The 45417-nt window shown below is 59.0% G+C and carries 48 protein-coding genes and 1 tRNA gene; 25 read left to right on the top strand and 24 right to left on the bottom strand.

The window, feature by feature from the left end; all coding sequences use genetic code 11:
- Positions 1-78: 78 nt before the first annotated feature.
- Together M2416_RS26485 and M2416_RS26480 are read right to left on the bottom strand one after the other, a co-directional pair.
- Positions 79-154, bottom strand: a tRNA-Phe gene (locus M2416_RS26485).
- A 105-nt stretch (positions 155-259) separates the two neighbouring features.
- Positions 260-973, bottom strand: a complete 714-nt coding sequence (locus M2416_RS26480) for a DUF554 domain-containing protein (RefSeq protein ID WP_241722768.1) — start codon at positions 971-973, stop codon at positions 260-262.
- A gap of 431 nt (positions 974-1404) precedes the next feature.
- On the opposite strand from M2416_RS26480, the gene M2416_RS26475 reads away from it, so the two are divergent.
- On the top strand, positions 1405-3543 hold the full coding sequence (locus tag M2416_RS26475; protein ID WP_259227579.1) for an ornithine decarboxylase: 2139 nt from the start codon (positions 1405-1407) through the stop codon (positions 3541-3543).
- Between the two features lie 71 nt (positions 3544-3614).
- Here M2416_RS26475 and M2416_RS26470 read toward each other — a convergent pair whose 3' ends face one another.
- From M2416_RS26470 to mutY, 4 genes are all read right to left on the bottom strand, one after another.
- Positions 3615-4868 (bottom strand): nucleoside permease, encoded by a 1254-nt coding sequence (locus M2416_RS26470; RefSeq protein WP_041147217.1) that lies wholly within the window; start codon positions 4866-4868, stop codon positions 3615-3617.
- A 241-nt stretch (positions 4869-5109) separates the two neighbouring features.
- Positions 5110-6192: a membrane-bound lytic murein transglycosylase MltC gene (gene mltC, locus M2416_RS26465; RefSeq protein WP_076946664.1), complete on the bottom strand. Its 1083-nt coding sequence runs from the start codon at positions 6190-6192 to the stop codon at positions 5110-5112.
- A 49-nt stretch (positions 6193-6241) separates the two neighbouring features.
- Complete coding sequence (locus M2416_RS26460; RefSeq protein WP_041147215.1) at positions 6242-6517, bottom strand: oxidative damage protection protein; 276 nt, start codon at positions 6515-6517, stop codon at positions 6242-6244.
- 28 nt (positions 6518-6545) lie between these two features.
- Positions 6546-7604 carry an A/G-specific adenine glycosylase gene (mutY, locus tag M2416_RS26455; RefSeq protein WP_259227578.1) on the bottom strand — a complete coding sequence of 353 codons (1059 nt, stop codon included), beginning with the start codon at positions 7602-7604 and terminating at the stop codon, positions 6546-6548.
- 136 nt (positions 7605-7740) lie between these two features.
- Between mutY and trmB the strand changes: the two genes are divergently transcribed.
- The 3 genes from trmB to M2416_RS26440 are packed head-to-tail and all read left to right on the top strand — an operon-like array spanning position 7741 to position 9556.
- The gene (gene trmB / locus M2416_RS26450) at positions 7741-8460 is read left to right on the top strand and encodes a tRNA (guanosine(46)-N7)-methyltransferase TrmB (RefSeq protein ID WP_041147213.1); all 720 of its coding nucleotides are present in this window, start codon (positions 7741-7743) and stop codon (positions 8458-8460) included.
- Positions 8460-8786: a YggL family protein gene (locus tag M2416_RS26445; RefSeq protein ID WP_041147212.1), complete on the top strand. Its 327-nt coding sequence runs from the start codon at positions 8460-8462 to the stop codon at positions 8784-8786. Before trmB ends, M2416_RS26445 begins: the two co-directional genes overlap by 1 nt.
- Positions 8787-8836: 50 nt before the next feature.
- Positions 8837-9556 carry a YggN family protein gene (locus M2416_RS26440; protein WP_041147211.1) on the top strand — a complete coding sequence of 240 codons (720 nt, stop codon included), beginning with the start codon at positions 8837-8839 and terminating at the stop codon, positions 9554-9556.
- A 60-nt stretch (positions 9557-9616) separates the two neighbouring features.
- On the opposite strand, the gene M2416_RS26435 is transcribed toward M2416_RS26440, so the two are convergent.
- The 8 genes from M2416_RS26435 to M2416_RS26400 all read right to left on the bottom strand — a co-directional run bounded on the left by M2416_RS26435 (position 9617) and on the right by M2416_RS26400 (position 16431).
- Positions 9617-10864 (bottom strand): sugar ABC transporter permease, encoded by a 1248-nt coding sequence (locus M2416_RS26435; protein WP_076946666.1) that lies wholly within the window; start codon positions 10862-10864, stop codon positions 9617-9619.
- 4 nt (positions 10865-10868) lie between these two features.
- Complete coding sequence (locus tag M2416_RS26430) at positions 10869-11681, bottom strand: ATP-binding cassette domain-containing protein (protein ID WP_041147209.1); 813 nt, start codon at positions 11679-11681, stop codon at positions 10869-10871.
- Positions 11682-11743: 62 nt separating this feature from the next.
- Positions 11744-12790, bottom strand: coding sequence for a substrate-binding domain-containing protein (locus tag M2416_RS26425; RefSeq protein ID WP_076946667.1), 1047 nt, complete (start codon positions 12788-12790; stop codon positions 11744-11746).
- Between the two features lie 313 nt (positions 12791-13103).
- A complete protein-coding gene (hemW, locus tag M2416_RS26420; RefSeq protein ID WP_259227576.1) occupies positions 13104-14243 on the bottom strand; it encodes a radical SAM family heme chaperone HemW in 1140 nt (379 codons plus the stop codon).
- Positions 14236-14829: an RdgB/HAM1 family non-canonical purine NTP pyrophosphatase gene (gene rdgB / locus M2416_RS26415; protein ID WP_259227574.1), complete on the bottom strand. Its 594-nt coding sequence runs from the start codon at positions 14827-14829 to the stop codon at positions 14236-14238. Before rdgB ends, hemW begins: the two co-directional genes overlap by 8 nt.
- Before the next feature lie 26 nt (positions 14830-14855).
- A complete protein-coding gene (yggU, locus tag M2416_RS26410; RefSeq protein WP_041147205.1) occupies positions 14856-15146 on the bottom strand; it encodes a DUF167 family protein YggU in 291 nt (96 codons plus the stop codon).
- The gene (locus M2416_RS26405; RefSeq protein WP_041147204.1) at positions 15143-15709 is read right to left on the bottom strand and encodes a YggT family protein; all 567 of its coding nucleotides are present in this window, start codon (positions 15707-15709) and stop codon (positions 15143-15145) included. Before M2416_RS26405 ends, yggU begins: the two co-directional genes overlap by 4 nt.
- 17 nt (positions 15710-15726) lie before the next feature.
- Positions 15727-16431 (bottom strand): YggS family pyridoxal phosphate-dependent enzyme, encoded by a 705-nt coding sequence (locus M2416_RS26400; protein ID WP_076946670.1) that lies wholly within the window; start codon positions 16429-16431, stop codon positions 15727-15729.
- A 16-nt stretch (positions 16432-16447) separates the two neighbouring features.
- Between M2416_RS26400 and M2416_RS26395 the strand changes: the two genes are divergently transcribed.
- Positions 16448-17428: a type IV pilus twitching motility protein PilT gene (locus tag M2416_RS26395; protein WP_259227572.1), complete on the top strand. Its 981-nt coding sequence runs from the start codon at positions 16448-16450 to the stop codon at positions 17426-17428.
- A gap of 346 nt (positions 17429-17774) precedes the next feature.
- On the top strand, positions 17775-18428 hold the full coding sequence (locus M2416_RS26390; protein WP_259227571.1) for a LuxR C-terminal-related transcriptional regulator: 654 nt from the start codon (positions 17775-17777) through the stop codon (positions 18426-18428).
- Positions 18429-18472: 44 nt separating this feature from the next.
- On the opposite strand, the gene ruvX is transcribed toward M2416_RS26390, so the two are convergent.
- The 8 genes from ruvX to metK form a co-directional block, all read right to left on the bottom strand.
- The gene (ruvX, locus tag M2416_RS26385) at positions 18473-18889 is read right to left on the bottom strand and encodes a Holliday junction resolvase RuvX (protein ID WP_041147200.1); all 417 of its coding nucleotides are present in this window, start codon (positions 18887-18889) and stop codon (positions 18473-18475) included.
- Entirely contained in the window at positions 18889-19452 is a 564-nt protein-coding gene (locus tag M2416_RS26380; RefSeq protein WP_041147199.1) for a YqgE/AlgH family protein, read from the bottom strand. Before M2416_RS26380 ends, ruvX begins: the two co-directional genes overlap by 1 nt.
- 349 nt (positions 19453-19801) lie before the next feature.
- Complete coding sequence (gene gshB / locus M2416_RS26375) at positions 19802-20749, bottom strand: glutathione synthase (RefSeq protein WP_076946673.1); 948 nt, start codon at positions 20747-20749, stop codon at positions 19802-19804.
- Positions 20750-20769: 20 nt separating this feature from the next.
- Entirely contained in the window at positions 20770-21501 is a 732-nt protein-coding gene (gene rsmE / locus M2416_RS26370; RefSeq protein WP_076946674.1) for a 16S rRNA (uracil(1498)-N(3))-methyltransferase, read from the bottom strand.
- 92 nt (positions 21502-21593) lie between these two features.
- Positions 21594-22301, bottom strand: a complete 708-nt coding sequence (gene endA / locus M2416_RS26365) for a deoxyribonuclease I (RefSeq protein ID WP_041147196.1) — start codon at positions 22299-22301, stop codon at positions 21594-21596.
- A 94-nt stretch (positions 22302-22395) separates the two neighbouring features.
- On the bottom strand, positions 22396-22896 hold the full coding sequence (locus M2416_RS26360) for a SprT family zinc-dependent metalloprotease (RefSeq protein ID WP_076946676.1): 501 nt from the start codon (positions 22894-22896) through the stop codon (positions 22396-22398).
- A 78-nt stretch (positions 22897-22974) separates the two neighbouring features.
- The gene (locus tag M2416_RS26355) at positions 22975-24369 is read right to left on the bottom strand and encodes a sugar porter family MFS transporter (protein ID WP_041147194.1); all 1395 of its coding nucleotides are present in this window, start codon (positions 24367-24369) and stop codon (positions 22975-22977) included.
- Positions 24370-24760: 391 nt separating this feature from the next.
- Entirely contained in the window at positions 24761-25915 is a 1155-nt protein-coding gene (gene metK / locus M2416_RS26350; protein ID WP_041147193.1) for a methionine adenosyltransferase, read from the bottom strand.
- 464 nt (positions 25916-26379) lie between these two features.
- Here metK and M2416_RS27070 point away from each other — a divergent pair, with 464 nt between their 5' ends.
- From M2416_RS27070 to speB, 4 genes are all read left to right on the top strand, one after another.
- Positions 26380-26529, top strand: a complete 150-nt coding sequence (locus tag M2416_RS27070; protein WP_421672658.1) for a hypothetical protein — start codon at positions 26380-26382, stop codon at positions 26527-26529.
- 88 nt (positions 26530-26617) lie between these two features.
- Positions 26618-26749, top strand: coding sequence for an acid stress response protein YqgB (gene yqgB, locus M2416_RS26345; RefSeq protein ID WP_115191897.1), 132 nt, complete (start codon positions 26618-26620; stop codon positions 26747-26749).
- An 8-nt stretch (positions 26750-26757) separates the two neighbouring features.
- Positions 26758-28734: a biosynthetic arginine decarboxylase gene (gene speA, locus M2416_RS26340; RefSeq protein WP_259227570.1), complete on the top strand. Its 1977-nt coding sequence runs from the start codon at positions 26758-26760 to the stop codon at positions 28732-28734.
- A 203-nt stretch (positions 28735-28937) separates the two neighbouring features.
- Positions 28938-29858 carry an agmatinase gene (gene speB / locus M2416_RS26335; RefSeq protein ID WP_095099316.1) on the top strand — a complete coding sequence of 307 codons (921 nt, stop codon included), beginning with the start codon at positions 28938-28940 and terminating at the stop codon, positions 29856-29858.
- A 3-nt stretch (positions 29859-29861) separates the two neighbouring features.
- Here speB and M2416_RS26330 read toward each other — a convergent pair whose 3' ends face one another.
- The gene (locus tag M2416_RS26330) at positions 29862-31073 is read right to left on the bottom strand and encodes an MFS transporter (RefSeq protein WP_259227569.1); all 1212 of its coding nucleotides are present in this window, start codon (positions 31071-31073) and stop codon (positions 29862-29864) included.
- 428 nt (positions 31074-31501) lie between these two features.
- Between M2416_RS26330 and M2416_RS26325 the strand changes: the two genes are divergently transcribed.
- The 14 genes from M2416_RS26325 to M2416_RS26260 all read left to right on the top strand — a co-directional run bounded on the left by M2416_RS26325 (position 31502) and on the right by M2416_RS26260 (position 44219).
- Complete coding sequence (locus M2416_RS26325) at positions 31502-31825, top strand: Rieske (2Fe-2S) protein (protein ID WP_041147189.1); 324 nt, start codon at positions 31502-31504, stop codon at positions 31823-31825.
- The gene (locus tag M2416_RS26320; protein WP_041147188.1) at positions 31822-32130 is read left to right on the top strand and encodes a recombinase-like helix-turn-helix domain-containing protein; all 309 of its coding nucleotides are present in this window, start codon (positions 31822-31824) and stop codon (positions 32128-32130) included. The genes M2416_RS26325 and M2416_RS26320 overlap by 4 nt, the downstream gene beginning before the upstream one ends.
- A 10-nt stretch (positions 32131-32140) precedes the next feature.
- Complete coding sequence (locus tag M2416_RS26315) at positions 32141-33163, top strand: aromatic ring-hydroxylating oxygenase subunit alpha (protein ID WP_259227567.1); 1023 nt, start codon at positions 32141-32143, stop codon at positions 33161-33163.
- Positions 33163-33912 (top strand): SDR family oxidoreductase, encoded by a 750-nt coding sequence (locus tag M2416_RS26310; protein WP_041147186.1) that lies wholly within the window; start codon positions 33163-33165, stop codon positions 33910-33912. The genes M2416_RS26315 and M2416_RS26310 overlap by 1 nt, the downstream gene beginning before the upstream one ends.
- Before the next feature lie 14 nt (positions 33913-33926).
- Positions 33927-34715 (top strand): IclR family transcriptional regulator, encoded by a 789-nt coding sequence (locus M2416_RS26305; RefSeq protein WP_045857098.1) that lies wholly within the window; start codon positions 33927-33929, stop codon positions 34713-34715.
- A gap of 88 nt (positions 34716-34803) precedes the next feature.
- Positions 34804-35730 (top strand): VOC family protein, encoded by a 927-nt coding sequence (locus M2416_RS26300; RefSeq protein WP_123551957.1) that lies wholly within the window; start codon positions 34804-34806, stop codon positions 35728-35730.
- Entirely contained in the window at positions 35727-36923 is a 1197-nt protein-coding gene (locus M2416_RS26295) for an NAD(P)/FAD-dependent oxidoreductase (protein WP_259227565.1), read from the top strand. The genes M2416_RS26300 and M2416_RS26295 overlap by 4 nt, the downstream gene beginning before the upstream one ends.
- A gap of 26 nt (positions 36924-36949) precedes the next feature.
- The gene (locus M2416_RS26290) at positions 36950-38206 is read left to right on the top strand and encodes an MFS transporter (protein ID WP_076946682.1); all 1257 of its coding nucleotides are present in this window, start codon (positions 36950-36952) and stop codon (positions 38204-38206) included.
- A 10-nt stretch (positions 38207-38216) separates the two neighbouring features.
- A complete protein-coding gene (locus M2416_RS26285; protein WP_041147181.1) occupies positions 38217-38747 on the top strand; it encodes a cupin domain-containing protein in 531 nt (176 codons plus the stop codon).
- A gap of 9 nt (positions 38748-38756) precedes the next feature.
- Positions 38757-39527, top strand: coding sequence for an alpha/beta fold hydrolase (locus tag M2416_RS26280; RefSeq protein ID WP_259227564.1), 771 nt, complete (start codon positions 38757-38759; stop codon positions 39525-39527).
- A complete protein-coding gene (locus M2416_RS26275) occupies positions 39511-40305 on the top strand; it encodes an SDR family oxidoreductase (RefSeq protein ID WP_259227563.1) in 795 nt (264 codons plus the stop codon). The genes M2416_RS26280 and M2416_RS26275 overlap by 17 nt, the downstream gene beginning before the upstream one ends.
- 9 nt (positions 40306-40314) lie before the next feature.
- Entirely contained in the window at positions 40315-41079 is a 765-nt protein-coding gene (locus tag M2416_RS26270) for an aspartate dehydrogenase (RefSeq protein WP_123551963.1), read from the top strand.
- A gap of 15 nt (positions 41080-41094) precedes the next feature.
- Positions 41095-42564, top strand: coding sequence for an aldehyde dehydrogenase (locus tag M2416_RS26265; protein WP_259227561.1), 1470 nt, complete (start codon positions 41095-41097; stop codon positions 42562-42564).
- Positions 42565-42578: 14 nt separating this feature from the next.
- The gene (locus tag M2416_RS26260; protein WP_259227560.1) at positions 42579-44219 is read left to right on the top strand and encodes a thiamine pyrophosphate-binding protein; all 1641 of its coding nucleotides are present in this window, start codon (positions 42579-42581) and stop codon (positions 44217-44219) included.
- A gap of 42 nt (positions 44220-44261) precedes the next feature.
- Here the strand turns inward: M2416_RS26260 and loiP are convergent, their stop codons facing one another.
- Positions 44262-45020 (bottom strand): metalloprotease LoiP, encoded by a 759-nt coding sequence (loiP, locus tag M2416_RS26255; RefSeq protein ID WP_041147175.1) that lies wholly within the window; start codon positions 45018-45020, stop codon positions 44262-44264.
- Between the two features lie 278 nt (positions 45021-45298).
- Here loiP and M2416_RS26250 point away from each other — a divergent pair.
- A partial coding sequence (locus M2416_RS26250) for a hypothetical protein (RefSeq protein ID WP_171996282.1) occupies positions 45299-45417 on the top strand: 119 nt, incomplete at its 3' end.

The raw sequence follows: 45417 nt of genomic DNA, 5'->3' as shown, positions 1-45417 counted from the left end.
AATAATCGAACGCAGTTCGATGGAGAGTCCGGCGGCAGAAAAGCAAAAACCCAGCCATAGGCTGGGTTCTCTAATTAGTGGTGCCCGGACTCGGAATCGAACCAAGGACACGGGGATTTTCAATCCCCTGCTCTACCGACTGAGCTATCCGGGCAACGGGGCGCATTAAAACCGATTCGCCTCGCTGCGTCAACGAAATTTCATCAAATCAACGCAGGATGGACAATCTATCACCACATTGCATTAAAAGCACGCACCTTCAGGCGAAAAAGAGGCTCCAGGCTGCCGATAGCGGCATGGCCAGCACCAGCGCCGGCAGCATATTGACCACCGCAAACATCTTGATACCGCAGATGCGCAGCCCGGTCGCCAGCAGCAGCATTCCGCCAACGGCGCTGAAATCAGCCATCATCATCGGGGTCGTCAAAGGCATAATTAACGCCGCGCAGGCCGCCAGGGTGAGCTGAATAGCCAGCATCGGGACGCTTATCGCCGCGACGGCAATACCGAGAGAGCAGGCAAAGATGGTGGCGGTGAAAAAGTCGAGGAACGCTTTGGCAATAAGAATGCTGGCGTCGCCGGTCATGCCTTCGCGCATTGCGCCGAAGACTCCGGTGCCGCTGGCGCAGAACAGCACGATAATCGCGACGTAGCTCTGCACAAAAGAGTCATGGGCGGCAACCCGCCGCTTGCCCTTGGGCGAAAATATCTGCTGGAGCTTGCCGACCAAAGCGTTGGTCCCTTTCTCCATATTGCACACTTCGCCAAGCAGGGCGCCCAGCAGGGTGGCGAGCACCATCACCGGCAGGTTGGCGCATTTAATCACTAATAAAATACCGATGCCCAAAGAGGCGAGGCCAAAAATAGAGGTCATCGCTGTACGGATGCGCTCCGGCAATCTCTGGCTTAAAAGTGCGCCAATAATGCCGCCTAACAGCACCGCGCCGGCGTTAATAAAAGGTCCTGTAACCACAGTGTGCTCCCGTTAATTATCCCTAATAAGTGCATTATTATGAACCTGTCACGGCGTAAACGCTTGTGGATCCGTGGTGTAACTGCATATGCAATTGATCTTGCCTGGGTATGGCAAAGGTGACATTATTGCGCGAATTTTCTTCTCTTCAACTATGAGGCCGCCGGGATGACCGCATCACCAACGCATTGCCGCCGCGCGCGGATGCGCAAGCCGCCTCATCTTGCTACTCTTAGTCTCGATCCTCTTCCCCTCATGCGGTGAAGGCAGCGTATGCTCACTGCAGGACAACAGTAAAAGCGGACCCGGTCTGCTTTTACTGATGTCGGGCGGTCGGAGCTGGAATCCAGTCGGACCCTGACATTTCGTTGGACAAGGCGTGAACGCCTTGTCTGAGGCCTTTTACTCTCCGGAAACGGGTATTCGCGCTAATGAAATCAATGAGCATTGCCGCCAGCTGCGAGCTGGTCCCCCATCTGTCCACCCACCGTCGCGTGGTAGCGCTGGACAGTACCGATTTTACCGATGTGGCGGCAGTCGTCATTACCGCAGCGGACAGCCGCAGCGGCATCCTCTCTCTGCTTAAGCGTAGCGGGTTTAACCTGCCGGTCTATCTGCTAAGCGACAACGAAATGGCAAAGCCAGACGGCGTCGCGGCGGTGATGACCGGCAAAGAGCAGGAGTGGCTGGAGCTGGAAGCGGCCGCCTGCCGCTATGAAGACAACCTGCTGCCGCCGTTCTTTAATACCCTGACCCAGTACGTCGAGATGGACAACAGCACCTTTGCCTGTCCGGGACATCAGCACGGCGCGTTTTTTAAAAAACACCCTGCGGGCCGTCAGTTCTTTGACTTCTTTGGTGAGAACGTCTTCCGCGCCGATATGTGCAATGCCGACGTCAAGCTGGGTGACCTGCTGATCCACGAAGGCTCCGCCAAGCACGCGCAGAAGTTCGCGGCGAAGGTGTTTAACGCCGACAAAACCTATTTCGTCCTTAACGGCACCTCGGCGGCGAACAAGGTGGTCAGCAACGCGCTGCTCACCCGCGGCGACCTGGTACTGTTCGATCGTAATAACCACAAATCCAACCACCACGGCGCGCTGATTCAGGCCGGGGCCACGCCGGTCTACCTGGAGGCCTCGCGCAACCCGTTCGGCTTTATCGGCGGCATCGATGACCACTGCTTTGATGAAGGCTATCTGCGCAACCTGATCCGTGAAGTGGCGCCGGAGAAGGCCGATGCGCCGCGGCCGTTCCGCCTGGCGGTGATTCAGCTGGGCACCTACGACGGAACCGTCTACAACGCCCGTCAGGTGGTGGATAAGATTGGCCGCCTGTGCGACTACATCCTGTTTGATTCCGCCTGGGTCGGCTACGAGCAGTTTATTCCGATGATGGCCGACTGTTCGCCGCTGCTGCTCGATCTGACGCCGGAAGACCCGGGCATTTTTGTCACCCAGTCGGTGCACAAACAGCAGGCCGGTTTCTCGCAAACGTCGCAGATCCACAAGAAGGATAACCACCTGCGCGGCCAGGCACGATTCTGCCCGCACAAGCGGTTGAATAACGCCTTTATGCTGCACGCGTCAACCAGCCCGTTTTACCCGCTGTTTGCGGCGCTCGACGTGAATGCCAAAATTCATGAAGGCGAAAGCGGCCGCCGGCTGTGGGCAGAGTGCGTGGCGCTGGGTATCGAAGCGCGTAAGGCGATCCTCGCCAGCTGTAAGATGATTCAGCCCTTTGTTCCGCCGACGGTGGCCGGGCGTCCGTGGCAGGATCATCCGACCGAAGCCATCGCCCGCGAGCGGCGCTTCTTCAGCTTTGAGCCGGGCGCCAGCTGGCACGGCTTTGAGGGCTATGCGGGCGATCAGTACTTCGTTGATCCCTGCAAGCTGCTGCTGACCACGCCGGGCATTGACGCGCAAAACGGCGAATATACCGACTTCGGGATCCCGGCGACGATTCTGGCGCACTACCTGCGCGAGAACGGCATTGTGCCCGAGAAGTGCGATCTGAACTCGATTCTGTTCCTGCTGACCCCGGCCGAGAGCGCTGAAAAAATGGCGCAGCTGGTGGCGATGCTGGCGCAGTTTGAACAGCATATCGAAGCTGATACCCCGCTGGCCGACGTGCTGCCGACCATCTTTAACAAGTATCCGGTGCGCTATCGTGATTACACAATCCGCGAGCTGTGCCAGGAGATGCACGATCTGTACGTCAGTTTCGACGTTAAGGATCTGCAAAAAGAGATGTTCCGCAAGCGGAGCTTCCCGCGAGTGGTGATGAATCCGCAGGACGCGAACCGCGAGTTTATCCGCGGTAACGTTGATCTCGTGCGCCTGAGCGAGGCCGAAGGCCGCGTGGCGGCTGAGGGGGCGCTGCCGTATCCGCCGGGGGTGCTGTGCGTGGTGCCGGGCGAAGTGTGGGGCGGAGCGGTGCTGCGCTACTTCCTCGCGCTGGAGGAGGGCGTCAATATGCTGCCCGGCTTCTCGCCGGAGCTGCAGGGCGTCTACAGTGAAACGGATCCTGACGGCATTAAGCGGCTGTATGGCAACGTGCTGAAGGCATAAAAAAACGCCCCGGCGCGAGCGCGGGGCGTGGCATTTTGTAGCCCGGCAGGCGTTGCGCCGCCGGGCTGCTATCAGGCGCTCTGCTGGACTGCAGCAGGCTGTCTGACGTGCTTGTATTTAAACAGCGCGACGAAGGCGAAAGCCAGAACCAGCGAGTATCCGGCGAAGATAAGCCATACCGGCTGCCAGTTGGTGATACCGTTGGTGGTATACATCTCCACCACTTTCCCACTCACTACGCCGCCAAGAATACAGCCGAAGCCGTTGGTCATCATCAGGAACATCCCCTGGGCGCTGGCGCGAATTTCCGGTCTTACCTCTTTCTCGACAAACACCGAACCCGAGATGTTGAAGAAGTCGAAGGCACAGCCGTAGACAATCATCGACAGAACCAGCAGCACGGTGCCGAACGGCGATGGGTCGCCGTAGGCGAACAGGCCGAAGCGCAGCATCCACGCCACGATACTGATCAGCATGACGTTCTTGATGCCGTAGCGGCTCAGGAAGAACGGAATGGTCAGAATAAACAGGGTTTCGGAGATCTGGGAAATCGACATCATGACCGACGCATGCTCGACGATAAAGCTGCCCGCGAACAGCGGGTTATTGTCGAAGCTGTGCAGGAAGGTATTACCGAACATGTTGGTGATCTGCAGCTCTGCGCCCAACAGCATGGAGAAGATAAAGAAAATCGCCATCCGTTTGTTTTTGAACAGGGCAAATGCGTCCAGGCCCAGCATGGTGCTCCAGCTCTGGTTTTTCTGCTGGTTAGAGACCGGGATATGCGGCAGCGTCAGGGTGAACAGCGCCAGCACGACGGAGAGCGTTGCGCCGATATAAAGCTGCATATGGCTTAGCTCGAAGCCGGCGAAGCTGACGGCCCACATCGCCATGATAAAACCGATGGTTCCCCAGATACGGATAGGCGGGAAATCGGTGACGATATCCATGCCGGCGGATTTCAGACGATAGTAGGAAATGGTGTTAATCAGCCCCAGCGTTGGCATATAGGCCAGCGAGTTGAGGAGAATAACCAGGAACATCTCACCCGGCGTGGTGACCTGGGCCGCCATAAACAGCGTCCCCGCCCCGACCAGATGACATAGCGCATAGACCCACTTGGCGCTGATCCACTTATCCGCCACGATACCCAGCAGCGTGGGCATAAACACGGCCGCAATACCCAGCGAGCTGTATACGGCACCGATCGACGCTCCGTCAAACTTAAGCGTCACAAACATATAGGAGCCTAGCGTAGTCAGCCAACTACCCCACAGGCAGAACTGCAGAAACGACAATATTTTAAGCTGCAGCTTAAGGTTCATGTTATTTTCCTCACGAGTAAGCGGGGGAGCTGTTGTTATGGTTACATTCAGGACTACGATTTGATGAAATTCTATCAGCAAGCGGCATCATGTTTTGTTACCTTCCGCAAATAAATGCAATCCATATTAATTTGCAGATTAGATTGTGATGCAAATAACGTTTTCGTATGGCGCACGGTGAAATGGCACGAGACGATCCCGGCTCTCGCGCGTGCCGAGAGCCGGGTAGAGGGTAAAGACCCTATTTGCGGCGGTAGGACTTCTGCGCCGTGTTGACCTTATACAGGTAGCGGCGGGATTCCCCTGAGGGGTGGCGGGTGGTGAGCGTCGTGTAGACGTCGCCCGGCGTCATGCTGTTAATGATATTGGCCGCCTGGACCTTATCGCTGGAGAAGACCCGCAGTACGCTCCCCGCGCCGCCGTTATAGGCGGTGATCACCGCGTAGCGTCGCGAGGTAGGGTTGTCGATGCCGGCGAGGTAGACGTTGTTCAACATCGCCAGATACGCGGTGCCGGTGTCGATATTATTGGCCGGATCGAACAGGAAGCTGCGGCTCGGCAGGCCCGATCTCCCCTGGGAGCGGAAAACGTCTTTCCCGGCGCTGTGCTGGACGACCTGCATCAGACCCAGCGCGTCGGCATGGCTGACGGCGTAAGGGTTAAAGGAGGATTCGGTCTGCATAATCGCCAGGATCAGCGACTCGTCAATGCCGTACTTCCGCGCCGACTGGCGCACCATACCGATATACTTATGCGCGCGCTTATCGAGGTGGTTCGGCACCAGGCTGATGGTGATGCTGTAAATGATCCGCAGGCCGTTGCTGCGGCTTTTCAGCCGCGTCTGCAGCAGATAGTCGGCGTAACGCGACGCGCGCCACTCCCAGCGAATCGGATCGCCGTGATTGTCCACCACCTGACCGTAGAGGAACGGCTCTTTCGAAATCTGGATATCGTCGGTGTCGGAGTAGAGGTCAATGGAGCCCGGATCGTCGCCCATCAGCAGCGTTTTGATGATGGTCTGACGAAGACGGCCGGTGGGATCGGTACCGGCGATAGTCTCGACGGTAATGGTACCCTCATCAAAGTTGATGTGGCTACGGGTCTGATAACCGTCGGTATATTTAACGTAGTCTTTCGGCCCGGCGAGCAGGACTTCGTTATAACCCCAAATATTTTCGACGTTGTGGGCGAACTGGCCCATCAGGATATCGAAACCGTTGGTGTCCTTTACCCACGCTTCGTCATACCCGGCGCCCTTTTTATTCGAGCTGGAACACGAAACGAGCAAAGGCGCAATGAGCGCTAGCGCTAAATATTTTTTCATCATTCCGGGAGTGTGCGTTGTGTTGGTGGTGGTAAAAGCCGTCAGGCCCTTACCGTTTTTCCGGCGGCGTATAGCCTTCGATATGCACATCCTTCCCTTCAAACAGGAACTGAATCATCTCCTGCTCAAGCAGTTTGCGGTGCTCTACGTTCATCATGTTGAGCTTCTGCTCGTTGATCAGCATGGTCTGCTTGTGCTGCCACTGGGCCCAGGCTTCTTTGGAGATCTCGTTATAGATGCGTTTGCCGAGATCGCCCGGGTAGAGCTGGAAATCCTGGCCATCCGCTTCGCGCTGCAGGAAAGTACAAAAAATAGTTCTGCTCATGATTAATCCTCTTTAATTGGCCTGAACGCTATACCAGCGCCCCGGCCTTAAGCTGTTGCAACAGGCGTTCCACGGGAGCCGCCAGACCGACCGACGGCGGCTGCGCTAAGTTATACCAGAGTGCGCCAGCTTCATCCATGCATGCGCCTGATGAGTGCACTGTAAGCCACATCGGCACAATATCCAGGTGGAAATGGCTGAAAGTGTGGCGAAACGCGGTCAGCTGCGTCAGATTATCGGCCTGAATCTGCCGCTGTGCCAGCCACTCGCGCAGCGTCTCTTCATCTTCAAACTGCGGAAAACAGAATAATCCGCCCCACAGCCCTACCGGCGGGCGCTGGGCGAGAAACACCTCGTCGCCGTGCTGCATCAGCAGAAAATAGCCGGTGCGTTGCGGAATAGTTTGCTTCGGTTTCCTGCCGGGATATTGAGTCCATGAATTATTGGCGTAGGCCTCGCAGCCGTTATTCAGCGGGCACAGCTCGCATTTAGGCTTCGAGCGGGTGCAGACGATCGCCCCCAGATCCATCATCGCCTGGTTAAAACGTTCGACCCCTTTGGCCGGCGTCACCTCTTCGCTAATCCCCCAAAGCTGCTTCTCTACCTCTTTTTTTCCCGGCCAGCCGCTGACCGCATAGCAGCGGGCCAGCACGCGCTTCACGTTGCCGTCGAGAATCGGAAAATGCTTACCAAGAGAGAGCGATAAAATGGCGCCCGCCGTCGAGCGTCCGACTCCGGGCAGGGCGGCCACTTCGTCAAAGGTCTGCGGGAATTCGCCGTCGTGCTGGTTGGCCACCTGCTGCGCCGCCTTATGTAAATTACGCGCCCGGGCGTAGTAGCCGAGGCCGGTCCACAGATGCAGGACTTCGTCCAGCGGGGCGTTGGCCAGATCGATAACCGTTGGGAAACGTACCATAAAGCGTTCAAAATAAGGGATTACCGTTGCCACCTGCGTTTGTTGCAACATCACCTCGGAGAGCCATACTTTGTAGGGCGTTTTGCCGATTTGCCATGGCAGGGTTTTACGCCCGTATTTGTCGTACCACTCCAGCACCTGGGCTGAAAATTGCGCGGCGAGAAAAGTCAAAGCTGCAGCTCCGGAATTGCGATAACAGGGTGGCAGATTGCAGCACAAGGGCGAGAGGCTGTAAACCCTTGCATCCGTCGGGTAACTTTGGATAATGCCCGTTTTCCGAACACATTCACAAGCAGACCTAACCTTTATGAAAAACGACGTCATATCTCCGGAGTTCGATGAAAACGGCCGCCCCCTGCGCCGCATTCGTAGCTTCGTCCGCCGCCAGGGCCGCCTGACCAAAGGGCAACAGCACGCGTTGGATAATATCTGGCCGGTGATGGGCGTTGAGTTCACCGATGCGCCGCTTGATTTAGCTTCGCTGTTTGGCCGCGAGGCGCCGGTCACCTTAGAGATCGGTTTTGGCATGGGCTCCTCGCTGGTGGCGATGGCCAAGGCGAAACCGGAGCAGAATTTCCTCGGGATTGAAGTACACTCTCCTGGCGTCGGGGCGTGCCTTGCTTCCGCTGAGGAAGAGGGTGTACAAAACCTGCGCGTGATGTGTCACGATGCGGTCGAAGTACTGCACACCATGATCGCGGATAACTCCCTTAATATGGTGCAGCTCTTTTTCCCGGACCCGTGGCATAAAGCGCGGCATAATAAACGCCGCATCGTGCAGGCGCCGTTTGCTGAACTGGTTAAAAGCAAGCTCAAGCTCGGCGGCGTCTTCCATATGGCGACCGACTGGGAACAGTATGCCGAGCATATGCTGGAAGTGATGTCGTCGCTTGACGGCTACCGCAACCGCTCGGAAAGCAACGACTATGTACCGCGCCCGGAATCGCGCCCGGTAACCAAATTTGAACAGCGTGGCCATCGTCTTGGCCACGGCGTATGGGACTTAATGTTCGAGAGGGTGAAATAATGGCAAAGAATCGTAGCCGTCGTCTGCGTAAGAAAATGCATATCGACGAGTTTCAGGAAGTGGGCTTCTCCGTCGCCTGGCGTTTCCCGGACGGGAGCAGCGAAGAGCATATCGACCAGACCGTGAATGACCTGATCAATGAAGTGATCGAGCCGAACAAACTGGCGTTTGACGGCAGCGGCTACCTCTCCTGGGAAGGTCTGATCTGCCTGCAGGAAATCGGTAAATGTACCGAAGAGCATCAGGCTATTGTCCGCAAGTGGCTGGAAGAGCGTCAGCTTGCCGACGTGCGCACCAGCGAACTTTTTGACATCTGGTGGGACTAAGTTTGACGAGGGTCGGCAATTGCCGACCCGTTTTGTCTGAAGGGAGCTTTATGATGCGCAAAACGCTGCTGGCGGTGGCGCTGTCCGTCACCGCTTTGACCGCGCATGCGGACTACCAGTGTAGCGTCACGCCGCGCGACGACGTGATCCTCAGTCCGCAGAAGGTGCAGGTGAAAGGGGAGAACGGCGATCTGGTGATCATGCCGGACGGCAGCCTGACCTATAACGGAAAACAGTATTCCCTGAACGCGGCCCAGCGCGAGCAGGCTCAGGATTATCAGGCCGGCCTGCGCAGCAGCCTGCCGTGGATTGACGACGGCGCCCGCGCGCGGGTTGAAAAAGGCCGCAAGGCGCTGGATAAAATCATCACCGAACAGGTGGGAACCAGCAGCAGCATGCACGGTCGTCTGACCAAGCTGGACGCGCAGCTAAAAACGCAGATGAATCGTATTATTGAACGCCGCAGCGATGGGCTGACCTTCCATTATAAAGCGATCGATCAGGTCCGCGCCGACGGCCAGCAGCTGGTCAATCAGGCGATGGGCGGCATCCTGCAGGACAGCATTAACGAAATGGGCGCGAAGGCGGTTCTCAAGGGCGGCGGTAACCCGCTGCAGGGGATCCTCGGCAGCCTTGGCGGCCTGCAAACGGCGATTCAGGAAGAGTGGAAGAACCAGGAAGCGGATTTCCAGCAGTTCGGCAAAGACGTCTGCAGCCGGGTGGTTTCCCTTGAAGATAGCCGCAAGACGCTGGTGAGTTCACTGAAATAACCTATTCATTGCGCGGCCCGTAACGCCCGGACCGCGCAATACTCTCTTTAATCGTCCCGATTAGGCACGTCCGTGCGATACGCGCGAGCGGCGGGCCAGCGAGTCGATAATCACCGCAATCGCCAGCACGCAGCCGGTAATGATATAGCGCAGCGATGAGGGCAGATTCAGCAGCGTCAGACCGTTCGAAATCGACTGAATCACGATGATCCCCAGCAGTGCGGACCAGGCGCTACCGCGCCCGCCAAACAGGCTGGTGCCGCCGATCACCGCCGCGGCGATGGCGTTGAGGTTAACGTCGCCGGTACCGGCCTGCTGGCTGGCTGAGGCCAGGCGTGAAGCCGCCAGAATCCCCCCGAACGTCGCCAGCGTCGCGCAGAGTACAAAGGCGCTGACGTAAATGGCCCTGACGTTAATCCCCGAACGACGTGCGGCCTCGCGGTTGCCGCCGACCGCAAACATCGAGCGTCCCCATTTTGTCCGCTTCAGCGCATAGTTGAGCACCATCGCCGCCGCGACAAACAGACCGAAAATCCACGGCACGCCGCGACCCAGGTTGAGGTAGAAAACGGCGGCCTCAAAAATCACCGTCAGCAGCACCGCGCGCAGCAACAGCGAGCTGACGGACTCCGCGGAGAGGTTAGCCTGCAGGCGCCGTACGCGGGTTTTAAGGCCAAACGTCAGCAGCGCCAGGCCGGGCAGAAGCGCCATGGTATGGGAGAACCAGTCCGGCATGACCATCAGCTGGCCGAAGCGAACCAGTGGCGAAGCGTAGGGCAGATTGATGCTGCCGCTGGGGCCGAGAATGTACAGCTGCATCCCGAGCAGCGCCAGCAGGCCGGCGAGCGTCGCCACGAAGCTCGGCATCCCGACGCGGTTGTAGAGCAGGGCATAAATCAGGCCGACGGCGATACCGCACAGCAGCGCGACGCCAATAGCCGCGGCGACCGGCCAGCCTGCGTTGACCCACAGGACGCCGACAATCGCCGAGGCCAGACCGCTCATCGAGCCGACGGAAAGGTCGATTTCGCCCAGCATCAGCACGCAGACGATCCCCAGCGAGATAAAGCCTACAGTGGCGCAGTCAAAAAGCAGGTTTACCAGGTTATTCGGCGCAATAAACACCGGGTTGAGCCAGGTAAACACCAGGGAGATAACGATCAGCCCGGCAATCACCGGGGCGGTGCCGAGATCGCCGGTCTTGATACGGTTGATTTGCGCACGCACCACGCCGAACAGACCATCGTTGTGCTGGACGCGCTCATCGCTGCGATCCAGGGCCGGGCGGGATTCAGTCTTGCTGTTCATAAAATTAAATCACTCCCGAAGAACTTAACTGTGATTTACGTTCAACGCGGCGCGACACGGCATTTTCCGTTGCGCCGGTAATGGCGGCGACCAGATCCTGGTTGGATGCGTCGGGGGTGAAGATCCCCTTATTACGTCCGAGGCGCAGGACCACGATGCGATCGGCAACCGCGCGCACGTCTTCCATGTTATGGCTGATAATGATGACGCCGAGGCCGCGTTCGCGAACGCGCTCGATCAGGTTGAGCACTTCCGCCGTCTGGGCGACGCCGAGGGCGGCGGTTGGCTCATCCAGCATGATGATTTTTGGATTCATCAGCAGGGAGCGGGCAATGGCGACGGTTTGGCGCTGGCCGCCGGAGAGCGAGGCGATGGGTTCGCGCACCGACGGAATTCGGGCCGCCAGCTCCTGCAGCAGCGTCCACGCCCGCACCTCCATGGCAACCTCATCCAGCTGTAAAGGCGAGATCTCCTGGCCTAAAAACAGGTTGGCCACCACGTCCAGGTTTTCGCACAGGGCTAAATCCTGAAAAACCGTGGCGATACCGTATTCCAGCGCTTTTCCCGGGCTATCAAGCGTGACGACCCTGCCGTCGAACTCAATGGTGCCGTCGGTGGGCTGATGCACGCCGGCGAGGATTTTGACCAGCGTAGATTTTCCCGCGCCGTTATCGCCCACCAGCGCCACCACTTCACCGGCATGGACCTCCAGCTCGATATCCGCCAGGGCGCAGACGGCGCCAAAGTGTTTAGAGACGTTGCTGAGCTTCAGGATCGGCTGCCCGGCCGTGGATATTTTCTCTTGTTCTTGCGACATGGAAGAGACCTCAACTATTGCGAAACTACGCCCGCCGTTGGATGACGGGCGCGTGGGCAAAATTACTTTTCGATGCCTAACTTCTGGCAGGCTGCGGCGTATTCGCCGGTACAAACCTGAGCGTAGGTCTGGATCTTCTTATCGAAGATTTCCGCTTTAATATTCTTCGCGGTGATCACCGCCGGGGTGAAGAGCTGCGAAGGGGTGTTGTACAGGGTGGTGCTGGCCTGCGGCTTCTTACCCTGAATAAACTCAACGGCCACTTTCGCCGCCGCCGCCGCGACGATCTCCGACGGTTTGGAGATGGTGTTGTACTGGTCGCCGGCAATAATGAGCTGCAGCGCGGCGATGGTGGCGTCATTGCCGGTGACCGGCGGTACCGGCTGTACGCCGGCGGCTTTGAAGGCGGCAATCGCCCCGCCGCCGGTGCCGTCGTTGGCGGCAACCACGCCTTTAATTTTGTCACCAAAGCGGGTTATCTGCCCGGCAGCCCACTCCTGCGCTTTAGGCGGCGCCCATTCCGGCGTATCAAATTCTGCGAGGGTTTTGTAGCCCGACTCCTTCAGGCCACGGTGGATACCGTCGCGGATCAGTCCCGCCGCCGCGTCGGTAGGGGAGCCGTTGATTTGCAGCACGCCGGCATCCTGCGGCACGCCGCTCTCTTTCAGATGGCTGGTTAAGGATTTAGAGATGGCATAGCCAATCCCTTCGTTATCAAACGAGACGTAGAAATCTGCCGGTTTCGCCGGGATGGGGCGATCGTAGGCGATCACTTTGACATCCTGCGCCTGGGCGTTGGCGACCAGCGCAGCGGCGGCGGAAGAGTCCACCGGATCGAGAACGATGATTTTCGCGCCCTGGGCAATCACCGAGTTGAACTGCTGCTGCTGCAGGGTGGCGCTGGCGTTGGCATTTTGATAAATGACCTTGCAGTCGGCGCACAGTTTGCTCATCTCCGCCTTGAAGCCCGGAAAATCATGCTGCTCGTAGCGCGTCGATGCCTGGTCGGGCATTAAAAAGGCGACCGTGGCGGATTCCGCTGCCTGTGCTGAAGCGGTAATGCCGGCGGATATTGTGGCAAGTGCGATAAAAACATTGCGGTAATTCATTGTCTTACCCTCTTTTTTATATGCTTGAGCCCGCCGGCATGGGCCGACGTCATAAAGACTTTTTTAATAAGAGTTACCAATAATTCACATGTAGGATACTTCGGTTTTACATTTGCTCAACCGATGAAGCAGGATTACCACCGCGCAAAAAAGGAGTCAAGAAATGGAGAAATATCGATGTGTATTTGTGATTGGCTGCAAAGATCTGAATAAAAAAGGAGCAGGTGCTTTGACCGAAGCGCGGAGGGAAAACGAGGGTGAGAAGAGGGGATCGTGCGGGAAAAGAACGGGCGGCGAAGGGCCGCCCGGATGCTTAATCTTCGCTCAGGAACAGCTCCAGCAGCGAGTTTAAAAACAGCTTGCCGTGCTCGGTTATCTGCCAGCAGTGCGCGTCCTCAGCCAGGTAGCCCTGGGCGATGGCGGCGGCAATTTGCGGGCGAATCACGCTCTCATCAAGGCCGGTATAGCGGCTGAACTCGGCGCGCGGCGCGGCTTCCAGCAGGCGGAAACGGTTCATAAAGAACTCGAACGGCTTATCCGCCGCCTCGACGTCGTGCTGGCGCTCAAGGTAGCGGCCTTCCATGTAGCCGCGCGGATGGCGCGTTTTTGCCGTACGCAGAATGCGTCCGTCAGGGAAGGTCACCTTACCGTGCGCCCCGCAGCCGATGCCGAGGTAGTCACCAAAGCGCCAGTAGTTAAGATTGTGCTGGCACTGATAGCCGGGTTTGGCGTAGGCGGAGGTTTCATACTGCTGATAGCCTGCCGCCGTCAGCAGCTGATGCCCCTGCTCAAAAATATCCCACAGCGCATCGTCATCCGGCAGCACCGGCGGACGGGAGCCGAACAGGGTATTCGGCTCAATCGTTAGCTGATACCACGACAGGTGCGGCGGGTTGAGCTCAATGGCCTGGCGCAGATCGTCCAGCGCCTCATCCAGCGACTGGTCCGGCAGGCCGTGCATCAGGTCGAGGTTGAAGCTGCGCAGGCCGAGGCCGGTGGCCAGATGCGCCGCGCGTTTCGCCTCGCCAGGGCCGTGAATACGTCCCAGACGCTGCAGCTTTGCTTCGCTAAAGCTTTGCACGCCGATGGAGATCCGGTTGACCCCCGCGCGCTGATACTCAACGAAGCGATCGGCTTCCACGGTGCCGGGGTTGGCCTCCATGGTTATCTCGGCGTCGGTGGCCAGCGGCAGGCAGGCGCGAACGCCGTCGAGCAGCGTCTGCATCGCCGGCCCGGAGAGCAGGCTAGGCGTACCGCCGCCGATAAAAATAGTCCTGATTTCACGGCCCTGGGCATAGTGCGCGTCGGCCCGCAGATCGTTGAGCAGGTGCTGCACATAGTCGTCGTGCGGCACCTCGCCCTTTAACGCGTGCGAGTTAAAATCGCAGTACGGGCACTTCTGCACGCACCACGGGATGTGAATATACAGGCTCAGAGGTGGCAAGTTAGCCATTACGTAATGATTCCAGTAACAGTTTCAGCGCGCGCCCGCGGTGGGATATCGCGCTTTTTTCTTCACGACTCAGCCCCGCCGCGGTTTTCCCCTCGGACGGAACAAAGAAAATAGGATCGTAGCCAAAGCCGCCGCTGCCTGCCGCGCTGCGGGCAATCACGCCGGGCCAGCTGCCGTGACAAACAATCGGCGTTGGGTCTGCGGCATGGCGCAGGTAGACCAGCACGCAGTGGAACTGCGCCTGGCGCTTGTCGTCGGGAACGTCGTGCAGGGCAACGAGCAGCTTTTCCAGGTTCTGCTGGTCGCTGGCACCTTCGCCGGAGTAGCGCGCGGAGTAGATCCCCGGCGCGCCGCCGAGCGCATCGACCGCCAGGCCGGAGTCATCGGCAATCGCCGGCAGGCCGGTAATCTCTGCGGCATGGCGCGCCTTCAGAATGGCATTTTCGATAAACGTCAGCCCGGTTTCTTCGGCGTTGTCGACTCCCAGCTCGGTTTGAGCAACGATATCCAGACCAAAATCTTCCAGCAGCGAGGCCAGCTCGCGGACTTTTCCGGCGTTGCCGGTGGCGAGAACAACTTTTTGCATGATTAATCCTGTTTAGAGCCAGGCTCTTATTCTGTCAGCGCCGCGACCTGAGTCGGGATCTGTTGCGGGTTAATGATTTTTATCTGCTTGTGCCGGCCCAGTTCGCCTTTTTCAAGAAGCACCTGGCTTTTCGCGACGCGAAACTGTTTGGCGAGGAACTTAATCAGATGGGCGTTTGCCTGACCATCAACGGGCGGGGCGGTAATGGCGACTTTGAGCTCGTCGCCATGTAAACCAACGATGCTATCACGGCTGGCCTTGGGCTGAATATACAGCCGCAAAACCAGCCCGTCAGCGCAGGCTTCGACGGCACTCATAGCGCCATCCACAGCCCCGGAAGCAGAACGTTACCGGTCGCCTGAAGCAGCTCGGAAATGCCCATGTTAATCACGTACAGCAGCAGAACCAGCACCATCGGCGAGAAGTCGATACCGCCCATGGACGGCAGCAGCTTGCGAATAGGACGCAGCAGCGGGTCGGCGAGCTGCATCAGCACGTATTCAACCGGGCTGCGGCCCTGGCTTACCCAGCTCATAATCGCCATCAGCAGCAGCACCCAGAAAATCAGCAGGCCGATAGTCTTAATCAGGATCAGCAGCGCGGAAATCCAGATGATCGGCTGGAAGGTGACCACCATAAACAGCACGATGGCTTTGATGACGCAGAGAATAAAGGCCAGCAGCATCGAGGCGCTGTCGAGCGGCCCCAGGGCCGGGATAATACGGCGCAGTGGCCCAACCACCGGCTGGGTTGCCTTCACCACAAACTGCGAGAAGGGGTTGTAAAAGTCGCAGCGTGCCCACTGCATCCAGACGCGTAACAACATGATCATGGTGTAGAGTTCAATGACCGTTGAAAGCAGGAAAGTCAACGTCTTCATGGCGTTCCTCAGATTCCTTAATTTTTGCTGTAGTCGCGCGCACCGAAGATTGCGGTACCGATGCGCACCATAGTGCTTCCCGCCGCGATAGCGGCTTCCATATCATCCGACATTCCCAGAGACAGCGTATCGACCGCAGGGTAGTGCGCCTTAAGCCGCGCAAATGCTACCGCCATTTGTTGGGCGACGGCAAACTGCCTTACATACTCTGACTCAGGGGCCGGAATGGCCATTAATCCGCGTAGCTGCAGATTCGGCAGGACGTCGATCTCTGCCGCCAGCGCATCCAGCTCCTCAGGTGGGATCCCTGATTTGCTTTGCTCGTCGCTGATATTAATTTGAATCAACACGTTAAGCGGCGGCAGATGCGCCGGACGCTGCTCGCTTAGCCGGGCGGCGATCTTCAGCCGGTCGACGGTGTGGCACCAGTCGAAATGCTCCGCTACCAGACGACTTTTGTTGGACTGCAGCGGGCCAATAAAGTGCCACTGCAGATGGTGAACCCCGGCATCCTGAAAGTGGCGAATTTTTTCCACGCCTTCCTGAACGTAGTTTTCACCGAAAGCCACCTGACCGGCAGCCACCGCTTCTTCGACCGCGCTCGCAGGTTTGGTTTTACTGACTGCAAGCAACGTAACTTCTTCTGGCGAGCGGCCGCAGCGAGCGGCAGCGCCTGAGATTTTGTCCCGGACCTGTGCCAGGTTATGCGCAATATCGTTCATATTCCGAGGATGAGTTATGGAGCTGGAAGAAATAGTGGCCCTTAGTGTAAAGCATAACGTCTCCGATCTACACCTGTGCAATGCCTCGGCGCCGCGCTGGCGTCGTCAGGGGAGGCTGGAGCCCGCGCCCTTCACGTCGCCGGAGATCGGCAAAATACTCGCGCAGTGGCTCAATGACGATCAGCAGGCGCAGTGGCAGGCCAGCGGACAGGTTGATTTCGCGCTGGCGCTACCCGGCGGGCCGCGCCTTCGCGCCAGCGCATTTGCCCACACGCGCGGGCTATCGCTGGCGCTGCGCCTGCTGCCGGAAGCCTGCCCGCGGCTTGATGAGCTCTGCGTTCCCGTCGCGATAGCCGAGCTGCTCAATGAAGAGAGCGGGCTGATCCTCGTGACCGGCGCGACCGGCAGCGGTAAATCGACCACCCTCGCGGCGATGGTTGGCTATCTCAATCAGCGCCTCGACGGCCATATCCTGACCCTTGAAGATCCGGTGGAGTTTGTCCATGGCAGCGAGCGCTGCCTGGTCCAGCAGCGTGAAATTGGCCGCCACGCGCCGTCGTTTGCGGCGGCGCTGCGGGTGGCGCTGCGCCAGGACCCGGACGTCATTCTGCTGGGCGAGCTGCGCGACAGCGAGACCATCCGCCTGGCGCTGACGGCTGCGGAGACCGGGCACCTGGTGATGGCCACGCTGCATACCCGCGGAGCCGCGCAGGCGGTGGAGCGTCTGGTTGACGTTTTTCCTGCTCAGGAAAAAGAGCAGGTTCGCGGCCAGCTGGCGGGAAGTTTATGCGCCGTACTGGCACAAAAATTATTACCGGATATATCTGGCGGTAGAGTTGCGCTATTCGAGCTTTTGGTAAATACCCCGGCGGTGGCTAATTTGATCCGCGAGGGTAAAACCCATCAGCTGCCCGGCGTGATGCAGACCGGACAGCAGAGCGGAATGCAGACTTTTACGCAAAGTTTTCAACAGCGTGTCTCCTCCGGGCGCCTGTAGCCGGAGGTTTAATATCCAGTCATCATGCCAGTTTGTTGTTATCGTAATGTTTTATTAATGTTCTTTGATATTGATTTTAAATATAGGTAAGCGTAAATGTCTACGTCAAAATAATGAGCGGCAGTAATTTTCTTAGGCATTATCCTCGCAGAAATAGGAAAAAAATAAGATTATCTTTTGACACTTTTAATGAATTCACCTTATGCTGTTTGTGGGGATAGGATGATTCCCATAAAATATTGTTTTAATATGTAAACTTATTTCAGTTTATTAATGAATATGTGATTTTTTGTTTTTAATTCATTTAACCACCATGATGGTGGATGCTTGCTAAGGAGAGTTTTAAGTGATTAATTTATCAGGTAATTGCACTCGTTCTCGTCAGATTATCTTTATTACTCATCCCTCGATTCAGAGTCAGTCTTTTGTCAGCGGACTGGCGGAAACCCTATCGATTTCCGTGACTCTGCATAATATCAATAAGCCGCTGACGCAGCGCTTAGCGAAAGACTGTGTAATATTATTTGATATTGCCGTGTCGAATAAAAAGCTGAACGGCGTGTGGCGAGATATTATTCGATCGCACGCAGAGAGCCCGCGCCTGCTGATTATCAACAGCGCACAAAAGTATGAGCTCTATGAGATGGCGCAGTGGCCCGCGCTCTACGGCGTCTTCCGCCATGACGATGACGTCTCGCGTTTAATTGAGGGCGTTAAGGCCGTGCTGAACGGCGAACAGACGGCTGAATTGAGCGTGATGCACCCGGCGATGTACGCTGCGAATCATGTATCGGAGCCGGTGGAAAGTTCGCCGCTGACGGAACGGGAATGTGAGATCTTAAACGAGCTGCGCTGCGGTGCGACCAATATGGATATTGCCCGGGCGCTGTTCATTAGTGAGAATACGGTGCGCACTCATCTCTATAACGTCTTTCGCAAGCTGAGCGTGAAGAATCGTACCCAGGCGGTGAGCTGGGCTAACGAGCATCTCCGTCACTAGGTCGTCACGATGATGGCGCCGGCTCGGCGCCATCATGTCGGGGTTTAAAAACCCTGCTCGAAGTAGCTTTCCAGAATAACCACCGCCGAGGCTGAGTCGACGCTGCCTTTATTCAAGGCGCGAAATCCGCCGTGCTCAAAGAGCCCCGCGCGGGCTTCCACCGTGCTCAGACGCTCATCGTGCAGGGTTATCTTGACCCCAAAGCGGCCGTGAATTTTATTGGCAAAGTTGCGCGCGCGCGCGGTTAGCGGCTGCTCGGTGCCGTCCATATTCAGCGGCAGGCCGACGATAACGGCTTCCGGCTGCCACTCTTTCAGCAGCTTTTCGATAACGTTCCAGTCCGGCTTCCCGTCCTGTGCTTTTAGCGCAGGAAGCGGGCGGGCGGTGCCGGTAATACGTTGTCCAATCGCGACGCCGATGCTTTTGGTACCAAAATCAAAGCCCAGTAAGGTTCCACTCATTACGCGTGCCCCGCAACGCCGGGCATCGTCACAATATCGATCCCAATCAGTTTTGCCGCTTCACGCCAGCGATCGGCAATCGGTGTTTTAAACAAAATATTCTGATCCGCCGGGGCGGTGAGCCAGGCGTTATCGAGCAGCTCCTGCTCCAGCTGTCCCTTTTCCCAGGAGGCGTAGCCCAGCGCGACCAGAACGTTGCTCGGCTGTTTATCGGTACCGAGAGTTTCCAGCACGTCTCGCGACGTGGTGATCACGGTATTGTCGGAAATACGGATGCTGGAAGAGAAGTCGGAGGGCGGCGAGTGCAGAATAAAGCCGCGATCTTCCGCCAGCGGGCCGCCAAGCATGACCGGCTTATCGAGACGAATATCGGGATTGCGCGGCTCAGCGACAATTTTCAGCTTCTCGAGGATCCCGTCAATCTGCAGATTTTCCAGCGGTTTGTTGACGATAATACCCATGGCACCGTCATCGTTGTACTCGCAGATATAAACCACGGAGCGGCGGAATATAGGGTCCTGAAGAGCAGGCATGGCAATCAAAAAGTGATGCTGTAAATTCATTGGCAGAGGTTCTGTTCCTGGTTCAAAAAGCAGCACCCAGTATGCGGGCAAAGTGCTGCCCTGTCGATTCAACTTTATCTTTCACGCTACGGGGGCGTTGGCTTCCTCGCTCGCCCCGGTCACATAGTAAACTATGCTCCCGGGCGCTCGCTGCGTCGCCGCCTTCCCGTAGCGCGAAATCTTTCGTTGAATCAGTTTGGCCGATTATCGGTTCGAAAAGGGCGAAGAGTAAAAAGCGAAGAACAAGGAGCAAAGAGCAAAGGGCAAGAGAACAAAAGAGTAAAGGGGCGTTGGCCCTTTTACTCTTAAGCTTTTGTTGATGCAAGCTGGCTCATCTACAAGCCGCGGATTACTTAGCGAGGCGCTTCTCGATGGCGTCCATCAGCATCCCGGTGATAGAGATCGGGAAGGCGGCCTCAATCTCGCGTACGCAGGTTGGGCTGGTGACGTTAATTTCCGTCAGGCGATCGCCGATGATATCCAGACCGACGAAAATCAGACCCTTGGCCTTCAGCGTAGGACCGACGCGGCGGGCAATCTCCCAATCGCTCTCGGTCAGCGGGCGGGCTTCGCCGCGACCGCCGGCGGCCAGGTTGCCGCGCGTCTCTCCACCCTGCGGAATACGCGCCAGGCACCAGGGAACCGGCTCGCCGTCGACGACCAGCACGCGCTTATCGCCGTCCTTGATGGCCGGCAGATAGTTTTGCGCCATGCAGTAGCGGCTGCCCAGATCGGTCAGCGTTTCCGCAATCACCGGCAGGTTGGGATCGCCCTCTTTCACGCGGAAAATAGAGGAACCGCCCATGCCGTCCAGCGGCTTGAGGATAATATCGCCGTGCTTTTCCCAGAAGGCTTTCAGCTGCGCCTTGTTGCGGGTGACCAGCGTTTCTGGCGTCAGGTCGGCAAACCAGGCGGTAAACAGCTTCTCGTTACAGTCGCGCAGGCTCTGCGGCTTGTTGACGATAAGCGTGCCCTTATCTTCCGCGCGCTCGAGAATATAGGTGGCATAAATGAACTCGGTATCGAACGGCGGATCCTTACGCATCAGAATCACGTCGAGATCCGCCAGCGGCAGATCCTGCTCACCGCTGAACTCGTACCACTTGTCGTAATTCTGCTCGACGCTCAGCGTGCGCGTACGGGCGCGGGCTTCACCGTTGATTAAGTACAGGTCGTTCATCTCCATATAATGGAGTTCGTAGCCACGACGCTGGGCTTCCAGAAGCATGGCGAAGCTGGTGTCTTTCTTGATGTTGATGGTTGCGATGGGGTCCATCACGATGCCGAGCTTGATCATTATTATTCTCCGTTAACGCTTCAACCTAAGTCGCCAAAACGCACCTGTAGCGCGGTAATGGCGGTTAGCGCAGTTGTCTCTGTACGCAGAACGCGCGGTCCCAACAGAATATCAGTAAACTGGTAACGAGCGGTCATCGCGATCTCTTCCGCTGACAGCCCTCCTTCAGGGCCAATCAGCAGACGAATGCGCTCGACCGGCAGCGGCAGCGTGTTAATGCTGGCGCTGGCGCGAGGGTGCAGGTTCAGCTTAAGGCTATCATCCTGCTCCGCACACCATGCCTCCAGCTGCATGGCCGGGCGAATCTCTGGCACCACGTTGCGGCCGCTCTGCTCGCAGGCGGCAATGGCGATTTTCTGCCACTGCTGGATCTTTTTCTGCAAGCGTTCGGCATCCAGTTTAACCCCGCAGCGCTCGGAAAACAGTGGCGTAATGAGGCTTACTCCGAGCTCGATCGATTTCTGGATGGTGAATTCCATCTTTTCGCCGCGCGACATCACCTGACCGAGGTGAATATGCAGCGGCGATTCGCGGTCGTCACGCTCGCCGCTGACAATCTCAACCGTCACGTTTTTCTTGCCCGCGTCGACGATTGTGGCTTCAAATACCTGATTACTACCGTCAAAAAGCTGAATGGCCTGGCCTTTACCCATTCGCAGTACACGGCCAACGTGGTTCGCCGCGTCGTCGGAAAGGGCTATCTGGCTGCCGACGATAATCGGTTCGGGGTGGTGGATGCGGGGAGTGCGCATGCTTGATATTCCGTTCTTCGCGCAGGCCCCGGTTCCCCGCCGCGGCGGGAGAATAGCGGGACCTGCAAATTAACAATTGCCGCTAGTGTAGGTTAGCTCTTTTGCGCCTGGCAAGCCTGCTGGACGTAAGGATTGTGGTTGCCCTGAACTTTAGCGATACGCTCATCGCGTTCGCACTCCCAACTGGTGACCGGGTAGGTCTTATCCCAGGCGGTAAACAGCTGGGTTTGCTGACGGGAAAGGGTGAGCTGATAGCTATCGCGCATATAGAAGTAGGTCCGCGCAATCGCGCCGCGCGCGCGCACCGGCGGCTCGGCGACCTTCTCTTTAAAATCGACCTTCATCGCGCACTGGCCGTACTGGCCTTCGCCGCCGTTCCACTGGCTGTACATATAGTTAGCGCGGTCGCCGTTGACCTCGCCAACCGCCGGCTGCAGGTTGTGCATATCGCTTTCCATCCTGCGGTAAACCGGATCTTTGGCGCAGTTTTTACGCCCGCCATCCTGCCAGCACTGGCGCTGGTGGCCAAACTGCCACGCCGGGACGACGTGCTCCCACTCGACGCGGCTGGCGCGGTTTTCGTTTTTACGCACTTTATAACCGCAGGATTGTAGATTGATAACGCCTTTTTTACCCTGCCAGTCGATTTTGCAGCCGCAGTAGAAGTCACCGGGGGCATCGGCGTTAACCTTCACTCCGGCGGCTTTTGCCTGGGAAAAACTGTGGATCCCTTCGGCCATAGCCTGACCGCTAAAGGCCGCAGTCAAAAGCGCTGCGGCAAAAATATGAGTACGGGACATCGTGAACTCCGTGTCAAAAAGAGCCCGCAACGTAGCGAATGCGATTGTCAGATGCAATCAGTCAGATCAGAAAATTTCCAGTTATAGCCGATATTTACTCTTCGGCGACCAGCAGATCGCCGCAGCGAACGCAGCGGTAGGTGGCTTCGCCGCGCGTCACGCGGTTGTGACGGCGAACGGTAAGCTGGTGCTGCTGGCACCGGCAGCGGTAGGGGAAGGTATTCTGTCGCACGGAGTCCAGTTCGAAGCGGTGGGTGCGGCGGGCCGGCACTTCCAGCACGCTTTCCATCATCCACTTCCACTCTTTGCCGTGCGGCGCCACGCGTCCAAAATGCTGCCACACCAGCAGATGCGCCAGCTCGTGCGGTACGACCTCATCGATAAACGCCTGCTGGTTCTCCAGCAGCAGCACCGGGTTGAGGCGAATTTCATTCTTCTCCAGCCAGGCGGTGCCGGCGGAGGTTCCTCGCTGCTGATAGACCAGCGCGGGTTCCGGATAGCGGCGCTCAAGCTTGAGGTTCGCGAGGGCGAGTTTTTCCCGCAGGCTGCGCATTACGGCCTGCTGCGTAGCGATGGGAATTCGGGGTGTCTTCATAGCGCCAGAGGATAGTGCGGCGAGGAGAGGAGAGCAAGAAGAAGCTTCCTCCCGCGGGGGGAGGAAGCGCGGTGATGACTAGTCGCGAGCGCCGATTTCACGCAGCGGACGGCCCTTCATCAGGTTACGTTCGATATGTTCCAGCGAAACGTTTTTGGTTTCCGGAATCAGCCACAGGGTCAGGAAGATGAACAGGATATTCAGGCCGCCATAGACCCAGAAGGTGTTCGCGCTGCCCAGCGAGTTCAGCATGGTCAGGAAGGTCGCACCGACGATCATGTTGGCAATCCAGTTGGTGGCCGTGGAGCAGGTGATGCCGAAATCGCGGCCCTTCAGCGGCTGAATTTCTGAACACAGGACCCAGATCAGCGGGCCTGCGCTCATTGCGAAGCCAACGATAAACATCAGCAGCATCAGCACGGAGAAGTACTGCGCGGTCGTGGAGTGAATACCGATATGCATCATGCTGCCCAGCACGCCCATGCCGACGGCCATGACGATAAAGCCGAGGATCAGCGTTGGCTTACGGCCCCAGCGGTCAACCAGGCCGATCGCGATGAAGGTCGCCAGCACGTTGGTCAGGCCGACGATAACCGTGCCCCACATCTGCTCGGTGGTGTTGGCGTAGCCCGCCAGCTCAAAGATCTTCGGCGCGTAGTACATGATGACGTTCATCCCGGTGAACTGCTGCATCACCTGCAGCAGGACCCCGAGGAACACCGCGCGGCGGAAGTTGCTGTTCTCTTTAAACAGCTCCCAGCCGGACTGTTTGACCTTCAGGCTTTCACGGATTTCATCGAGCTCACGTTTTGCTTCGGCGCTGGTATCACGCAGGCGCAGCAGCACGCGCTCAGCGTCGACAAAGCGGCGTTTAGCGGCAAACCAGCGCGGGCTGTCCGGCAGGAAGAAGACGCCAATCAGCAGCAGAATGGCCGGGATGATAATGACCCCGAGCATCCAGCGCCATGCGCCGCTGTAGCTAAACGCGGTATCCGACAGATAGGCGCCGAGAATACCGATGGTGATCATCAGCTGATACATCGAGATCATGCTGCCGCGAATTTTCTCTGGCGCAATTTCCGAGAGATACAGCGGGGCGGTGTAGGAGGCGACGCCTACCGCCAGGCCGAGCAGTACGCGGGAAATCAGCAGCACTTCAACGTTCGGCGCGGCGGCGGAGCACAGCGAGCCGGCAACGAACAGGATGGCGCCGATCATCAGGCTTTTCTTACGGCCCAGCTTGAAGGAGAGCCAGCCGCTGCCGACCGCACCGACCGCGGCGCCGAACATCATGGAGCTCACCACCCATTCCTGAGTGTGAGCGGTAATCTGAAACTCGTTGGCAATAAAGGGTAGGGCACCCGCAATGACGCCGATATCAAGGCCAAAAAGCAGGCCGGCCAGTGCGGCGAGGAAACAGACAAAGAACGTCATCGTTTTGTTCGAGCGCCCTTGTTTTTTGTTGTCAGGCATAACGCCCTCCAGTTGAGTTATTGATTCTGTCGCTGCTTAGAGTAGGGGAGTGCGTAGCAAAAAAATGTGATTGTAATCACGGCTGTGTAATCGCTTACACTAAGGTAAAGAAACGTAATTAATAAATATTTATATAAATCAATGTAGTATGTGATTTTAGTTAATGAGATAAAAAACGGAAATCAGACTTGCCTGAAATAGTATGTAACATTGTGAAAGATTGCTTCATTAACGCTGCGGTGGAGCTAGATAATGGCTGCAAATCTGATGTAATCGCTTTCATTTTCGAGGGTTGCAGGAACCGATGGCGGCGGGGCGCAGAGCACGGTGGGGGAAGAGATAAACAAAAAGGCCAGCACGAGGCTGGCCTTTGAAACGGTAAAGCGCGCGGTTATTTCAGGCCGGCAGCTTCGCGCAGCAGAGCGGCTTTGTCGGTTTTTTCCCATGGGAAATGTTCGCGACCAAAGTGACCGTATGCCGCGGTTTCTTTGTAGATCGGGTGCAGCAGATCCAGCATCTGGATCAGGCCGTAAGGACGCAGGTCGAAGAATTCGCGCACCAGCAGCGTCAGCTGCTCGGAAGCAATCTTCTCGGTGCCGAAGGTTTCCACCATGATAGAGGTCGGTTCAGCCACGCCGATTGCGTAGGAAACCTGAATCTCACAGCGATCGGCCAGGCCTGCAGCAACGATGTTCTTCGCCACATAGCGCGCTGCGTAAGCCGCGGAGCGGTCAACTTTAGACGGATCCTTACCGGAGAACGCGCCGCCGCCGTGACGAGCCATGCCGCCGTAGGTATCAACGATGATTTTACGCCCGGTCAGGCCGCAGTCGCCCATCGGGCCGCCGATAACAAAGCGGCCGGTTGGGTTGATAAAGAATTTGGTGGCGCTGCTCAGCCATTCGGTCGGCAGAACCGGCTTGATGATCTCTTCCATCACCGCTTCCTGCAGCGATTTCTGATCGATATCTTCCGCGTGCTGGGTCGACAGTACCACCGCGTCGATGCCGACGATTTTGCCGTCGTCATACTGGAAGGTCACCTGGCTCTTCGCATCCGGACGCAGCCACGGCAGCGTGCCGTTTTTACGCACTTCAGCCTGACGCTGCACCAGACGGTGAGCATAGGTGATCGGCGCCGGCATCAGCACGTCGGTCTCGTTAGTGGCATAGCCAAACATCAGGCCCTGGTCGCCCGCGCCCTGCTCCAGCGGATCGGCACGGTCAACGCCCTGGTTGATGTCCGGGGACTGCTTGCCGATTGCGCTCAGCACGGCGCAGGAGTTGGCATCAAAGCCCATATCGGAATGCACGTAGCCAATTTCACGAACCGTATTACGGGTGATCTCTTCGATATCAACCCATGCGCTGGTGGTGATTTCACCGCCAACCAAAACCATGCCGGTTTTGACGTAGGTTTCACACGCGACGCGGGCTTTCGGATCCTGTTCGAGGATCGCGTCAAGCACGGCATCGGAGATTTGGTCAGCAATTTTGTCTGGATGCCCTTCTGATACGGACTCGGACGTAAAGAGGTGTTTTGCCATGTTTTATTTTACCTGTGGAGTATTCGTATAGCTCATACTGTTGTGTGGATTAGCTTTGGTGGATGATTCTACCAAAGCCTGCAGGTAGTGACACGAGCAGTCTGAGTGTTAATCAGTATAGACGGATTAACTTCTGGACGGCTATTTTAGGTCAAATCTTAATCCCATTTCCAGACTTTTTTTGATGCACATCGCATTTATGCGTCATAGCCGGTGGAAATTTTTCCTGCCAGATGCGGCAACGCGCATATTTTTATTTTGCATTTTAGCCTGCTTCTCGGTATAAAACGCCGCGCGCGGCTCATTATGACAGCGCACGAAGAGTACCTCGTGACGCCACTTCCAGCCGGGTTAAGCACTCTGTATTGACAGAATCCCGCAGCGGCCTTTGCGCCTGCTGCCAGGTATATAGCTTTGGCTTGTCGCTGGCCCGTTTCGGGGCAGTGTGGAGGTGATACCAGATAATGAACCCACGTTTTTCACCTGATTCGTCGCGTCGTTCCGTCGCGCGTCACTATCCCGCAATCTGCATCTCTTTCATGCACACCTGCCGATGTTCTACCCATCTCGGCGCTTCTCAGGATTCCAGGGCCGGAAGGTCGTCAGAAAACTGAACAAGGGCTCTCTTGCCGCTATCGCAAGGGTTTTCTCGTGGTTTCTCCGAACTGTCACACCAGGTTCGGGTACGTGTTTTATTATCATATGAAGAAGAAACCGGTCGCGCAGTCGCAGCGCCAGCACTATCTGCTGGGGTTTAGGACTGTTCATGGGTTGTTATCGCGTCTTTGGACTGCGATAGTAGTTAACTGTCTTACACTTATTATTAAAAATTGAGGTTCGCTATGTCTGACGACATGTCTATGGTTTCGCCTTCGTCAGCAGGCGAACACGGTGTACTACGTTCTATGCAGGAGGTGGCGATGAGCTCCCAGGAAGCTAGCAAAATGCTACGTACTTATAATATTGCCTGGTGGGGTAATAACTACTACGACGTCAACGAACTGGGCCATATCAGCGTTTGCCCGGATCCTGACGTACCGGAAGCGCGCGTCGATCTTGCCGAATTAGTTAAAGCGCGCGAAGCGCAGGGGCAGCGCCTGCCTGCACTGTTTTGCTTCCCGCAGATCCTGCAGCATCGCCTGCGCTCGATTAACGCCGCCTTCAAGCGCGCGCGCGAGTCCTACGGCTATAACGGCGACTATTTCCTGGTTTACCCGATTAAGGTTAACCAGCATCGTCGCGTGATTGAGTCGCTGATCCACTCCGGCGAGCCGCTGGGCCTGGAAGCCGGTTCAAAGGCCGAACTGATGGCGGTGCTGGCGCACGCGGGCATGACCCGCAGCGTGATCGTCTGTAACGGCTATAAAGACCGTGAATATATCCGCCTGGCGCTGGTCGGCGAAAAGATGGGCCACAAGGTCTATCTGGTCATCGAAAAGATGTCGGAAATTGCCATCGTGCTGGAAGAAGCCGCGCGCCTGAACGTGGTGCCGCGTCTTGGCGTCCGCGCGCGTCTGGCCTCGCAGGGCTCCGGTAAATGGCAGTCCTCCGGCGGCGAGAAATCCAAGTTCGGCCTCGCGGCAACGCAGGTTCTGCAGCTGGTTGAAATTCTGCGCGCGGCGGGACATCTGGAAAGCCTGCAGCTGCTGCACTTCCACCTTGGCTCGCAGATGGCCAACATTCGCGATATCGCCACCGGCGTGCGCGAATCCTCGCGCTTTTACGTCGAGCTGCATAAGCTGGGCGTCAATATCCAGTGCTTTGACGTCGGCGGCGGCCTGGGTGTGGACTATGAGGGCACCCGTTCGCAGTCCGACTGTTCGGTGAACTACGGCCTCAACGAGTACGCTAACAACATTATCTGGGCGATCGGCGACGCCTGTGAAGAGAACGGCCTGCCGCACCCGACGGTGATTACCGAATCCGGGCGTGCGGTCACCGCGCACCATACCGTGCTGGTCTCCAATATTATCGGCGTTGAGCGTAACGAATACACCGAGGCGACCCCGCCTGCGGAAGATGCGGCGCGCCCGCTGCAGAGCATGTGGGAAACCTGGCTCGAGATGCACGAGACCGGCAACCGCCGCTCGCTGCGCGAATGGCTGCACGATAGCCAGATGGACCTGCACGATATTCACACCGGCTACTCTTCCGGCACCTTCAACCTGCAGGAGCGCGCGTGGGCGGAGCAGCTGTATCTGAACATGTGCTACGAAGTGCAGAAACAGCTCGACCCGAGCAACCGCGCGCATCGTCCAATCATTGACGAGCTGCAGGAGCGGATGGCGGATAAAATTTACGTCAACTTCTCGCTGTTCCAGTCGATGCCGGACGCGTGGGGTATCGATCAGCTGTTCCCGGTGATGCCGCTGGAAGGGCTGAACATGGTGCCTGAGCGTCGCGCGGTGCTGCTGGATATCACCTGCGACTCCGATGGCGCTATCGATCACTACGTCGACGGCGACGGGATCGCCACCACCATGCCGATGCCGGAATACGATCCTGATAACCCGCCGATGCTGGGCTTCTTTATGGTCGGTGCCTACCAGGAGATCCTCGGCAACATGCACAACCTGTTCGGTGATACCGAAGCGGTTGACGTGTTCGTCTTCCCTGACGGCAGCGTCGAAGTTGAGCTCTCCGACGAAGGGGACACCGTGGCCGATATGCTGCAGTACGTGCAGCTGGATCCGAACACGCTGCTGACCCAGTTCCGCGATCAGGTGAAAAACTCCGGTCTCGACGAGGCGCTGCAGCAGCAGTTCCTCGAAGAGTTCGAAGCGGGCCTGTACGGCTACACTTACCTGGAAGACGAGTAACATGCTGCGCGCCCTCTCTTATGAAGGAGGGGGCATCAGGTCGCACAAACGCGATACCGACTTGAACCCGCAGGCATTAACGGCGATAATTCGCCCAACAAGCAGTCACCCTATTCAAACCCTTCCTCGTCGGGCCTAACGACGCGGAGGGGTTTTTTTATGTGCATTTTTAACACTATCGCCTGTAAAAAGAGGTCACACCCATGAGCACTTTAGGTCATCAATACGATAATTCCCTGGTCTCTAACGCGTTTGGTTTTTTGCGTCTGCCGCTGAACTTCCAGCCGTACGACAGCGACGCCGACTGGGTGATCACCGGCGTTCCTTTTGATGCGGCAACCTCCGGCCGCGCGGGCGGGCGTCACGGTCCTGCGGCGATCCGTCAGGTTTCCACCAACCTCGCCTGGGAAGGCAACCGCTTCCCGTGGAACTTCGACATGCGCGAGCGTCTGAACGTTGTCGACTGCGGCGACCTGGTTTATGCCTTCGGCGACGCGCGCGATATGAGCGAACGTTTGCAGGCCCACGCTGAGAAGCTGCTGGCGGCCGGGAAACGTATGCTCTCCTTCGGCGGCGATCACTTCGTCACCCTCCCGCTGCTGCGCGCGCACGCTAAGCATTTCGGTAAAATGGCGCTGGTGCATTTCGATGCCCATACCGACACCTACGCCAACGGCTGCGAGTTTGACCACGGCACCATGTTCTACACCGCGCCGAACGAAGGCCTGATCGACCCGAACCACTCGGTGCAGATCGGTATCCGCACCGAGTTCGACAAAGACAACGGCTTTACCGTGCTGGATGCGGGCCAGGTTAACGATCGCACCGCTGACGATGTTATCGCTCAGATCAAACAGATCGTTGGCGATATGCCGGTGTACCTGACCTTCGACATTGACTGCCTGGATCCGGCATTTGCGCCGGGCACCGGTACGCCGGTGATCGGTGGGCTGACCTCGGATCGCGCGATCAAGCTGGTGCGCGGCCTGAAGGATCTGAACATCGTCGGGATGGACGTGGTGGAAGTGGCTCCGGCCTACGATCAGTCCGAGATCACCGCCCTGGCGGCGGCGACCCTGGCGCTGGAAATGCTCTATATCCAGGCGGCAAAAAAGGGCGAATAAGCCCTAAGCGCTCACTGCTGCTGCGCGACGCATGCGCAGCAGCAGCACGCCTCCGGCAAGCAGGGTAACGACCTGTGACGCCACCAGTACCGAAAACCCTGAACTGACCGACCCGACCAACTTCATCACCAGCCCCATCAGCAGCGGGATAAACGCCGCGCAGATATTGCCGATACCGTTAATGATGCCGTAGGCGCTGCCAACCGCCTCCCTCGCCGCGTGATGCTGCACCACCGCCGGTATCGCCGCCCCCTGAAGCCCCCAGAATATATTGGCCGACAGCATAAACAGCGCCAGCCACGCCGGCTGGTGGCTGAGCATCAGCGCCAGTATCGAGCAGGCCGTCAGAAGGCCGCCGCTTATAAACAGCAGCGGAGCCTGCTCGGGGCGCATTTTATCGAGCAGCACGCCGCCAAGAAATTTTGAGCCGAGGCTGAGCAGAAAGGGGATCGCCGCCAGAACGCCGGTGGCCTGTAGCGAGAAGTGATGCTCAGCGCGCAGCCACGCCGGCAGCCAGGCGCTGCTGCCCCACAGATAGCTGAGGGTGGCGATCTCGACCAGCAGGATCCAGCCGAGGAGCGGCGTGCGCCAGGCCAGCTGAAACGTCTGCTTAAAGCCGGCGCGAGACCTTTGCTCCGCCGCGGCCGGAGCCGGCAGGAAGCGCCAGATAAGCCCGCCGCCGAGCAGCAGATTCAGCGCGGCCAGGCTGTAGAAAGAGCCTTGCCACCCCTGATGCGCAATTAAAAAAGTGACCAGCGGGAAGCCCACCGCCAGCCCCAGCGAGACCCCGAGCGCGGTGACCGCGTTCGGTTTACCGATCTCGCAGGCGGCGAAGCTGTCGCTGATAAAGCGTGTTTTAAGTGAAAATAGCGGCCCTTCCGCAATACCTAAGATAACGCGGGCGATCAGCATCCCGAACAGCGATCCGAGCAGCGGAGAAACGGCGCACACCGCGGCCCAGATAGCGATGCTGATTAATAGCCCCTGCCGATAGTGCAGCCGGTTTTCAATCACCGGCGTTAAGAGTAGTGCCGACAGTCCATAGCCCACAAGAAAGCAGGTCATCAGCATTCCCTGTAACATTCTGTTTTCATTTAGCTGAAAGTGGGCCGCAAATTCGGGGTCAAGTATCATCACTGAGATATTTACCCGGTCAATATAAGAGATGATAATTAACAACAGTAGCGCGATTGTTCCCTGCCATCTTGTGGTCATGATTATTCTTTTCTCCCGGTCGTTTATGAATCAAAGGCGCTATTTTTAAATAACGGTGATAGTCACGCAGGTAAAATGATTCACAGGTGAAACTCGTTGTTTTAAAAGGTAATGATTGAAAAGTGTTTCACCAGTGAAACTTGATGTTTAGCTGGCTTTATCATTTTTAATGATTGTAGGGAAAAGAAGTCAATAGTCATTTTCGAAAAGTTAAGCGCTCGCTTAATTTATTTTCACGCCTCCTTTTATATATCACAATTTCATATTGCCGCAGTTTTTCGTGATCGATTGCACACTTAGATAATTAAATCACGATCGGTTAACAAATCCTTCACATTGCCGCTTGACGAAAGATTGAACGCTTTTATATTGACCGTATTAAATAAGAAACAGAGTTTCATATATGAAACAAAGCCTGGAGGATCGTGATGAGCTGGATAGGCGTATGTGACGCAGAGCAGGTACAGGAAGATTTCCCTTATAGCGGCAATATCGACGGTAAAGAGATCGGCATTTATCTGATTGATGGCGAGTATTACGCGCTGGAGGACGTGTGTCCCCATGCCTACGCGCTGTTAAGCCAGGGCTTTGTGGAAGACGGCAAGGTTGAATGCCCGCTGCACGAAGCGGTATTCGATGTGAAAACCGGTCAGTGCCTGCACGGTCCGGGCGGTCGTAGCCTCAATCGTTACCCGGTGCGGGTATTCGACAATCAGATCCAGATTACTTTTATCGAGGAGAGCGTGGCATGAGCGAAACCCTGAACTTCAACCCGGCGCTGCCGGAAAGCCGCCAGTTTACGCCGCCCGCTGAGGGCGGTAACGGCAATATCCACAAGCCGGGCGACTACGCCAATCTTATCTGGCAGACCCGCAGCCGCGTTCCGGAAAACTGGGAGCTGCAGCTTATCGCCACCCTTGAAGGGCTGTTTGAGCAGGGGGCAGAGAGCCTGACGCAGCTGGTGGACGGGCTGAACGACCTGAGAATGCACGACCAGCAGGGCGAACCCTGGAGCGAGACCAGCTTCGAGGCTTTTTTGCAGGTAAACGGATACTGAGGACACAGCGATGACGACAACGGTACAAAACTATCTCGATAAAGGGTTACGCGGCCTGTGGTATCCGGTGCTGGCAAGCTGGGAGGTGCAGTCCGCGCCGGTGGGCATCACCCGTCTCGGCGAGCAGATCGTTATCTGGCGTAATAAAGACGGCCAGCTGCAGGCGCTGGAAGACCGCTGCCCGCACCGCGGCGCGCGCCTGTCGATGGGCTGGAACCTCGGCGACCGCATCGCCTGCTGGTATCACGGCGTGGAAGTGGCGGGAAACGGCGAAGTGAAAGATGTCCCGGCGGTCGACAAGTGTCCGCTGGTGGGCCAGCAGTGCGTGCGCAGCTATAGCGTTCAGGAAGCGCACGGGGCGATCTTCTTATGGTTTGGCGCCACGGCGAACCAGCCGCCGGAGGAGCTGACCTTCCCGGAAGAGCTGGCTAACGGCGACAAATACAGCAACTACCTCTGCACCGCCGCGTGGAAATGTAACTATCAGTACGCGCTGGAAAACGTTATGGACCCGATGCATGGCACCTATCTGCACTCCTCTTCGCACTCGATGGCGGAAGGCGAGCGTAAAGCGGACATGGTGCTGCAGCCGACCAAAACCGGCTTCATTTTTGAGAAGAAGGGGCAGAGCGGCGTCAACTTTGACTGGGTAGAGCTCGGCAACAGCGGCGCCTGCTGGATGCGCCTGTCGATCCCGTATCAGAAACGCTTTGGGCCTGGAGGCCACTTCTTTATCGTCGGCATGGTGGTGCCGGAAGATAACGACAACTGTCGGGTCTTTTTCTGGCGTATCCGCGGCGTGCAGGGCTGGCAGCGCGATATGTGGCGCTTTATGTACCGCAACCGCCTGGAAAAACTGCACTGGGAAGTGCTCGAGCAGGATCGCGTGGTGCTGGAGAGCCTGGCGCCGAACGCCCGCGACCACGAATATCTCTATCAGCACGACGTCGGGCTGTCGCGCCTGCGCCGTATGATGCAAAAAGCGGCCAAGGAGCAGCTGGCGGCGCGTGAAGAACAGCAGGGTGCTGCCTGATGAACGGACTGCTGAACGGTAAACGCATCGTGGTGACCGGCGCCGCGCGCGGGCTGGGCTATCACTTTGCCAAAGCCTGTGCGGAGCAGGGCGCGAAGGTGGTGATGTGCGACATCCTCGAGGGCGAACTGGCCGAGCGCGCGCATGGGCTCAGTGAACAAGGTTTTGCCATTGAGTCTCAGGCTATCGATCTGGCCGATCCGCACTCAATCGCGCAGGCGTTTAGCGCGATCGGCGAACGAGGTCCCATTGACGGACTGGTGAATAACGCCGCGATGGCCACCGGCGTCGGCGGCAAAAATATGATCGATTACGATCCGGATCTGTGGGATCGGGTGATGTCGGTTAACGTCAAAGGCACCTGGCTGGTGACCCGGGCGGCGGTACCGCTGCTGCGAGAAGGCAGCGGGATCGTTAACGTGGCGTCGGACACCGCGCTGTGGGGCGCGCCGCGCCTGATGGCCTACGTCGCCAGCAAAGGCGCGGTGATCGCCATGACCCGCTCAATGGCGCGGGAGCTGGGGGAGAAACGCATCCGCATCAACGCTATCGCCCCGGGGCTGACCCGCGTGGAGGCCACCGAGTACGTTCCGGCTGAACGTCATCAGCTGTATGAGAACGGCCGGGCCCTGAGCGGCGCCCAGCAGCCGGAAGATGTTACCGGCAGCGTGGTGTGGCTGCTCAGCGAGCTGTCGCGGTTTATCACCGGGCAGTTGATCCCGGTCAACGGCGGATTTGTTTTTAACTAAAGAGGCGAGGCGGTATGGCAAACGAGCGGGAAGTGAAGTACCTGGTGCCGGGCCTGGAGCGGGGGCTGGAGCTGCTGCTGGCGTTTGGCGAGCAGCATCGCGATCTGACCTTCGCCGAGCTGCATCGGCTGGTGGATATGCCGAAAGCGACCGCCTATCGCGTGGTGCAGACGCTGGAATATATGGGCTTTCTGGAGCGCAATCCGCGCACCAATACCTTTTCGCTCGGGATGAACGTCCTGCGTCTGGGCTTTGAATACATCGCTTCGCTGGATGTGGCGCAGGTCGGTCAGCCGGTGATTGAGCAGCTGCGCGATACCAGCCAGTGCAGCAGCCACCTGGCGATCCGCGACGGGCGGGACATCATCTATATCGCCCGCGTCAGCGCCGCCGGCTCGCGCATTAATCAGGTCAGCATCGGCACCCGCCTGCCGGTCCACTGCACTTCGCTTGGCCGCATGCTGCTGACCGATGTCTCCCGCCGCGAGTTCGAACTGCTGTTCCCTGACGAGCGGCTGCCGGGCAATACGCCGGGGCAAATTCACGACCGCGAAGCGCTGTGGCAGATGGTGCAGCAGGATAAGGCGCGGGGCTTTGTGATCGGCGAGTCCTTCTACCGTCACGGCATCTCCTCCATCGTTTACCCGGTCTACGATCGCAGCGGACGGGTGGCGGCGGTGGTGAGTATCCTGGTGCCGTCGGATGAGATCCCGCAGGCTGACCGCGAGCGGCTGCAAAACGATGTCAGCATGGCGGCGGACAAAATTTCAGGCTTCCTTGGGCATTTAGCTCAGGCTATTTAAATCAATACGTTAACTGCAGGCGCTTGGCTGCGTCGGGCATGTTTTACGCCCAAATCCGGGCGACAGAACGGTAAAGAGGCAACGAACGATGAGTGTAACCGGAATTGAAAAGCTGGAGTTTGGCGTCGACGACCTGACCCATAGCGCCAAATTTATGCGTGATTTTGGCCTGACGAGCGATGCCGACGGCCGGCGTTTTACCACCCTGAGCGGCGCTCAGGTGCTGCTGAACCCGATCAACAGCCCGGATCTGCCGCCCGCCTTTGAGGCGGGTAATACCCTGCGCCGGATGACCTGGGGCGTAGCGGACCGGGCGGCGCTGGAGGCGCTGCGGCCGAAGCTGGCGCAGCAGCCGGCCTTTCGCGAAGTAGACGGCGCCCTCGAGTGCCAGGATCCGAACGGCATGACGCTGCGGGTTCAGGTGAGCCAGCAGATGCCGGTTGAGCTGGATGTCGAGCCGATAAACCAGTGGGGCGACGTGCGGCGGATCGATACGCCGAGCCCGGTTTACGAGCGCGCCCAGCCGATCAACATCGGCCACGTGGTGTTCTTCGTTGAGGAGCTGGCGGCGGTAGAGAGCTTCTACCGCGAGGTGCTCGGTTTCCAGGTGTCCGATCGCTATATCAACCGCGCGGTGTTCCTGCGCTGCGGCGTGCGCGGTGGCCATCACAATCTCTTCTTATTACAGCTGCCGACCCGCAAGCGCGGTCTTAACCACGTCGCCTTTACGGTGCGCGATATTCACGAAGTGATCGGCGGTGGGATCGCGATGAACAAAAGCCAGTGGAGCACCTTTATCGGCCCCGGCCGCCACCCGGTCTCTTCGGCCTACTTCTGGTACGTCAACAGCCCGACCGGCGGCGCGTTTGAGTACTACACCAACGACGACTATCTGACGGAAAACTGGCAGCCGCGCGAGCTGGAACACTCCCTGGTTTCCTTTACCGAGTGGGCGGTGGAGGGCGGTATCGACCACGACACCCGCCGCCAGCAGAAAAAGCCGGAGGCGGTATGACGGTGCGGATAGTGATTATCGGCGGCGGCCAGGCCGGCGGCTGGGCGGCAAAAACGCTGCGTGATGAAGGCTTTGACGGCGAGATTTGCGTCATCGCCGAGGAGGAGTGGGATTTTTACGAGCGCCCGCCGCTGTCGAAGGCGGCGCTGCTGGAGGCCGAACCGGCGCTGCCGCGTCTGTTTAGCGCAGAAGCTCAGCAGGCGCTGAACCTGAAGTGGTACCGCCCGCAGCGCGCGGAGGCCATCGATCGTGAGGCGAGAACCGTGCGCCTGAGCGGCGGCGAGCGGCTGGCCTACGACCGCCTGCTGATCGCTACCGGTGGCCGCGCCCGCCTGCCCGGCGAGGCCTGGGCGCAGCATCCCCAGGTCTACACCCTGCGCCACTGGCAGGATGCCCGGCGCCTGAAGGCGCGCCTGGCGGCCAGCACCCGGCTGGCGATCGTCGGCGGCGGCTGGATTGGCCTCGAGATTGCCGCCTCGGCGCGTAAAAGCGGCGTCGAGGCCACGCTCTACGAACAGCAGCCGGCGCTGTGCATGCGCTCGGTGAGCGGCGAGGTATCGCAGGAGCTGGAATGGCTGCACCGCGAGCAGGGAGTCAACGTCCGCACAGGGTGCGGCGCGCTGGGCCTCGAAGATAGCGACGGCCTGCCGGTGATCCGCTGCGACGGCCGGCGTCAGACCTTCGACGCGGTGGTGGTGGGGATCGGCGTCGAGCTTAATCTGGAGCTGGCGCAGGAGGCGGGCCTGCCCGTCGATCGCGGGATCGTGGTTGATGCCCAGGGGCGAACCGCCGATCCGGCTATTTTCGCCGCCGGCGACGTCGCCCGCCATCACCAGTACGGATTGTGCATTCAGTCGTGGGCCTTTGCCCAGAATCAGGCGGTAGCGACGGCGAAGGCGATGCTCGATCCGCAGGCCGAGGGCTACGACGAAGCGCCGTGGCTGTGGTCGGATCAATACGCGCACAACATTCAGATCCTCGGGATCCCCCAGCCGGGAACCCGGACGCTGGTTCGCCGCGATCCCAAAGGTCCGCTCTTTTTCTCGCTCGATAGCGACGGCCGGCTCAGCCAGCTGGTGGCGTTTAACGATGCGCGTACCGTCAAGCTGGCGAAGCGCTGGATGGCGGCGGGGAGGGATCTTTCCGCGGTGCCGCTCGACGATCTGACCTTTTCGCTGATGTCATTGCGATAACACCCGCGCACCCTTAAGGGGGAGAGATGACCACATTAGAGACAAACACCGCGCCCTCCGTGGCGAGCGGTGAGGGCGTCCACGCGCCTGAAAAAGCGGTTCGCTGGGCTATTCCGCTGTCGTTACTGGCCTGCGTGCTGCTGGCGTTCTTCGACAAAATCAGCATTGCGGCGCTGTTTTCTGATAGCCATTTTCAGCAGGCGATGGGCATCGATTTTGATACCACGCGCCTTGGCATCCTGATGAGCGCTTTTTTACTGAGCTACGGTTTCTCCTCGGTTCTGCTCAGCGGGCTGGGCGACCGCATCGCGCCGCTGCGCCTGCTCACCGGCATGATGGTGGTGTGGTGCGTACTGATGGTGATGATGGGGTTCACCCACAGCTACAGCGCCATGATCGTGCTGCGCGTGCTGCTCGGCATCGCCGAGGGGCCGCTGTTTCCGCTGGCCTTTGCCATCGTGCGCCACACCTTCCCTCAGCGTCTGCAGGCGCGCGCCACCATGCTGTGGCTGCTCGGCACGCCGGTCGGTGCGGCCATCGGCTTCCCGCTCTCCATTTGGCTGCTCAGCACCTTCGGCTGGCAAAGCACCTTCTTTGTGATGGCGATGCTGACGGCGCCGGTGCTGATTTTTGTCCGTATCGGCCTGCGCGGGATCCAGCTGGAGGGCAAAACGTCCGCGGCCGCCAGCTCGCAGGAAGAGCGGCGTAGCGCGCGCCGGGAGCTGTTTGTCAGCCCGCACTTTTGGATGATCTGCGTCTTTAATATCGCCTTCCTGGCCTATCTGTGGGGCATCAACGGCTGGCTTCCCGGCTACCTGATTAAGGGCAAGGGTATCCACCTGGAGCACGCCGGCTGGCTGTCGTCGATGCCGTTTATCGCCATGCTGCTTGGCGAAATCATCGGGGCGTGGCTTTCCGACCGGGTCGATAAACGCGCGGCTGCCTGCTTTATCTCGCTGGCCGGCGCGGCGGTGGGCCTGGCGGCGGTGATGCACTTCACCAGCCCGCTGACGGTTATTGCGGCGATGAGCTTTAGCACCTTCATGTGGGGAACCGGCGCCCCCAATATTTTTGCGCTGCTGGCGAAGGCGACCCATCCCCGGGTCAGCGCCACGGCGGGCGGGATTTTCAACGGGTTGGGAAACTTTGCCGGCGCCCTGTCGCCGGCGGTGATGGGCGCGCTGATCGCCTTCACCCACAGCATGGATTCCGGACTGATCTTTCTGGCGGTGATGGCGGTCGTAGGCTGTCTCCTGTTGCTGCCGCTGCTAAGACGTTACTGAGGAGAAGACGATGACAGATTCAAGCGTAACTGCAAAACAGGGCCTCAAGCCTGAGCACCTGACGATGGAAGAGTGGATTGAGTCGCGGATCGCGCGCTTTGAAGGACGCAAATATGACTGGAACGCGCTGAAGTTCCAGGCCGATTTCGACCCGAAATACCGCCGCGCCCAGATGCGCTACATCGGCACCGGCGCCACCGGCGTCGCCAGCGATACCAATACCGTGGCGGCGGAGAACTTCACTTTCTCCACCATGGTGCTGCCGGCGAAGTGCGAAGGGCCGCTGCACCTGCACGATGACGTCGAAGAGGTGTTTTTCATGCTCAAGGGGCAGATAACCCTGATGGTTCAGGACGGCGATAGCTATACCGAAACCGTGCTGCGCGAGCGCGACCTGATCTCCGTCCCGGCGGGGATCTACCGCGGGCTGTTTAACCACGGCGAAGAGGAAGCGCTGATGTGCGTGATGCTCGGCACCCGCAAACCGAACATCCCGACCTATCCGCAAGATCATCCCCTGTCGAAAGTGAAGCGGGGTTAAGGAGACATGATGACGGGTTTTCGTGAACAGGGGAGCGGCACGCCGCTGGTGCTGCTGCACGGCATCAGCTCCGGCGCGGCCTCCTGGCATAAGCAGATGGCGCTGCCCGGCTACCGCGTGCTGGCCTGGGATATGCCCGGTTATGGCGAAAGCCCGATGCTCTCGGCCGAGCGTGCGGATGCCGGCGACTATGCCGAGGCGCTGGCGCGGCTGCTCGACCACGCCGGCGTTGAGCAGGCGGTGCTGGTGGGCCACTCGCTCGGCGCGCTGGTGGCCAGCGCCTTTGCGGCAAAGTATCCCGGGCGCGTTCTGCGCCTGGTGCTGGCCGATGCCGCTCAGGGCTACGGCCGGGCGGAAGCCGCGCAGCGTGAAAAAATCTGGCAGGGTCGGCAGCAGCAGATGGCCGCCGGCGGCGAAGCGATGGCGCAGGGCCGGGCGGCGAAGCTGCTGCACCCCTGTAGCGATGAGGCCAACGTTGCCGTCGTTGCCGCGGGGATGCGCAGGCTGCGCGCCGAGGGCTATCTTGCCGCGGCGTGGATGCTGGTCCATGACGATATTCACCGCTGGCTTGGCGATTTTGGCGGCCGCTTTGAGGCGTGGTGCGGTGAGCAGGACACCGTTACCCAGCCGGAGCTGGTGCACGGCCTGGCGCTGCGCTACCGCATGCCGTATGTCGGCATCCCGCGAGCGGGGCACGCCAGCTATCTCGATAACGACACATTTTTCAATCAACAGCTTTTACGGGTAGGGGAAGAGGTGCGCGATGAATGCACAAATTGAGGGACGCGTAGCGGTGGTCACCGGCGGGTCGTCAGGGATTGGCTTTGAAACGCTGCGCCTGCTGCTGGGGGAGGGGGCGAAGGTCGCCTTCTGCGGCCGTAATCCGGACCGGCTCGCCAGCGCCCATGCGGCGCTGCAAAACGAATATCCGGGAGCGGACGTCTTCTCTTACCGCTGCGACGTGCTGAAAGAAGACGAGGTGCAGGGCTTTGCCGACGCGGTAGCGGCGCGCTTTGGCGGTGCCGACATGCTGATTAATAACGCCGGCCAGGGGTACGTGGCGCACTTCGCCGATACGCCGCGGGAGGCGTGGCTGCACGAGGCGGAGCTCAAGCTGTTCGGGGTGATTAACCCGGTGAAAGCCTTTCAGGCGCAGCTCGAGCGCTCGGATATCGCCTCGATCACCTGCGTGAACTCGCTGCTGGCGCTGCAGCCGGAGGAGCACATGATTGCCACCTCCGCGGCGCGCGCGGCGCTGCTCAACATGACCCTGACGCTGTCGAAGGACCTGGTTGCCAAAGGCATTCGCGTGAACTCCATTCTGCTCGGCATGGTGGAGTCCGGACAGTGGCAGCGGCGCTTTGAGAACCGCACGGACAGGAGCCAGAGCTGGCCCGAGTGGACGGCGGATATCGCCCGCAAGCGCGGGATCCCGATGGCGCGCCTCGGCAGGCCGAACGAGCCGGCGCAGGCGCTGCTGTTCCTCGCCTCGCCGCTGGCGTCGTTTACCACCGGCGCGGCGCTGGATGTCTCCGGCGGCTTTTGCCGTCATCTGTAAGGAGTTGAGATGAAAAAGATCATGCTCATCGGCTATGGCGCGATGGCGCAGGCGGTGATTGAACGGCTGCCGCCGCAGGTCGCCCTTGGCTGGGTGGTGGCGCGCGAGGCGCACCACGCGGCGATCCGTCAGCGCTTCGGCGATGCGGTAGCGGTACTGGACGATCCGCAGTCCTGCGCGGAAACCCCGGATCTGGTGCTGGAGTGCGCCAGCCAGCAGGCGGTGGCGCAGTTTGGTGAAGCCATTCTCAGGCGCGGCTGGCATCTGGCGGTGATCTCTACCGGCGCGCTGGCGGATAGCGAACTGGAAAAGCGCCTCAACGGCGCCGGAGGCCGGCTAACTCTGCTTTCCGGCGCGGTGGCCGGTATCGACGGCCTGGCGGCTGCGAAAGAGGGCGGTCTTGAGCAGGTGACCTACCGGTCGCGCAAAAGCCCGGCCAGCTGGCGCGGCAGCTATGCGGAAATGCTCATCGACCTCAACGCGGTCACTGAAGCAAAAATCTTTTTTGAAGGCAGCGCGCGCGAAGCGGCTCGCCTGTTTCCGGCGAACGCCAACGTTGCGGCAACCGTGGCGCTGGGCGGCATCGGGATGGACGATACCCGGGTACAGCTGATGGTCGATCCGATGACCCGGCGCAATACCCACACCCTGCACGTACAGGGCGCGTTTGGCGAGTTCCATCTGGAGCTCAGCGGATTACCGCTCGCCAGCAACCCAAAAACTTCCACCCTGGCGGCACTGAGCGCGGTTCGCGCCTGCCGCGAACTGGCATAGCGCAAAGAGGCGGCGATGGATGAGTTAAAGATTTTTATCGGCGGTCGCTGGCGCCACGGCGGCGGCAACCTGATGCACAGCCAGTTTCCGGCCGACGGCTCGGTCAACGCCACGCTGCATGCGGCAAGCCTTGACGATCTGCATGAGGCGATCGCGCTGGCCGAAAGCGCCTGGCGTCAGCCGGCGTGGCGCAACATGCTGCCCCATCTGCGGGCAAAGATCCTGCATAAAGCGGCGGATATTATCGAATCCCGTCTTGAGGAGCTGGCGCGGATGCAGAGCCGCGACAACGGCAAGCCGCTGGCGGAGGCGCGAGGCCTGGTGATGAGCGCCGCGGGCAGCGCCCGCTACTTTGCCGCCGCCTGCGAGCTGCTGGAGGGCGAACTGCTGACCCCGCGTCAGGCGGATCTGCTGACGCTCAGCCGCTACGAGCCGCTGGGCGTGGTGGCGGCGATCACGCCGTGGAACTCGCCGATCGCCAGCGAGATGCAAAAAGTGGCCCCGGCGATCGCCGCCGGTAACGCGGTGATCCTCAAGCCGGCGGAAGCCACGCCGCTGATGGCGCTGGAGCTGGCGCGGATCTTCGAACAGGCCGGCCTGCCGGCGGGCCTGCTCAGCGTCCTGCCGGGGAAAGGATCGGTGATTGGCGACGCGCTGGCCCGCCACCCTCTGGTGCGCAAAATTTCGTTTACCGGCGGCACCAGCACCGGACGTCATTTGGCGCACGTGGCGGCGGAAAAGCTGATCCCGGCGTCGCTGGAGCTCGGCGGCAAATCGCCGACTATCGTGCTGGAAGATGCCGATGTTGAGCAGGCGGCGCGCGGCATCTGCTACGGCATCTTTAGCTCCGGCGGCCAGGCCTGCATCGCCGGCTCGCGGCTGTTTGTGCATGAAAAAGTCTATCCGCAGCTGATGGCGCGCCTGCTGGAGCTGACCCGCGGGCTCAGAATCGGCCATCCGTTTAGCGCGGACACCCACGTCGGACCGCTGATTAATGAAAAGCACCGCGACAGCGTGCTGGAGTACGTCGAGCTGGCTAAACGCGAAGGCGGCCGGGTGCTGTGCGGCGGCGAGATCCCGGCGGATCCGGCGCTGGCGGCAGGCAGCTATTTTCAACCGACGATCGTTGAGGGGCTGACCAACGCGGCCCGCGCCTGTCGGGAGGAGATCTTCGGTCCGGTGCTGGTGGCGATGAGCTTCAGCGATGAAGACGCGCTGATCCAGCAGGCCAATGATTCGGTTTACGGCCTGGCGGCCGGGATCTGGACGCGAGACAGCGGACGCGCCCTGCGCTTAAGCGATCGCCTGGAAGCCGGAACGGTGTGGATCAACACCTACAAGGTTTTCTCCATTTCGACCCCGTTTGGCGGCTTTAAAGAGAGCGGCCTGGGCCGCGAAAAAGGGATTCAGGGGCTAAAGGCCTGGATGCAACAAAAGAGCATTTATCTGGCGACGGGTAATAGCGTCAACCACTGGTGCGACTAAGAGAAGGGTGTGCAATGAGCGAAATGATAACCGTCGGCGAAGCCATCGCCAGAACGCTGGAGCAGTACAACGTTGAGGCTATTTACGGCGTCATCTCTATTCACAACCTGCCGATCGCCGATGCGGTAGGCCAGCTTGGAAATATCCGCTTTGTTCCGGCGCGCGGTGAGGCCGGATCGGTCACCATGGCCGACGCCCACGGCCGTTTTTCCGGACTGGGCGTGGCGTTGACCAGCACCGGCGCGGGGGCCGGCAACGCGGTAGGGGCGCTGGTGGAGGCGATGAACGCCTGCACGCCGCTGCTGCACCTCACCGGTCAGGTGGAAAAAACCTGGCTCGATGCCGACACCGGCTTTATTCACGAAACCCGCGACCAGCTGACCTTCCTGAAGGCCAGCTCGAAGCGCGCGTACCGCATCAGCAACGCCAGCCAGGCGCTGGCTATCCTGCATAAGGCGATTCAGGAGGCGCAAACGCCGCCGTGCGGGCCGGTATCGGTTGAGATCCCGATTGATATTCAGGGCGCGAAAATCCCGGCCTCGCTGGTGACCTCCGCGCTGAAAGCGGCCCCGGCGGCGGACGCCGATAGCGCCGTTGTCGATGCGCTGTGGGCGCAGCTGCGACAGGCGAAACGACCGCTGCTGTGGCTGGGCGGCGGGGCTATCGGCAGCGCGGCGGCGGTGAAAAAGCTGGCCGATGCCGGGATGACGGTGATCTCCAGCACCCACGGCCGCGGCGTGCTGCCGGATGCGCACCGCGCCAGCCTGCGCGCGTTCCATAATTCGCCGTCCGTTGAAGCGCTGATGGCGCAGTGTGATTTTACCCTGGTGGCGGGCTCGCGCCTGCGCAGCAATGAAACCCGCTCCTGGACCCTCGAACTGCCGTCGCCAAGGGTGCAGATTGATATCGACCCGGCGGCGGCCAGCCGTAACTATCTGATGGATAACACGTTGATTGCCGACTGTGCCAGCCTGCTGGCGGCGCTGGCGGAAAAAGCGCAGGGGCGTGAATGGGGCAATGAGCAGTGGGACGCGCAGGTCAAAGAGGCGGTCGCGCTGGCGGATAGCGGGCTGCGCGAGCAGTGCGGCGCCTACGCGCAGCTGAACGACGCCATCGCGCAGGCGCTGCCTGACGACGGGATCCTGGTGCGCGATATCACCGTTTCCGGCAGCCTGTGGGGGAGCCGTCTGTTCCGCGCCCACGGCCCGTTAATGAACATCCACTCGCTGGCCGGGGCCATTGGCATGGGCCTGCCTATGGCGATCGGCACGGCGATTGCTAACCCGCAGCGGAAGGTGGTCGGCCTCGTCGGCGACGGCGGGCTGAGCCTGAATCTGGGGGAGCTGGCGACGCTGGCGCAGGAAAAGGCTAACGTCACGCTGATTGTCATGAACGATGGCGGCTACGGCGTGATGCGCGGGATTCAGGATAAGTATTTCGGCGGGCGCCAGTATTACAACGAGCTGCATACTCCAGATTTCACGCTGCTGGCGCAGGCCATCGGCCTGCAGGCGTGGAGCGTTGAGCGGGCGGAGGATTTCCAGTCGGTGATGACCGAAGCGCTGGCGATGCCGGGGCCGTCGGTGGTGGAGGTCAAAATGGGGCAGATTGGCGCGCTGCGTTTTGCCGGACCGCCGCAGAAAACGCTGTATTAAGCCGTTTTCCCCTCTCTGGCGCTGCAGAGAGGGGAGCCGGGATTATTTAATGCCGTCGGCCTTCATGCGATCGCGGATGTGCTGAGCGCGCTCCTGGGATGCCGGGTGATCGTCAAACATTGAGCTTTGACGCCCGGCTTCCAGCTTGGCCAGCTTTTCGAAGCTGGTGGCCAGTCCCGACGGATTAATTCCGCGCTTACGCAGCAGATCGTAGGAGTAGTCGTCCGCTTCAGACTCCTGGCGCTGGGAGAACTGCGAGTTCACCAGCTTTTCGCCCAGATCGCCCAGCTGAGACTGGGAGAGGCTGCCGACGATGCCGCCCGCAGACGCGGCGGCGGCGCGAACGGCGTTGGTGCCGAGCGCCACCTGCATGCCTTTCTTCACGTGACCCAGCGCAACGTGGCCCATTTCGTGGCCGATGACCGCTTCCACTTCGTTATCGTTCATGATGTCCATCAGGCCGCTGTATACGCGGATGCAGCCGTTGGCCATCGCAAACGCGTTAACGTCTTTGGTTTCATACACTTTGTAGTTAACCGGCTGGCCGTTGATATTGTCCCCCAGCGCGGCGGCGATTTTATTCAGACGCTTGCTGTATTCGCTGCCGGCGGGCGAAATAGTCGCCTTGCTATCCATCTCTTTACAGGCCTGGTCGCTGAGCGCTTTGACCTGCGCGTCGCTCAGAGAGTAGGCCTGGAAAGCTTCGGCGCCGGAGCTGAGGAGGGCGTTGGAGTCCATGTTCTGACATCCGGTGAGCGTTGCTGCGATCCCAAGGGCAAGAATAGTTGAGCGAATTTTCATTTTTTATCTTCCACAATCTTACGATTTTTTGTCTGAAAAAGGCGACGGTAAGCATGTCGCATCCTGCACAAATTATAAAGAGTATTGCGAGTTACGGGCGAGAGGATTCCGGGGCAGCACAACGTGTTCCGGAGATTTCTTAAACCACAAAAGGATGCTCCATGTACATGTTTTGTCGCTTGGGTTACATTGTTGTCACTTTTTTCCGGCGTAGCCCAAAACGCGCTCTCGTCAAGTCGTTAAGGGTATGGCCTTCAACAGTCCGAACTGGAGTCAAAATGTCCTCACGTAAAGAGCTTGCTAACGCTATTCGTGCGCTGAGCATGGACGCGGTACAGAAAGCCAAATCCGGCCACCCGGGTGCCCCGATGGGTATGGCTGACATTGCCGAAGTCCT

It is taken from the genome of Klebsiella sp. BIGb0132, assembly GCF_024810075.1.
In the GTDB taxonomy this organism is placed as follows: Bacteria; Pseudomonadota; Gammaproteobacteria; order Enterobacterales; family Enterobacteriaceae; genus Klebsiella; species Klebsiella terrigena.
Note: the sequence above shows the minus strand (reverse complement) of the source record. Positions and strands in the feature narration are given on the sequence as shown.

What these genes read in the sequence shown, in the direction of transcription:
- trmB (WP_041147213.1), top strand. Translation starts at nt 7,741, where the DNA reads ATGAAAAACGACGTCATATCTCCGGAGTTCGATGAAAACGGCCGCCCC.
- yggU (WP_041147205.1), bottom strand. Translation starts at nt 15,146, where the DNA reads ATGAGTGCCGTCGAAGCCTGCGCTGACGGGCTGGTTTTGCGGCTGTAT.
- M2416_RS26260 (WP_259227560.1), top strand. Translation starts at nt 42,579, where the DNA reads ATGAGCGAAATGATAACCGTCGGCGAAGCCATCGCCAGAACGCTGGAG.
- mltC (WP_076946664.1), bottom strand. Translation starts at nt 6,192, where the DNA reads ATGAAAAAATATTTAGCGCTAGCGCTCATTGCGCCTTTGCTCGTTTCG.
- M2416_RS26435 (WP_076946666.1), bottom strand. Translation starts at nt 10,864, where the DNA reads ATGAACAGCAAGACTGAATCCCGCCCGGCCCTGGATCGCAGCGATGAG.
- M2416_RS26305 (WP_045857098.1), top strand. Translation starts at nt 33,927, where the DNA reads ATGGCAAACGAGCGGGAAGTGAAGTACCTGGTGCCGGGCCTGGAGCGG.
- M2416_RS26310 (WP_041147186.1), top strand. Translation starts at nt 33,163, where the DNA reads ATGAACGGACTGCTGAACGGTAAACGCATCGTGGTGACCGGCGCCGCG.
- M2416_RS26300 (WP_123551957.1), top strand. Translation starts at nt 34,804, where the DNA reads ATGAGTGTAACCGGAATTGAAAAGCTGGAGTTTGGCGTCGACGACCTG.
- M2416_RS26440 (WP_041147211.1), top strand. Translation starts at nt 8,837, where the DNA reads ATGATGCGCAAAACGCTGCTGGCGGTGGCGCTGTCCGTCACCGCTTTG.
- M2416_RS26380 (WP_041147199.1), bottom strand. Translation starts at nt 19,452, where the DNA reads ATGAATTTACAGCATCACTTTTTGATTGCCATGCCTGCTCTTCAGGAC.
- ruvX (WP_041147200.1), bottom strand. Translation starts at nt 18,889, where the DNA reads ATGAGTGGAACCTTACTGGGCTTTGATTTTGGTACCAAAAGCATCGGC.
- M2416_RS26470 (WP_041147217.1), bottom strand. Translation starts at nt 4,868, where the DNA reads ATGAACCTTAAGCTGCAGCTTAAAATATTGTCGTTTCTGCAGTTCTGC.
- loiP (WP_041147175.1), bottom strand. Translation starts at nt 45,020, where the DNA reads ATGAAAATTCGCTCAACTATTCTTGCCCTTGGGATCGCAGCAACGCTC.
- endA (WP_041147196.1), bottom strand. Translation starts at nt 22,301, where the DNA reads ATGTCCCGTACTCATATTTTTGCCGCAGCGCTTTTGACTGCGGCCTTT.
- M2416_RS26295 (WP_259227565.1), top strand. Translation starts at nt 35,727, where the DNA reads ATGACGGTGCGGATAGTGATTATCGGCGGCGGCCAGGCCGGCGGCTGG.
- M2416_RS26425 (WP_076946667.1), bottom strand. Translation starts at nt 12,790, where the DNA reads ATGAATTACCGCAATGTTTTTATCGCACTTGCCACAATATCCGCCGGC.
- M2416_RS26270 (WP_123551963.1), top strand. Translation starts at nt 40,315, where the DNA reads ATGAAAAAGATCATGCTCATCGGCTATGGCGCGATGGCGCAGGCGGTG.
- M2416_RS26445 (WP_041147212.1), top strand. Translation starts at nt 8,460, where the DNA reads ATGGCAAAGAATCGTAGCCGTCGTCTGCGTAAGAAAATGCATATCGAC.
- metK (WP_041147193.1), bottom strand. Translation starts at nt 25,915, where the DNA reads ATGGCAAAACACCTCTTTACGTCCGAGTCCGTATCAGAAGGGCATCCA.
- M2416_RS26275 (WP_259227563.1), top strand. Translation starts at nt 39,511, where the DNA reads ATGAATGCACAAATTGAGGGACGCGTAGCGGTGGTCACCGGCGGGTCG.
- M2416_RS26355 (WP_041147194.1), bottom strand. Translation starts at nt 24,369, where the DNA reads ATGCCTGACAACAAAAAACAAGGGCGCTCGAACAAAACGATGACGTTC.
- M2416_RS26315 (WP_259227567.1), top strand. Translation starts at nt 32,141, where the DNA reads ATGACGACAACGGTACAAAACTATCTCGATAAAGGGTTACGCGGCCTG.
- yqgB (WP_115191897.1), top strand. Translation starts at nt 26,618, where the DNA reads ATGAAGAAGAAACCGGTCGCGCAGTCGCAGCGCCAGCACTATCTGCTG.
- M2416_RS26330 (WP_259227569.1), bottom strand. Translation starts at nt 31,073, where the DNA reads ATGACCACAAGATGGCAGGGAACAATCGCGCTACTGTTGTTAATTATC.
- M2416_RS26475 (WP_259227579.1), top strand. Translation starts at nt 1,405, where the DNA reads ATGAAATCAATGAGCATTGCCGCCAGCTGCGAGCTGGTCCCCCATCTG.
- M2416_RS27070 (WP_421672658.1), top strand. Translation starts at nt 26,380, where the DNA reads ATGAACCCACGTTTTTCACCTGATTCGTCGCGTCGTTCCGTCGCGCGT.
- M2416_RS26395 (WP_259227572.1), top strand. Translation starts at nt 16,448, where the DNA reads ATGGAGCTGGAAGAAATAGTGGCCCTTAGTGTAAAGCATAACGTCTCC.
- M2416_RS26280 (WP_259227564.1), top strand. Translation starts at nt 38,757, where the DNA reads ATGACGGGTTTTCGTGAACAGGGGAGCGGCACGCCGCTGGTGCTGCTG.
- M2416_RS26325 (WP_041147189.1), top strand. Translation starts at nt 31,502, where the DNA reads ATGAGCTGGATAGGCGTATGTGACGCAGAGCAGGTACAGGAAGATTTC.
- M2416_RS26265 (WP_259227561.1), top strand. Translation starts at nt 41,095, where the DNA reads ATGGATGAGTTAAAGATTTTTATCGGCGGTCGCTGGCGCCACGGCGGC.
- M2416_RS26320 (WP_041147188.1), top strand. Translation starts at nt 31,822, where the DNA reads ATGAGCGAAACCCTGAACTTCAACCCGGCGCTGCCGGAAAGCCGCCAG.
- M2416_RS26405 (WP_041147204.1), bottom strand. Translation starts at nt 15,709, where the DNA reads ATGAAGACGTTGACTTTCCTGCTTTCAACGGTCATTGAACTCTACACC.
- M2416_RS26430 (WP_041147209.1), bottom strand. Translation starts at nt 11,681, where the DNA reads ATGTCGCAAGAACAAGAGAAAATATCCACGGCCGGGCAGCCGATCCTG.
- M2416_RS26360 (WP_076946676.1), bottom strand. Translation starts at nt 22,896, where the DNA reads ATGAAGACACCCCGAATTCCCATCGCTACGCAGCAGGCCGTAATGCGC.
- M2416_RS26285 (WP_041147181.1), top strand. Translation starts at nt 38,217, where the DNA reads ATGACAGATTCAAGCGTAACTGCAAAACAGGGCCTCAAGCCTGAGCAC.
- rdgB (WP_259227574.1), bottom strand. Translation starts at nt 14,829, where the DNA reads ATGCAAAAAGTTGTTCTCGCCACCGGCAACGCCGGAAAAGTCCGCGAG.
- rsmE (WP_076946674.1), bottom strand. Translation starts at nt 21,501, where the DNA reads ATGCGCACTCCCCGCATCCACCACCCCGAACCGATTATCGTCGGCAGC.
- M2416_RS26290 (WP_076946682.1), top strand. Translation starts at nt 36,950, where the DNA reads ATGACCACATTAGAGACAAACACCGCGCCCTCCGTGGCGAGCGGTGAG.
- speA (WP_259227570.1), top strand. Translation starts at nt 26,758, where the DNA reads ATGTCTGACGACATGTCTATGGTTTCGCCTTCGTCAGCAGGCGAACAC.
- gshB (WP_076946673.1), bottom strand. Translation starts at nt 20,749, where the DNA reads ATGATCAAGCTCGGCATCGTGATGGACCCCATCGCAACCATCAACATC.
- speB (WP_095099316.1), top strand. Translation starts at nt 28,938, where the DNA reads ATGAGCACTTTAGGTCATCAATACGATAATTCCCTGGTCTCTAACGCG.
- hemW (WP_259227576.1), bottom strand. Translation starts at nt 14,243, where the DNA reads ATGGCTAACTTGCCACCTCTGAGCCTGTATATTCACATCCCGTGGTGC.
- M2416_RS26460 (WP_041147215.1), bottom strand. Translation starts at nt 6,517, where the DNA reads ATGAGCAGAACTATTTTTTGTACTTTCCTGCAGCGCGAAGCGGATGGC.
- M2416_RS26400 (WP_076946670.1), bottom strand. Translation starts at nt 16,431, where the DNA reads ATGAACGATATTGCGCATAACCTGGCACAGGTCCGGGACAAAATCTCA.